Raw genomic sequence first — 44,674 nt, 5'->3', positions numbered from 1 at the left:
TCTCTCTGCGACATCGATGACACCTCCGTGAATTAGCGGCGCGGCTCCTTACCGCGCCCACGAAAGCCCTACGCAGGCTCGCCTCCCATTGCTCAGATCGCAGATTTTCCGACCAAACAGCCGCCAACGTCCGTAGAAAAGTTGGCTAAACTTAAGGCGCAAGCCCACGGCTAAACTCTATCGTCCCTACGGGACTGGGAAACGCAACGCGCGCGACGCGGCGTCGGACTTGTGTAGAACAACGAGGGGCAAGCCCCGTCGTGGCGGAACAAAATCGGTATAACAACGAAACCATCGCAAGGCCAATTTTTTAACGGGCCAGGCTCTGCCCCAGCCACCCGTCCCGAACCCTACTCCCTCAATTGCCCTGACTCGGCGGCCTGCCAACGGCGGCCGCTGGTCAGGTCGAGGGCCGTCAGCCAGCCGCCGTAGCAGCAGCCCGTGTCGACGTCGATCAGGTGACCCAGGTCGAGCACGTCCTCCTGCGGCGTGTGGCCGACGACGGCGATTTTGCCGGAGACGTGCGGGCCGGGCAGAGAGGCGTGCAGCGGGAGCCAGCGCAACGTGCGGTCGTCCTGCGCGTCGAGCGGCAGCTCGGGCCGGTAGTTGGCATGCACGAAAAAATGAGTCTCGGTTTCGAAGTATCGCCGGCAGGAGCGGAGGAAATCCCAGTGCTCGGGCGGCACGGCGTCGGGCCGCGCGTTCTGGCCGTAGGAATCGAGCGTGGCCTGCCCGCCGCATTCGAGCCAGAACCGCAGATCGTCCTTGCGTCCACGCGCGTAAAGCAGCATTTCGTCGTGGTTGCCCAGCACGGGCACCAGCCGGCAGCGGCCGGCCAGCGCGATCAGCTCGTCGAGCGTGCCCTTGCTGTCGGGGCCGCGGTCGACGTAATCGCCCAGGGTGACGAGGGTGTCGTCGGGCTGCGGGTCGATGGCGTCGAGCAGCGCGCGGAGGGCCAGCGTGCAACCGTGAATGTCGCCGAGGGCAATCAGTCGGCCGGGCATCTACCAAAGCTCCGCGCCGGCGGGTTTGCCAAAACCGTCCTCGCTGCCCCGTTACCCCATTTTCGAAGCTTTGTTCGCATAGTCGGACGCCTTATGCACTGCATGCGCCGTCGCTTTGAATCCAAAATCCAAAATCCAAAATGGTGGGCCGGCGCTCGCAAGCTCGCTGGTCCCACCCTACGCCGGCCTGTTCACCCACGCCCGCAGCGGTTTCCCTTCCAGCCCCAACAACAGATTGTCGGCGGCGATTTCGGCCATGCCGTCGCGGCTGGAGACCGTGGCGCTGGCGATGTGCGGGGCGATCACGACGTTCGGCAGCGACAGCAGCGGATCGTCGACGGCCGGCGGTTCGGGGTCGGTCACGTCGAGGCCGGCCGCGAAAATGTCGCCGTTCTTCAACGCCGCGTAGAGGTCGGTCTGCGCGTGCAGCGGTCCGCGGGCACTGTTCACGAACACGGCCGTGGGCTTCATTTTCTTGAAGGCGGCCGCGTTGAACATGCCGTCGGTCGTGGCGTTCAAATCGGCATGCACCGAGACGAAATCCGACTCGGCGAGCAGCGTGTCGAAATCGACTTGTTCGGCTTCGAAGTCGCGTTCGGCGGCCTCATTGCGGTGCATGTCGTGATAGAGCACGCGCATGTCCCAGCCGCCGTGGCACTTTTTGGCCATGGCGTGGCCGATGCGGCCCATGCCGACGATGCCGATCGTTTTGCCCCACAGGTCTTGGCCGATGTGCCCCAGCGGCTCCCACGTTTTCCACTGACCGGCGAGCACGTAGCGGTGCCCGGCCACCACGTGCCGCGCGGCGGAGATCAACAGGGCGAAGGCCAGGTCGGCGGTGGCTTCGGTGAGCACGCCGGGCGTATTGCCCACGCGGATGCCGCGGCGCGTGGCTTCGGCCAGATCGACGTTGTTGAAGCCCACCGCGTAATTGCTGATGACCTTGAGTTGCGGGCCGGCGGCGTCCATGACTTCGGCGTCGATCTTGTCGGTCAACAGCGTGAGCGCTCCCTCGCAGCCGCGAATTCGCTCCAGCAACACGTCTCCGGGCGGCGGGAGCTGTTCGGGCCAAATGTCGGCGTCGCAGGCGGCCCGAATGCGATCGAGGCCGGCGGCGGGAATGATGCGTGTGACGAAGACTTTGGGGCGAGACATGGTTGGTCCTTGTCGCGATTTTGGATTTTCGATTTTCGATTCTACCGCTCGAAGGCCCGTTGTTGTAGCCAAGGGGGCGCGAGGGGCGATAGGCTGGTTATTCCGGCATGGTTTTTCGCTTTTCCAGATCGGCGATTCTTGGGCCGATTCCTTTGATGGCTATTTTCAGCGGCAGCCTGGGCGTGTAGGATTTATTAGAGACCTCAATTCATCCGATAAGTGCGCTGTCGTCCCATGGGTGGTCTAAGTTCGTTTCTCTTCGCACGTCCGTCTTTTCTGGAGGGAGTTGGCCGACTGGTCGATTTCGGCGGGTTTCTGAACGAGTACAATTATTCGCCGAACGGAAATGAGGCGGATAACTTGGCTCTCTGGGCGGATTGGACCGCAATCGGAAACGACATGCGCGTGGCATGGCTTGAAGACCTCGCGAACGGGCACGGCCAGGCGGGACTGCCAACCGCGTAGGGTGGGTCCGTGGCTGCATCCCAAAAACAAATCGAGTTCACTGCCCACGCTGACGCGCAAATGGCTGCGAGGGCGGTGAGCCGCAATCAGGTCGCCAACACCATTCGGCAACCGACCACAAAAAAGGCGGGGAACACGCAATACACTCAGCGGCTCGAACGCGATTTTCCTCCGAACCGTCGGCTGGTTGTCATCGTTGAAGAGTTAGGGGACAAGATCAAGGTCGTTACCACCTACTGGCAGCAGATTACGAAATAGGTTCAGCCATGTCGATAGTTTACCAGACGTCGGGACTGGGGCTGAGCGTACAGGCCCGTGAAGACGGATCGCTCCAAGCCGCGTACCTTCGCATCTCCGACAAGCAGGTGGCTCGGACCGAAGAAGTCGTCGAATCGGTGCTGCTGATTGATTTCGACCACGATGGGCAGCTTGTGGGCATTGAGATCCTGGCCCCGGTGCAAATCTCGCAGGTCATGGAACTAGCCAATCGGCTCGACGCATCCCAGCGCCAGTCCTTCAAGAATTTCGTCAAATCGTCTGCGCCGCCCGCGCTGGTTCTGACATAGCACCGGCACGGCAGCCTCGGCAAACAACGAACTGCGAAAGCCGACCGTCTGAGCGGCCCTACTTGCCAGCACGAGGCTTCTGCTTTCCAATAGGGGCGTCATGAGCCTCTTCGACCAACTCGAACGACGCTTCGGCGGGTTCGCCGTCAAAAACCTGACGACGCTGCTGGTCGTTGCGCAGTGCGTCGGGCTCGCGGTGCATTGGTCCCTGCCCGAACAGTTCGCCAAAATTCCGCTGCAAATGTCGCTGGTCAAGCAGGGCGAGTTCTGGCGGCTGGGCACGTTCTTCTTCATGCCCGTCACTGACCACCCGCTGTTCTTTTTCTTCGGGGCCTATTTGTTCTATTTGATGGGCACGACGCTCGAGGCCCATTGGGGCGACTTCCGCTTCAACCTCTATATCCTGATCGCCACGTTGGGCACCTACGTTGCCGGCTGGCTTTTTCCCGATCAGGCGCTGACGAACGCTTTTATCGACAGCTCGGTGTTTTTGGCCTTCGCCTATCTCTATCCCGGCTTCGTCATCGTGTTGTTTTTCATTCTGCCGGTGCAAATCAAATGGCTGGCCTTGCTCACCTGGCTGGGCTTCGGCTCCACCGTGGCCCTTGCGCCGTGGCCGCAGAAGGCGATGGTGCTGGCCGCGGTGGCGAACTTTTTTTTGTTCTTCGGCCACGAGATATTGTTGCGGGCCTATCATCACAAGCGGCGCATGGAATGGAACGCCCGGCTGCTGGCGCGGCCCGACAAGCCGTTTCACCGCTGCGCCATTTGCGGCGCCACCGAACGCAGCCACCCCAGAATGGATTTCCGCTACTGCACGAAGTGCGAGGGAAGCTACGAATACTGCGCCGAGCATTTGCGGACGCACGAGCACGTGGGCAAGCCGGCGCCGGCATCACTGGCCGACGCGCGTGAATCGGATGCTCGATCATGACGGCCGGCGAAGTTTTGCCGCTCACGGCCACGGTTGAGCCGGCCACGCAGAGCGAGCTGGTGGAGCAGGTTCGGGCGGCGTTCGGTTCCGACACGCCGCTGTACCCCATCGGTGGCGGCACCAGCCTCGGCTACGGTGTGCCGCCCAAGCAAAAGGGGCTGGGAGTGCGACTGACCGGTCTGAACCGGATCGTCGATTACCCCGCGCGCGACATGACGATCACGGTCGAAGCCGGCATCACGATGAGCGTGCTGGCCGCCGAGTTGGCGCGGGAGGGGCAACGGTTGCCGGTCGATGCGGCCCAGTCCGACCGGGCGACGCTGGGCGGCCTGATCGCCACGAACTTCAGCGGGCCGCGCCGCTATGGCTACGGCACGCTGCGCGACTACGTGATCGGCATCAGCGCCGTCGATGGCCGCGGCACGCCGTTCAAGGCCGGCGGGCGGGTGGTGAAAAACGTCGCCGGCTACGATCTTTGCAAGCTGCTCACGGGGTCGCTGGGCACGTTGGCCGTCATCAGCCAGGTGACGCTCAAAGTCCGTCCGGGGTGCGAAGCGACGGCGTTTATCGAGTGTCGCCCGGCCGACTGGGACGCTGCCGAGCGACTGCTGGCCGGGCTGGTCACCTCGCGCACCATGCCGGTCGCCATCGAGTTGCTGCGCGGGCCGTATTGGCAAGAAAACGCGGGGGACGGTGGTGACGACTCGGCGGTCGGGCAATTGTTGGTTGGCTTCGAAGGGAGCAAGTTGGAGGTCGATTGGCAGATCGAGCAGTTGGGTCGCGAATGGCGCGAGCAAGCCGTGGAGGTCGCGGCGGACCATCGCGATGAGATGGCCGCGAATCTGTGGCGGCGGCTCACCGAGTTTTCGGCGCAGAGCGCGCCGCTGGTGCTCAAGGCCCATCTGCGGCCGAGCGCCGTGACGTCGTTTATGCAACTGCTGGTGCGGATCGAGCCGCGGGCGTCGCTTCAGGCGCACGCCGGCAACGGCACGATCATCGCGAGTCTGGCGGAATTCTCGGCCGGGGACGCGGCGAGGGTGATCGTGCAGCAACTTCAGCCCGCGGCCGTGGCGGCCGGGGGCGGGCTGGTCGTTTTGTCGTGTGCGGCCGGGGAGCTGACGCGCCAGGCCACCTGGGGCAACGCCCCCGGCGACGCGGCCCTGATGCGCGCCGTGAAGGAGCAGTTCGATCCGAAGGGGCTGTTGAATCCGGGGAGGTTCGTGTATGGCGTGTGACGAGAACGAGCCGCGGTTCGCGATTGCGGTTGGCAGGATGCCGGAACTTGTCACAATCGCCTCGGAGCTGTTTCTTGGCCAGATTACCGTTGATACCGGAGAAGATCCGGAAATTGATGACAAGCGATACGTGGTTGTCCATGTGGAAACGCAACAGCCGATCGAAGAAGTGGCCAAGCGTCGAGGGCAGTGGTACCACTTGACGCATCGCCTGCTCGGCAGAGAATGCGAACTGGTGTGTCTCGCGATCACCGTCGTTTGACGTGCGGGCCGCGAATCCTACCTTGGATTTGACGTCCGGTGGGTGCCACTTGGCGTTGCCCTGATGCCTGGGTTCAGCTAGCCTGCCGCCCTTCTCCAAAGGAAGGGAAAGGTAGGCATGGATGCCGGGCAGCCACAGATCACTTTTCAGGACGGACTTCCTGGAACGGCTTCGGGACTGGATCACGACGCATCACAAGGTTTATCCGCGACTACCGCCGCAGGGAATCTACTTTGAGTCTCTCGTCGAGCGCGCCTTTCTCCACTCGGGCTGGTCGCGTGAAGAAGTGGTATTGGAGAACCCAAACAGCCCAAGGGCAGACATAAAGGTCTGCGACACACGCCTGTCTTTGAAGACCGAGACTGGCAAAGGCACGCGCAAAGGCTTGGTGAGCATCACGAAGCTCTGCACGACCGAGACCGGCCAATGGTCGTCGAGAGCGCTTATCGACCACGCATTGGCCCATTTGAGCCGTTATGAGGGGATCCTGATGCTGCGCGCCGTCTGGAGCGGCGACGAGATCGACTATCAACTGGTTGACGTACCCGTATCGCTGCTCCAGCGCATGCGGGGCTGCAAAGCGGTACCCGTCGGGAGAAGAGAAGGCCGCAAGAGCCTGGCCTTCGACGTAAAGGACGGAGAGCAGGTCCTGTTTCACGTGCATTTCGACGGCGCCGACGGAAAATGTCAGGTCCAGCGACTAAAAATCGAGCACTGCATCATGCTGACGAATGGAAGCAGAAGCTCGCCGAATAGCCGCTCACTCGCACTTGTTCGATTTGCGAAACACGAGCCAATAGCAGTGATGCCGTCGCGCATGATGGGCCTTTTTCCAGCGGGGGTCGGTAATCGGCCCTTGCCGCACCTTGATGATGCAATCGCACGGCGTAAAGCCGATTTCGGCGGCCGCGTTCACGACTTCGATGTGGGCCCATTGATACCGGTGGCCATGCACGTAATCGGCGATCTTGCAGAACAGGACGCCATTCGGCCGCAGGACGCGGTACGCTTCCGCCAGGAACGGCCTGAACGTGTGGGTCAAGTTGTAACCCCGCTCCACCGGCGATTTGACCACCAGACCAAATCGGTCCTGGAAATCCTTCGACTTGTCCTGACCCTGATTGGGGATGTGGGGCGGGTCGTAGACCACGACGTCAAACGACTCGTCATCGCAGGGCATGTCCGTGTTGTCGGCTAAAATATCCGGCCCGTATGCCGGATTGATGTCCATGCCGACGATCTTGCGCCGGCTGGAGCGCCAGAAACGGCGTTTGTTCACCGTCGCGTCCAGAATGTCGCGGGGTGGCTTCTTCGGGTAGAAGCAAAGCATCTTTTCCAGCAACTCGGCGTCGTCGCCCTGCCAGACGGAAGGCAGCGGTTGGTAGGTCGGCGAGGCCACCGTCGCCGCTTCGATCGCCTCCGCCTGGAAAAGTGTCCGGTTCTGCTTGTTGGCTGATCGCTTCTTTGGCATCGTCCTTGTCCTAAATGGGGCCGTCGATCGCCATGATACGGCAAGCGGTGGCCCGCGGTAAATCCGTTCACCAGGAATTTGGCATTCAGGTTATTCCGTACCGCCCGCCCCCATCGGTCATGACAATCAAAACTCCCCCGTCCCCGGCTGCACCTTGCCGTGTGGTAGAGTTACAATAATGATGTTGAGAAAAACTGTCTGAACCTGAAAGTTTCGCACCTCTGTGGCCTATCCTTGTCAGCGGGCAGCGCGTGCCGGGTTGTATTACCGGAACCTGCTCCCGGCAATCTTGCTCGCTTGGGCTTTCCTGCCGCCCGGCGCGGCCGCGGCGGACGGCGCGGAAAGCGCGCCGCCGCCCCTGTGCGCGCCCCCCTGCGCGCCCGCGTCGCCGGCCCATCGCGTGCGGCCGCAAGACGAAGTCTGGTCGATCGACAGCCGCGGACTTTGCCCGTCGACGGCGGACGAAAGCGTGCGGCAGCTTCGCTATCAGCGGTTCGTGCCCGGCACCGGCTGGTCGCGCAGCGACTTTGCCGCGTTCGCCCGTCAGCCTGCCGGCATGGTGACGTGTTTTTTCATCGTCGGCAATTACTACACCCACGCCGAGACGCTGCAGACCGGCTGGTATGCCTATCAGCGTCTGGTGTCGCGGAACGCCGACGAGGTGTCGCTACGGTTCGTGATCTGGTCGTGGCCTTCGGATCCCGTGCCTGGACGACGGCTGCCCGACGCCAAGCTCAAGTTCACGCGCGTCGATCCGTCGGCCTTCCGGATGGCGGCGCTCATCGACCGGCTCGATGCGGAAACGCCGATTTCGCTGGTCGGATCGAGCTTCGGGGCCAGTATCGCGGCAGGCGCGCTGGAGTTGTTGGCGGGCGGCAAGCTGGACCGCTACCAGCTTCCGCCACGTGCCCGGCCGCCGCGCAAGATCCGGTTGGTGATGACGGGCGCGGCGATCCACAATGATTCGCTGCTGCCGGGCCGGAGGTACGGGCGCGTGTTGTCGCAGACCGAGCGGACGCTGGCGTTTGTCAACCCTTCCGACCGGGCACTGCGAGTTTATCACTACCTGTTTAACCCCCGCAGCCCGGTGCGAGCATTGGGCCGCACCGGGCCGGTTGCCGTCAACCGCTTGCCGGACGCGTCGCGGCTCGATTTGGCGTGGAGCGCCGCCTATGTCGGCAAGCAGCACGGCATGCTGCCCTATTGGCAGCACGCGACGCTGGTGACGTGGATGCGGCCCTACCTGTTGATGCAGCCGCTACGGGGTCGGTAGGCCGTGGACTACGCCAGATCGCCCGTGCGCGTGGCCAAGGCGCAGTCGGCGGCACGCAAGTGGTCGATCTGGTTGAGCGTCATCAGCTTGATCTGGCTGGTCCACTCGATCATGCTGATCGAGCCGTTGTAGAGCATAAAGGGATTGCGCTCGGCGGGCACGCCGATCAACGCCTTGAGCGCCGCGGCCAGCACGCCGCCGTGAGCCACGACCGCCACCTGAGCGTGCCCCGCCGCGTGAATCGCCTCAAAGGCGGCCTCGGCCCGCTGCATCAAGTCGCGACGCGATTCGCCGCCGGGTATGCGATAGTCCGGGTCTTGCGAGCGCCAACGGGCCGCCTCTTCGGGAAAACGGTCGCTCAGCTCGGCGGCCAGCGTGCCTTGAAAAACACCGATGTCGATTTCCTTCAGGCGGTCGTCGTATTCGATCGGCAGCCGCAGCGCATCGGCCAGCGGCTGCGCCGTTTCGCGTGCCCGTGCCAGCGGGCTGGAGTAGATGGCGTCGATTTCAAGCTGGCCCAGTGCGGCGAGCAGCGCCTGGGCGTGCTTGAGGCCCAAGGGCGAAAGCCGCGGCTCGTTGGACTGGCCTTGCAGCCGCCCCTCGACGTTGAACGTGCTTTCGCCGTGACGCACGCAATAGAGAATCATAGTTGCCTCACGGGGTCAACTCGCCGCGGCGGAGCTTTTTATAGAGGTCGAGGGCTTCCAGAATGATCCGCGTGGCGTCTTCCGGCCCCATGAAATCGTCGATCACCACCTGCTTGTTCTCCAGGATCTTGTAGTCCTGAAAGAAGCGTTTGACTTCGCGGAGCGTGTGTTCGGGAAGCTGCTTGTGGTCGTAATAGTCGCTGACGGCGGGGTCGTGGACGCTGACGGCGATGATCTTGTCGTCGATGCCCTTGTCGTCGCGCATCCGCATGACGCCGATGGCCCGCGAATCGACGATCGTCAGCGGGTGGACCGGCTCCTGGCCCAGCACCAGCGCGTCGAGCGGGTCGCCGTCGTCGCAGAACGTGCGGGGAATGAAACCATAGTTGGCCGGGTAATGCACCGAGCTGTAAAGCACGCGGTCGAGCCGCAAAAAGCCGGTGGTCTTATCCAGCTCGTATTTGTTCTTGCTCCCCGAGGGAACTTCGATGACGACGGGGAACGATTTCTCGATCACCTCGTCGTCGAGATAGATGTCGTGCCAAGAGTGCATGCAGTTTCTCAGGTCGAGCCGTGGGCAACAAGTCACGCTGCAACGCGCAACTCGTCGTAGACGTCGTTGATGGCGGTAGGAGGCGCCTTGGAACTGATCTTCCAGTCGCGTTTCGCGCCCGCCATGCTCCGTTCATTAAAGGTATCGAAATGCGAGCGTATTTCTTCACTCAAGGGGTCAAGATCGCGGGCCATGTCGAATGCGCTTCGTACTTCCGCCATCGAATCACCGCGCTCGCATTGCGCAATCGCCAGTAGATCGAAAAGGGCTGCCGTGATGGAGGGCTGACCAGACCGCCAGATGCCAAGCCGGCAGAAACTGACGGCCCTTTGCCACTGCGCGTCGTGCAGCGCATTCCGGGCAAGTTCCATATAGGGCCAAACGACCGGAGTGCCCAGGTGGACCGCTTGCTCGAAATCTTCGATCGCGTCGTTGCGCCCTAACTGTTGTTTGAGCAACCCACGGGCAGTCAACAGGACGGAGCTCTCAGGATACTCTTGGATGGCGGCATCGAAGACCACCAGGGCGTCGTCAGCTTTCGCCAGCCGCTGTAGACAAAGTGCCTTCGTGGCGAATGCCGCGGCAACCACCGCTGCCAGCGCTTCACGAACGTCGCTGGCACGCAGTTGTTCAAGTCCGCGATCGACGACTTCAATCGCACGCTGATAAAACTCGGGCGTTGCGGTCGCAGTCGCATAGAGGTGAAGAGCGTCGGCGATCCGTAACAGCAGTCGCGGCTGCGTTCCATCGTTTCTCAAATGCGCTTCGGCGCGTTGATGCAACTCCTCCCACGCCGACATCGCCTTGAGGCACTCAAGGACCAGCATCGGATAAGTAGGATTCTCCGGCTCCAGCCGCGCCGCGTTGTCGAGAAACAGCAGGCCAATTTCAGGATGTCCCATTTCCATCCATGCACGGCCGCGCATGTAGTCCACCCGTGCGCGGGGCAAGAATCGAGGTGGGCGCCGCAGGCTCGTCAACAGCCGGTCCCACTCCTTGTTGTGAAAGGCTTCCGCTTGTTCATGTGCCAACGCCTTGGGAGTCATTGGCGGCCAGTCGGCATCTACCCACGTCTCTCGATCGCGAAGCGTGTTTAGATCGGAAGAAAGTCCCCAGAGGCGATCCTGCCGGCACTCGTCCAGGTCGCGCCACAGGTCGTTAAATCGATCGTCTTCCTCCGCTTCGAGATCCGACCGCTCTTCGTCCCACGTTTTCCTGACGTGCGCGTCGACAATCTTCTGTAACCAGACGGCATAGATGACCGCCGAATTTGTGCTAGCTATCATCGTCGCCCTCCCCGCTGCACCAGAGGTCCCGCGTATCGATAATCGCCTGCCTATAACTTTCGTACGGCATCACAAACGCCGGTTGCAATGTGCCGTGATCGTCGCGGTCAGGTTTGAGAGCGATCTGTTCGGTGATCGTGCCCGATATAAAGTCGCCCTCGCCAAGGCGAAACAAATGAAGCGAGTTCGGCCCGTTGGCGCCGGGCACTTTGCCCAAGTCGCTAAGCCGTTGCGGAAGCATGCTGGGGCTAAATAGGCGCTTCGCGAGTCGGCGACGGATCCCGGCGATGGATGAAACCACCGATACGCCGCCGGCGTCCGGCCTGGCGTTTCCGTCCGCATCGGGCTTAAGGTCTCGCGCACGCACGCCCAGTTTCGTCGCGGAGTCGCCAATGACGGGACGGAGCTTGGCGCGATCGGCTTGCATGGGGCGATAGGCTCGGGGCATTTCCAATACTCTAGCTTAGCGGCCCGCAGCATGGCCAGCGCTGTTTTGCCAATTGGACGAACTAGACCTGCATCGACGCGCTGCCGTATGCGTAGGTGAGGCTTCCCAGGCCGGAACGCCTGACCAACCTCGTGTTTTCAATAACTGCGGCGATTGATCCGCCCTTGCACTCTGCCGGGCAGCCCCTGAATGCGCAAAAAGCCTTCGGCATCCGTCTGATTGTAGCTGCCGCCGCCCTCCATGCTGGCGATCCCCTCGTCGTAAAGGCTGCGCGGGCTGGTGCGGCCCGCCACGGTGATGTTGCCCTTGTAAAGATGGAGCGTCACTTCGCCCGTCACCGGCCGCTGGGCCTCGCGAATGAAAGCCAAAAGGGCGTCCATCTTGGCGTGATACCAGAAGCCGTAGTAGACCATCTCGGCCACTTCGGGAGCCAGCCGGTCGCGGAGGTGCATCAGGTCGCGGTCGAGCGTGATCTGCTCGATCACCCGATGGGCGTCGTAAAGCAGCGTCATGCCGGGCGCCTCGTAGACGCCGCGGCTCTTCATGCCCACGAAGCGGTTCTCGACCATATCGACGCGGCCCACGCCGTTGCGGCCGCCGATGGCGTTCAACTCGGCCACGATTTCATAGGCGTTCATTCGCCGGCCGTTGACGCTGACCGGCAGGCCCGACTCGAAGGCGATCGTCACCGGCTCGATCTTGTCGGGCGCCTGCCGCGGCGAGACGGTCATGCCGAAGTCGACCAGTTCCACGCCGTTGACGGTAAGGTCTTCGAGCTTGCCCGCCTCGTAGCTGATGTGCAGGCAATTCTCGTCGGAGCTGTAGGGCTTGGCGGCCGAGGCTTTGACGGGAATCGCCTTCTCCTCGCAATAAGCGATCATCTCCTTGCGGCCGGGAAAGAGTTTGCGAAAGTCCGCCCGCCGCCAGGGAGCGATCACCTCGACGGCCGGCTCCAGCGCCTCGGCGGCAAGCTGAAAGCGGCACTGATCGTTGCCCTTGCCGGTGGCCCCGTGGGCGAAGGCGTCGGCGCCCACTTCGCGGCCCACTTGCAAACACGCCTTGGCGATCAGCGGCCGGGCAATCGACGTGCCCAGCAGATAAACGCCCTCGTATTTCGCCTGCCATTGCAACACCGGAAAGGCGAAGTCGCGGCACAGCTCTTCCTTGACGTCGACGATGCGGGCCGATTTGGCCCCGCACTGCCGGGCCTTGTTCAAAATGGCCTGACGGTCTTCGCACGGCTGGCCGAGATCGACGTAGACGGCGTGGACCTGATAACCCTGGTCTTGAAGCCAACCCAAGATGACCGAGGTATCGAGTCCGCCGGAATAAGCGAGAACGCAGCTTGGCATGATGTTCCGAATTCAAAAAAGGTGGCTGTTGAATCCACAGATAAGATAAACGATCGACGGGCAAGAATGAAGCGATTTCGGCGTGAGACCGTGACGGATGCCCGCCGCCAACTTATCATTCCGATATGCCTCAACCGTTCCAGCAGCGGCCTCCTGAACACGCCGGGCCAGGCTTGCGCGCGAATCGCTTGGCCGCCCTGGCCATGCGCTTGCGTCCTCACATCGAGCTTCTCGTCTGCCTCGCTTTGGCCATCGGCACCCTGGCATGTTACCAAAACGTGGTGAAGAACGGTTTCGTCAACCTCGACGACCCCTACTACGTGACGCAAAACATCTGGGTGCAAAGGGGGCTGAGCCGCGGCTCCGTCTACTGGGCCTTCACCACCACGGCCGTCGCCAATTGGCATCCGCTGACGTGGCTGTCGCTGGAGCTCGATTATGAGCTGTTCGGCCTCAACCCGGCCGGTTTTCATGCCACCAATCTGGCCCTCCATGTCGCCAATACGCTCGCGCTCTATTGGCTGCTGCGGCGATGGACGGGGGCCATCGGCCGCAGCGCCTGCGCGGCCGCATTCTTCGCGCTGCATCCCCTGCACGTCGAGTCGGTGGCCTGGGTCACCGAACGGAAAGACGTGCTCAGTACCTTGTTCTTGCTGCTGTGCCTGCTGGCTTGGAGCGTCTATGCGCGGCGCTCGGCCGTATGGGCCTATGCCGCGGCGCTGGTGCTGTTTGTTCTCAGCCTGATGGCGAAGCCCATGGGCGTAACCTTGCCCCTGTTGCTGTTGCTCTTGGACGTTTGGCCGCTGGCGCGGCGTGCGCCGGCCGAACGAGACGGCGTCCGGACCGGGCTAAGCCGACGACTGCGCGTAGTGGAAAAGCTGCCGTTTTTCTTAGCCAGCGCGGCTTCGGCCGCCATGACCTTGTTCGCCCAAAGCGAGATGGGGGCCCGCGTTCGCGAACTGCTCGGCGACGACGCTTCGGCCGCCGTCGCGTTGCTCGCCCAGAGCGAGGGCGCCGGATGGGCTTTCAGGCAGTCGTTGTCGTGGGCCGACCGGTTGTGGTTCGTGCCGGTGAGCTATGTCACTTACCTGCGGCAAACTTTTTGGCCCGTAGAACTTACCGTGTATTATCGCCACCCCGGCGCGGGCCTGCCGATGTGCAAATCGGTCGCTGCCACCGTGCTGCTGACGTTGATCACCGTCGCCGTATGGCGGCTGCGCGCCTCTCGCCCCTATTTGACCGTCGGTTGGTTTTGGTTCTTGATCTCGCTGCTGCCGGTGATTGGCCTGCTGCAGGCCGGCGCGCAGCCGAACGCCGACCGCTACATGTATCTGCCGATGATCGGCCTGCTGATCGGCGTGTGCTGGGGCGGATGGGAACTGGCTGTTCGTTGGCATCGCCCTGGAATACTCGCGCTTTCCGCCGCCCTTTGCCTGTTGGTTTGTGCCGCGCTGACCTACCGCCAAGTGGACATGTGGCATGACGACGCGTCGCTCTTCATGCCCTTGACGAAGTGGTGAGTTCCGTCCAAGAGGGACTCGCTACGGCAAAAAAAGGCGGCTGCCACCGTTGTGGCAGCCGCCGCAAAAAGACCGGCGGAAAATGTTTGTGAACGCTCTCGCGACTAGAAGTCGCCGCTGATCGCTTCACTGCCTTGGCGAGTGTTTATGCTCGCCCAGATGAGGAACGTGATACTGTTCTGGATCTGTTGGGTATGGCCATCGGCAAAAACGGCCAGCACGATACCAGGATGGTTGCTGTCCGGACCGGGCCAGTTGGAGTTCGGGCTGTACAGGGCGTTATACAGCGGCGCGAGGCCATAGAGCGTCGAAGGCCCCACGGTGCCGGTCAGGTCAAAACCGCCGCCCCCGGCGCCGCAACCGGCTCCCAGCGCCCCGTTGTAGACCCCACCGTTGGCAATGCTATATCCGCAAGGGCCGCTGCCGGTCAGGCTTTCCGTGAAGGCGACCATCGGCGAACGGAAGATCATCGGAACATAAACGCCGGAGCCGACCGCGTTTTGAAGATTGGACCGTTGCTTGCCCGTCCCACCCTGGGCAAGGGCCGGCGGCGACCACGTCACGGCCTGGCCGGGGATGTTCCAAAGCTGGGGAACCGGCTCGCTGTTGCCGGCTCCGGACGCGGCCGTAAAGACCAAGTCCGAAGCGGGGTTCGTATTGAAAGTGGCTAAGCCTTGAGCGGTGGGCGCCGCCACGCTGCACGCCGTCACCTCGGCCACGGCAATGGTATTGGAGGTGCCGTCTTTGATGGAGCCGAAGTTGGAAGGCTCGTTAAAGGTGAACATTCCCTTGGTCCCTAAGGGGGCCGCCGACTGGCCTTCGGCCCAGTTGCCGTTCCGCGCCCTGGTCTGATAGAAGCCCACCCCTTGGCTGCCGGCGTAATTCATCCACATGCTCAACAACGGCAGATCGCCCGGCCCGGTGAACGTGCCGTCAGACGGGCAACGGTAGGGCGGAATCTGCTGAGACTGGGTGTAGCCAAAATACTGCGGCGGGATGACCGTCGAAACGCCGCCCGTGCCGTACTGCTGGCTTTGGTTCCAGATCGCCAGCCGCTTGTTGACCGCGTTATAGAGCGGAACCTGTTCGATCTGCGGCAGGATCATGAAACTCCACGGGTAATGGAAGTACAGTTCCGGGGTAGCCGCGGTCGGGGCCGGGGTCTGAAACGTGGTGAAGGGATACTGGCCCCACAAGGCATCGTAGGGAAAACTCTTGTTGATGTCGGCATAGGTCTGCAGCCCCAACCCGATCTGCTTCAGGTTGTTGTTGCACTGGCTGCGGCGTGCCGCCTCGCGGGCCGCCTGAACGGCGGGCAGCAGCAGTGCGATCAAAATTCCGATGATGGCGATGACCACCAACAACTCGACCAGTGTGAAACCACTGGACTGCCTGTGCGGCTGAGGCCGCGTTCGACTGACTGTTTCTCTCATAGCACACATCCATCCGTTAAAGAGGAAGAAAAATAATGACGCCCCAAGTCGCTAAGCATATCAGACCGGCGGGGTTCTGTCCAGAAAAAAGTGCAGCTTGGCAAACACGGAAATACCGAACAAAACAGCTAGTTTGAGGGATACGTTGGGATTGCCCGCCCGCCCGCCAGCCGATACGATGAAGACGATCTCGAAATGAGCGGGGCGTGGCGCAGTCTGGCTAGCGCGTCTGGTTTGGGACCAGAAGGTCGCAGGTTCGAATCCTGTCGCCCCGATTTTTCACAACTACGGCCAATGGCTCACGTTACGTTGCGTGCAGCCCGCCTGCCCGAAAGCGGCAGTGTGGCCTTGCCTGCGGAAGCGCGTCAAATTTTGACGCGCTTCCAAAGCGAGGAGAGCACTGTGCGCGTTCCGAAATTCAAAAAACACAAGGCCACCGGCGGCGCCTGGATTCAATTCGACAGCCAACGAATTTATCTCGGCACCTACGGCAGCGACGAGGCCCGAGAGAAGTATCACGCCGAGCTGGCCCGCTGGGCCGCCTGGAAGGGCACCGCCGCGGCCTGGACGGCTTACCTGGAAAAGCTGGCCGAATGGGCCGATCGCAAAGGCACGCCCGAGGCCCGCAAAAAATTCCAGGACGAGCTCACCCGACGCGCCGCCGCCCTCGGCCCGGCCGGCCCGCAGCCCGCCCCATTGACAGCAACCCTCACGCGCCCCGCGTCGGGCGAGCCGGCCCTCGTGAGCGACTTGATCTTGGCCTACTGGAAACAGCACGTGCTCGAACACTTTCGCAAGCGCGGCGAGCTGACCAGCGAGGCCCTCAACATCCGCACCTCGCTCAAGTATCTGCGCCGCATGTTCGGCGACCTGCCGGTCGCGCTGTTCGACCAGGTGAAACTAAAAATGTATCGCGACATGCTCATCGACGAACGGCAAAGCTGTGTCAGCACGGTCAACGAACGGGTACGGCAAGTCCGTGAAATGTTCCGCTGGGGCGGAGAGAATAAGCTGGTACCCGAATCCGTGGCCGGCGCCCTGATGCTGGTCAAGAATCTCATCGATGGGCGGACGCGGGCCAGGCCCAGCCAAAAAGTGCCCCCCGTGCCCGACGACATCGTCGACCAGACGCTCCCCTTCCTGCCGGAGCTGGCGGCCGACGTGCTGCGCTTCATCCGCCTGACCTGCTGCCGGCCCAGCGAGCCGCTGGCCTTGCGGCCGCGGGATTTGATGGTCGTGAGCGCCGACGGCCGTTGTCGTCGGCTGGTCGATGCGTCGCCGTCGCCACCGTCGCCACCGCCGCCGGCCGCCGACGGCGACGGCGAATCGCCAGACATCCTGTCGATCGCCCGTTTCAAGGCGGGGCAGACGGGGCAGGCGGCGCAGGCCCAGACGGCGCCGACCGGCGAGCCGGACGCCGGCGAAGTCTGGTATTTCAAGGTCGAAGGCCACAAGACGGAACACAAGGGGCTGGAGCGCCGCTTGTACATCGGCCGCGAGGCGCAAGGGGTTTTGCGGCCGTACCTGGACCGCGACGCCGACGATTACTGTTTCGGCCACGATCGCATGGGGCGGTCCTGTCGGGCCGGCAAACCGTACGATCACGGCGCCCTGGCCCGTGCGCTCAAACGGGCGTTGTGCAAGCTGGCCGAGTCACGCGGACACAAGCTGCCGCCCAAACCGAAGCGGAAACGCAAGGGGGGCGAAGAAAGCAACGACGGTTTACTGTTGGACGCCCAAGCGGGCCTGGTTCGAATCGGTGGGCTCGCCGTACTGGCACTTGCATCAGCTCAGGCACAGCGCGGCCGACGAAGTGGAAAGCCAGTTCGGCATCGACGCGGCCCGCGCCGCGCTGGGCCACACCGACGCCCGCACGACGGAGCGGTATCTCGACAAGAAGGCCAAGGCCCAACGTGACTTCGACAAGGCCGCCGAAATCGCGCGGCAGATCGGATAGGAGGGAACCGTGCGGACCAAAGAGACCGGCGCGCGAATTTGCTACGGCGTTTACCAGGGCGACGGGAAAACACTTCTTGTGCTTCCCAGTCGAGCACTCGCGCAACGAGAGCTGCTTGCCGGCGCCTCCGGCGGCGGCCATGAGGCGACGTTAAAAGTGCTGCGAACGACGGCGGAAAGGGACGCCGCACGAAGGATGCTTCGCCGTTTCAGAAACGTCCCATACTTCCGTGCCTGGTTCTTGGCCGGCGCCGACCTACCACCAGACGTCAACCTGGCCAGCGATTCGGACATCAAGGCGGCAACGAAAGCGTGGGATTTTGGGGCCGTGATGCGCGAAATTCTCCAGCCGGGGCAGCGGTCGCACTATGACTCGTGGTTCTCGGACGGATCCTTCCCGCCTGAGCAAACGGCAGAGTTCGTTGGTTGGCACTACGGCGCCCCCGGGCCTGAAACTTGGCTGATCGTCCCAGAATGGGTCGTGAAAATGCGCGACGAGTTGACGCCGAACGCCATTTGCGACGCCGCACGCATTTCGCGTTCGACGTTCAAACGGTGGCAACGGGATGCTACTTGCCGCCAAGCCCTCGTCGATGCAATCGCCGAGGCCGAGGCTGGGAGAAACGTCCCGAAGAATTCGGCCGCGTGGGACCGCCTGTTCGGCGACGATGCCGGCTGGCAAGAGCGTTACGCAAGCCGCGTTCGCCAATCGGACGTGGCAAGGTCCATGCTTGCTGAAGGCAAACGGATAGTCGACGTCGCTACGGAGTTGGGCATATCGAAGTCATCGGCGCAGCGCATCGGCGCTGGGGAATTCGGCCAAGGGCGAGACCGCTTTGGCGCCGAGAAGGTGAAGTCCAACATGCTTCGTTTTGCGGAGCATGCAACGCGGAACAAGGCCCTTGAACGTGTGCGGAACATCGAAGGGAATCCGTTTGATGCGCCGGTGACCCTTAGCCCGTTGCGATGTAGGGCGCGGGAGCTTGGGCTGCTCGACGCGTTTGACGGCTGGCTCTTGGAAGCAATTCGCGAGATCGGGGACGCGCCGAGCACAGCGAAACAGGGAAAACTGAGAGGCTGCTGGGGACGCCGCGGCGTGGTGATGAAGGGTGCAAGGATGTGGGTGCCTAAGTCGCCGCTCGCGTGGAAATTCCGCGACAAGGCACGGGCAAGGCCGGCTACGTCCGAACTAATGGACGCGACGCCGTGTGCCGTACTGTGGTTTCTCGATTGCGTTTTGCCGGCCCCACCGCGCGGAAAGGCGTCCGCATACCGTAAGGCCGTTGGCCTTGTTGCACGGAGCCGCCGGTCGGTAGTTCGCACCAGCGGAACAATGGCCGCGGCGCCGGCGATCGCCGCCGAGTCAAAGGGCGAAGCGCATGCAAACAGCAGCGCTGCCGGGTTGCTCCCCCCGGCGGCCGAGGCAATGCTCGAACACAATCGACGTCGCAAACGCGGACGGCCGGTCGACGCCGCGAAGCAAGAGCGCAACCGCCGAATCGTTGAGGCCTGGCAGACCGGCGAATACAAGAACTTCGCGGACCTGGGCAATGCATTCGGGCAAATGCCGAGGGGGACCGTCAAAAACATCGTCGACAAGGCCACTCGCAAGAAACGACGCGCCCACTAATTCGCGGATTTTGTGGGCGCAGACCCGTGTCAAGGGCCCGGCCAGCAAGCCGGGCCATTTTTTTGCGCTCAGAAATCACGTATTTCCAGCGGTTTTTGGGGTCAATCGGGCACCGCCTAGTTCAGCGAATTAGTGGGCGCTTCGAGCGCGTGGAAACTCAAACTCCGGGCAACAGACCTTGGAGTTTCGAGTTTGATCGACGTGCGACCTGGCCGGGTACCGGCCATCGAGCCGGACGGGCTCTACAGCATCGCTCAGCTCGCCAACGCGCTGCGTGTTTCGCCGCGCACGGTGGAGCGGCACCTACGCCACGGCGTGGCGGTCGGCGGCGAGCTGCTGCGCCTGCCGGCGACACGCATCGGCAAGGTCTGGCGGGTCCGCGGTCGCGACGTGCTCGATTGGCTGGCGGCCCAGCAGCCGCAGGCCGTCGCGCCGCCGCCGGCCGCCGTCGCGCCGGCCCACCGCCGACGCCTGGTCGACCAGGAGCTCGACGACATGGGGCTGTAGGTTTGTGGGGCAGCGGGGCGCCGTGAGAAGCGGGCATTGGAAGCCAGCATAAAAGCCGCGGGCCGGCTCCCTGACGGGGCGCCGGCCCGCGGCGAAAACCGAGCAAATGTATCATAGCCGAAAACACGAATGGCGGCGAGTAAGCGCCAGCGGCCCTTACGCTCAGCCGGGCCACTTGCGGCCGGCGCCGTCCGCACTGCGCGTGATCGATCTACCGGGCGAGCAAGTTTGCCGCCGCGTGCCTGGCTTTCTGCCGGCGAGCAACGTCGCCTTCGAAATCCGTCGCGCCGCCGCCGGCCGTCGTCTCGGCGGCCCACCGCCGACGCCTGGTCGACCAGAAGCTCGACGACACGGAGCCGTAGGTTTGTCGGGGGCAGCGGGGCCTTGTGAGAAGCGGGCGTTCCCAAGCATGGAGGGTTTTTGACGATGGACTTTCTAAGTCCGGGCCTGCCGAACGGCGGCCTCGTTGTTTCGCGTCGCCAAAGCGAAGAAGTCGTGATCGAGGTTGAGGGGCGCGTCGTGGCCGTGGTGCAGGTCGTCGAGATACTGCCGGACCGGACCCGGTTGAGAATCCGCGCACCGGCCGATGTGGTGATCGCGCGGGCGGAAGTCCATGGCCGGCCGCCGCGGCCGTCCGAGGCCATAACAGCATAGGAGTCCGCCGGCATGGACGTCGCCTTGTTCAACCCGGACGGCCTTCCCGTCGTCGATCCGCTCGAGCACGACGCGCAGCAGATCCTGCGCGACGCCAGGCTGTGGCCCGACGCGGCCGGCCGCGAGACTCTCGCCGGCCGCCTGTTCATTCACTTTTGGCGAGCATGCCATGGTGAACCGGGCATCGTCAGCACATCGCTATCTTGCCTCGGGACGGAGTTCAGCGGTCCGGGCAATTCGGCCAGCAACATCCGCAAGGCGCTACGCCGGCTGGAGAAGGCCGGGCTCGCCGCACTGCCGGCCGGCCGGCTGAGCGGCGAGTTCAAAGTCGGCATGCGGCGCGGCGCCCCGTCCGATGCACAGCAAACGCTGTTTGAGCTGAAGCGCGACCACGAAAGGCGTTGTTTCGACGTGGTATCGGACGCGCACCAGGAGTGCGCACCGGCGGTGCGCACCGATGGTGCGCACCGCGAGTGCGCGCCGCCGGTGCGCACCGCGAGTGCGCAGCCGCGCGGGCCGTGCGAAGAAAAAGTTCCGCCGGCCGAAGACGCGGAAGCAAAAGCACTTGCGGCGCGAATCGAGGCCAGGCGACGCGCCACCAGTCAGCCAACGGCACGGAAGTTGTTGGAACGTTCCTACGTTCCTAACGTTCCTGGTAGTAAGATCTCTTCTAACGTTCCTAACGTTCCAGAACGTTCCGGGAACGTCGAAGGAAATTCAGGACAGGGGAACGTTGACGCGACGGCCGATGGCGTTGAGTTCCTTCGCCAACGCGATCGCATCGAAGGAAAGTACGGCCGGAAGGATGACTGCCCTTGGCTACCGGACAGCTTCGCCTTGCTAGCGGTCCGCGGGCCGTTATCTCGCGCCCAGTTTGAAAGCGTGCTCGAAAGCACCGCACGATGGGCGACGCTTTGCGGCGCAATTAAAAAGCAGCTCGCCACCTGCGGGGAGGCCAGGCTGCGCGAGCATGGCCTTTGGAGCGAACAAAAGAGCGCCGTGCAGTTCTACCGAATCCCGCGAATCAAGGAGCTCGAACGGTCGCTCGGCGTCGTGCCGGACGAGGGGCGGTTTCCAAAGCCGGACCGGCCAAAAAGGTGAAGCGAAATATGCGCGCCAATCTCAAACTCAGGCAACCGGCGGGTGGCCCGGCGTGGTCGCGCCGCCCGCGACGCGAGACGACGATCGTGGCCGATCGCTGGATCTGGCGCGACCGCGGCGGCCGTTACCGGGTGGTCAGAAGTCGCAGCCGGTTCGGCATCCGCCCCGACACCTGGTACGCGCTGCACCTGGCCGATTTGGGCGGCCGACGGTGCTGGTCGATTCTTTCGCGACACCGCCGCCGCGGGGCGGCCTTCGCCGCCTGCGATCGACACGCCGCACGGTTACGCAACGGGAGGCCCTGACCGATGAGCCCAATTCTTGACGAGCTGGGCCGGCGCGGCGTTTCAGTTTGGCGGGACGGAGACGAGCTGCTGTTCGAGGCGCATTCGCCCGGCGATAGCGGTGCTCTGTGGGACTGGCTGCGAGCGCACCACGCGGAGATTCTCGCCGGGCTGCCCTCCGGCGACGAAGGCCCCAGGCCAAGCGAATCCGCGGCCGTGCGTTTCTGTTCGCCCCACAACAACCCGGCCAACTATCTCGACGGGCCGGCGCCGGGCGGCATGGTCCGATCGACCTGCAAAATCTGCGGTCGCTTCATCGGCTATCGGCCGCGGCCGGCACGCTCCCGAAAGAGCGCGTCGCGTGCAGGCCCCGGCGGCGCCGCGACGGCCGCACCTGGCCGGATGGCAAACGCCGACAGGACGTGATTCACGGCGGCAGTTCAACCGGCTTTTTCCCGTAGGGGCGTTTTGGATTGGAGTTTGTTTTGTGTACCAGCAACGCAACGGAAAAACGATGACCGAACGCGAGGCAACAACGATGGCCAAACGGCAAGGAAAAACGACGACCGGACCTGAAGACCTGCAGGGACACGACGCGCTCTTATCCGAGATCCGGGCCCGAGCGATGGAGAGGGGCGACGCGGAGATGGTGGCGGCCATCGATCGGGACTTGCAAGCCAGGCCCGACGAAGCACGCTGAGCATCTCAATCGCCGTCCCGGTCCAGCGTGATTTGGGCCGGCAAGCAGCCGGCCGCCGTAATATCCCTCACGGCGCTGCCGATCGCGTCCGCGAGAGACACGGCTTGGCGGTCGAATTCGAGCGACACGACGCCGTCACAACAGCCGAGCGAGGCATCGCTGCAGCCGGCCTCAAACAGCCGGTTCGTCAAATCTTCGCCGATATCGTCCAGTCCCTCAAGAATGACCGTAAAGGCAAACGTGGCGGCGGCCGGGCCGTTGTCTGCGATAGCCATGGATTCACCGCCGTGGTCTGGGCATCAACCCATTCTAGTCCGCAGGCCACACCCGACCAAGCAACGGTAGGCGCAGATTGTCCGAAGCGAACGGCGTGGCCTTGGCATGCGCGGGGCTCATCGTGAGCCCCGACGGCGACGGCGACGACGCAACCCCGTGCCGCACTTTGCCCGTCGCAGCGCCGGCAGCCTGGTTCGCCAGGTCGCGAGCGGTCCCGTGGCCGCCGGCAATCCCGGTTAGGCCCAGAGGCGCGGCGGGAACGCAACGTCGTGCTCGCGAACGGGCCCGCCGCGACGCGGGCGAATGCGGCGGCTCGCCGCGGCGAAGCCGAACAGCCAGATCCTTCTCCCGCTGTTCGACCGGGGGGGGGGCGATTTTTGAGGGTCGCGCGCGGCGTAGACCGCGTGCCAAGCGCGCACGTTTTTTCGCAGGTTTTGAAACAGGGGGGTATCCCCCGACGCGGAAAGCAAGCTCAGCCGCGGCTCTCGTACTCTTCCCCCTCCCTTGGGCCGCCACGCGCGCGTTATGCAGCGCGGCGAAGCCGAAGCGCGAGTTGGCCGAACAACCGCGCGGCCATCATCGGCCCTTGCATAACGCGCGCGTGGCGGCCCAAGGCTCGCTCGCCTAATCCAGCGGAATCTCCCGGCCGTGCAGCAGCAGCCGCTGAAAGCCGGTGCGGTCGTTGCGCAGGTAGGAGCCGAGCATCGCATCCGCCTGTTCGTCCCTCATCGGCATTTCGGTCGGGACAAGCAGCCGATCGGCCTGCCGCCAGAACAGCAGCCAGCAGAACTTGCCGCGATCGAGGTGCTTGATCGCGACCTTGACGGCGGCCAGCTCGTCCGTGTCGCCCCGCGGCGCCACGACGACGATCTGCCGCTCGCCGAAGCGGTTGGTCACGTAGAACGGCGCGCCTGGTTGGGGCTCCGTTCGCGGCCGAAGGGCCAGCCAGGTCGAGCCAATCAGCGCACAAAACAGCAAGCCAGCGGTAATCAGACATCCTCGGCGCATCGTTCGTACCGTCTCGCCCCACACACCATCAGCACCAGGCCGCGGCCAGGGATTCGCCGACCGCGGCGCGGCGGGCTCGGGCGGCGCGACGGGCGCCGCCTGGCCGGCGAACGGCACGACTCGCGTCAGGGCGTCGCAGTGCGGGCAGCGACAGACCGCTTCGCTGCCGTCCAAGTAGCAGCTAAAGGGCTGCCAACACGATTGACAGAGTGCGGTGGTAAGGGGCATCGCCCGCTCCCCAAAACAACGCGGCCCCGCGCGAGCGTAGGCCGGGAAGCCGGTTGCCGCGCGGGGCCGCATGTGTTTCGTTTAGCTTCCCGGCCGCGCCCATCTTCGCCTCGTCGGCGCCGGCGGTCAATCGTTGCCGGGCCGCTATCGCGGCAAGAAATTTTTGTCGGCGTTCCAAAGCAAACCATGACAGTCGGCGACACCGAATTGGCTCGTTTCGAGGTCCAGCAGCCGCGTCATTTCGGCGCGTGGCCAACGCGCAATCTTCTCGGGCGAGCCGTTGACCCGACGACACCCAACCGCGTGCTGCGTCACCATCGACGCCGCCACGTCAGTCGCCCACGAGCAACGCGCCACGCGCGGACGTCTGCCAGGCCGATGGGCCGCCCATGAGCAACGCGGGCACTGTGGACCCTCGTCGCGCAAAAACCTGCGGAAAAACGTGCGCGCTTGGCGCGCTCAAATACTTGACCGGCGGCGCCACGGAGGCGAGAATTGGCATCGGCCGGGAAGCCAACACCAAAACATGCGACCGTGCGCGGCAAACAGGCTTCCCGGCCTACGCTCGCGCGGGGCCGCTTTCTTTGGAGCTGGCCATGTCGCGAGTTCTTTTCTGCCTGGGAGGCTTTGCCGCGGGCATGATCGGCGCCCTGCTGCTGGCGGCAGCGACGAATCGGCCCGGCGCGAAGGACGCAAAAATCAAAGAGCTTGAGCAGGCCAACGCTGCGCTCACCGCGTCAGTCGAAAAGGCCAACGCCTCGATCACGGCGGCGCAAAACGCTGCCGAGAAGAGCGCGGCGGAGGTCGAACGGCTGCTCGACGCACGAGAAGGCCTCGACGTCCGCCTAGTTGAAACGGAGAAGCAGCTAAGGCGCGCTCAGAGCGCCAAGGAAACGCACACGGCTGCGCCGCCGAAGGCGGAAGCCAAGCCAGCGCCGAGTGCGGCAGAACGCGCCTATGTCGCCGCCGTGCGGACATATTTGGACGAGTGCAGGGCTGTGGCCAAACTGCTCACGCTCGTTCCTTCGCCGCTTAAGTTCAAGCAGAGGTGCGACGTGGCGCTCGATCTCTACACACGCATTCCCGACGCGCCAGCGGGGACAGACCCGAACGGACAGATTGCCTTCATGCTGAAGCAGATCGACTTGAGCTTTGGCATCGCGCAACTCGACGTCAATAACCGGTCGGACTTTGTCCGCTTAGGTTCCGATGTTGACGCCGACAAGGCGGATGCCGCGTGCAAGAAGATAGCAGCCCAGCAGCGGGAGTCGATCATCAGCGTTGAGAAGGCTTTAGGAGCTCAAAGTGAGGCCCGCGACTGAGTGCCTCCGCCGCGGCGCATTAGAGAGCACGCGGGCAAGGCGCCGCTACCGCGACGAACTGGTCTACGCCGGCGAAAGCGGCCAAAAATCGCCCCCCCCGGCCAGCCGGCCAATATGCTGAGTCACCATTGACGACGCCGCCACCACGTCAGTCACCCACGAGCAACTCGCCACGCGCTGACGGCTGCCAGGCCGGCCACGTGCTGACGTTGGGCACAAGCAACGCGGGTCGATGGGCAGTGCGGGCCACGGTGGTTCGATGCGACGATACCCAGCGCGTGCTGAGTTACCATCGCCGCCACGTCAGTCACCACGAACAACGCGCCACGTGCTGACGTCTGCCAGACGGGCCGCGTGCTGACGTTGCGCAACGCGGGTCGATGGGCACTGCGGGCCACGGTGGTTCGATACGCAACCGCGTGCTGAGTCACCATCGCGGATCGATCGCTCTATAATCCGTGCAAATCCGTGTGCATCCGTGGCCAGCCCGGCGCGCAACGTTCCCGAGCGCCGCTCAGGCGGCCGCGACGAGGGCGGCGATTGCGGCGCACAGTACGGCTACCGTCAGGAGTCGAAAAAAGTAGTGGAGTATCGTGTTGCCTTCGCCGGCGGCGCGCCGAAGGCCGCGGTCGATCGAGCCTGGAAGCTTGGGCGCCGCACGCGCCAAGCGAATCCCGCCTTCGACCCCGGCGGCCGTCAGAGAGGTCACAGCATTCGCAGTTGCCTTCGACGCCGAAAGCGATCCGCGTGCGGCCAGGCGCCCCGCTTGGCGAAGCTGCTGGCGGCGCCGCTCGCGTCGCGCCTCGGCCACGGCTTCGGCATCCGGATCGAACCATACGCTACCGCAGGCCTGGCACACCCACGGGGCGCGCGCGTTGCGGTTGCTCTGCCCAAGCGCCATCAGAATCCAGATTGGCAGCCAGAGGCCGCACAGGAAGAGCGAGATCAACAGGTGAAGGATGTGACTCAGTTCTTCCGTCTGCTGCTCGTGCAGCGTGTCGCGTTGGCAGTGTTGGCAGAATGCCGAGCTCTTCGGTGGCATGATCGGCGCGAAAAAACACGGCCCCGCGCGAGCGTAGACCGGGAAGCCTGATGCCGCGCGGGGCCGCATGTTCGATATCGGTTTGGGCTTCCCGGCCGAAGGAGATTGTCGCCTGCCGGGCGGTGCGCGGTCAAGTACCGGTGGCCTCTTCTCTGGACCGCAGTCTGCTGCCTGAACCCTGAACCGTGAACTCTTGAAAAAAATCCGATGAACTGGAACTGGTACATTTCCGTGGCGGCCGTCCAAGACGTGATGCGGACCGCCGGCTGGCGCGGCCAGGTCCAGGCCTTTGAGCGCGCTGACGCCCGTGCCCGCGCCGTGCGTCAGGCCGCGGGTGTCCATGCCGACCAGGATGTTGAGGCTTGCAGCGACGGACATGCTTGTTGACTTGCGCCGCGCGGCGGGTTAGACCGGTGGCATGCGACGAGGATGTTTGATTTTTTGCGGGCTGCTTTTCTGCGCGTTCATCGGTTCGCTTTGGGTGGGCATCCCCAAGCAGCCGGCGCCCCAGGGAAGCCCGCCGTTCTATTTGGTCAACCGCTTCGGGCAGCGGCAGATCGTGGTGGTCGCGCCGCGCGGCGACACCGATGAACTGGCGGCCGTGATGGCCGCCGTCAAGCACCTCGACCGCGGTCCGTTCTGCTGGCTGCTGTTCTGGCTGCAGGCGAACCGGGCGGCCGTGCCCACCGAAATGCCGATGACGAGCGAGGCCGAGGCGGCCATGCTCGGCTCGTACCAGCACAACGAGCGCACGGGGCACCGCCGGCTGTTGCTGCGCGGCCGGGAGATCAAGCTGCGGGTTGTGCCCCGCCGGCTTTGAGCCGCGCGTTGTGCAGTGCGGCGAAGCGGCTGAAGACCTCCAGCATTTCCTCGCCCGACTGCGGCCGCTCTTCCTCGGCCCCGACCGGTATTACGTCGGCCAGACCGCCGTCGGCGAGCGCGTGGTCAGGCAGGACTACACGGGCTACGACGACTATCGCACGTACTGGTTTGTCCCGGCCGACGTGGCCCGCCGCTGGGCACTGGCCTACGCCAATTCTGCCGGCATCACGCTCGACCAGGCCCGCGAGTGGCTTTCGAAATACGCCGGCTGCCACGGGGCGGATCTGTATCAGGCCGTGGTCGAGGCCGAGGCCGGTAGCCCGCTTGCTCCGCAAGCGGAACCGCCCCGGCCCCAGGCCGACGCCGGCCAGGAGCTGCAGGCATGAAGCTTCACGAATACGAAGCCATCATCGACGGCATCGAGAGCGGAGAAACGCGCGCCAGCGCCGAGTGGTTCGAATGGGCATTGCTGGCCGTCGCCGGCGACTGCCGCCGGGCGTTGTGGCAACCGCCTTATCGCGCGCGTGCCAGAACGGTGGCCGATCGTGCCGAGGCCCTGCTGCCGCCGATCATCGACGCCGCCTGTGAAGTGCATTGCACGCGGCGGCAGTTCGACGCAGCCACGTACTGCGATCACGTGGCCCGAATCGAAAGGCGGGTACTCTCTTGATTCACAACGCCATCGCCGTCGGCAACGCGCGCGGCCATCTGTGGCACGCGCTGGAGGATGCCCGCCGTGCCCCGCACGTCACTTCTTCGCGTTTTCGCGGCCACCTTTTTTCCCCGAGGCGCCCTTCAACCCTTCAATGATCTCGTCACCGGGCTCAGCCAGGAAAGAAGCCTGCTGGGCTGCGGGCAGGTAAGGAAGGACTTCCGCCTCTGAGAAGACTTTGAGCACCTGCACCGTTTTGCTGCCGCCGACGACGGTCGTATAGGTTCTTGACGCTTCAACGACGAAGCTACCCGTCATCTCGACCGTTTCCCCGTCGCCGACGTTGGCGGTCTTCTTACCGCAAATCCAAAATGTCTTGCCGGCGTGCTCAAATAGCAAGTTCTCTCCGTCAAGGATCTGGAGAATTTTCCCGCTCCACCGATGCGGAGACTCGATCGGCGATCGCTGAAATTCCGCACGCCCAAGCTGGCCGACGACGAGATTGTCTCGATCGAGGCGTGGCGCACAGAAGACGTGGCCGGTGTCCAGCGCCTTGATCTTCTCTTTCAGCAGCTTGATCTGCGTTGACCGGTTCTTTTTCGCCGCCGCTGGATTGAGCTCGACCACGTTCGTCGAGTGCATTTTCTTCGCTTGATTCATGAGTTCTTTGATCGTCTCCGCCATGGCCGCCTTACGGGAGTCGAGCTCGCGATCCGCGGCGTCCAGGTACGCTTTCACCTCCGCGCTCGCGGAATCGCGGTCGAGCTGCGCGGACAGCAATAAGGTGCAAAGCAGAGCGCAGTTCATTTTCTGGGTCTCCCTCAAAAACAGCGGCCCCGCGCGAGCATAGGCCGGGAAGCCTGTCGCCGCGCGGGGCCGCGTGATCGATTTGGTTGTCGGGCTTCCCGGCCGAAGGAGATTGTCGCCTGCCGGGCGGTGCCCGGTCAAGTACCGGTGGCCTCTTCTCTGGACCGCAGTCTGCTGCCTGAACCCTGAACCCTGAACTCTTGAAAAAAAATCCGATGAACTGGAACTGGTACATTTCCGTGGCGGCCGTCCAAGACGTGATGCGGACCGCCGGCTGGCGCGTGAAGGCTGGTCGCTCCGTCATCGCCTGATGATGGGCGACGATTCGGCCGAATTGCCTGCCGAGCTGGCGGAGCTGGTCGCGGAGCGGGAAGCGGCCGCCGCGGCGAAAGCGGCCCAGCAGGCCCAGGCCGCCGCCGATCTGCGCCGGACCCGCAAGGCGGAGCTGCTGGCCGGCCTGCTGCAATCGAGCGTCGGGCCAACCGATCGCAGCGAATGCACGTTCGCCCCGGAGGCGGAGCTGGTCGACGGCGCCGACCGGTTCCACGTCGGTCAGACGGCCGCCGGCCAACGCGCGTGGTCAGGCAGGATTTTCTTGGGCACGACGACTACCGCACCCATTACCACGCCCCGGCTGACCTGGCCCGACGGTGGGCACTGACTTACGCCACGTCCGCCGGCATCACGGCCGACAAGGCCCGCGAGTGGCTGAGCAAGTACTCAGGTTGCCACGGTGCGGATCTATATCGCGCCGTCGTCGAAGCCGCTGATGCCGGCGCCGCGGGAAAGGCGGTGGAAGCATGAAGCTTCAAGAGTACGAAGCGATCATCGACGGCATCGAGAGCGGACAAACGCGGGCCAGCGTCGAGTGGTTCGAATGGGCCCTGCTGGCCGTCGCCGGCGATTGCCGCCGCGCGTTGTATGGCGCCGACACGCTGGTGTTCGGCGTGCGGGAAGAATCCGGCCGCATCGCACGTTTGTCGCGCGCCGTCGAGACGGAGCTTCGGGCCGCGGCGCGTTGGGTCGGCAATGTGCTGGTCGTGCCGGCCGTGCTCCGCCTCGGTCCCGAGGCGGCCGCCGGCGACAACCTCTACGAGCTCTGGCTCAACGGCCAAGCCGCCGTGGTCGATGGAAGCATTCGACCGCGCGCGGCAAGTCATGGAAGCTGAATATCCCTCCGTGCGGGCCTTGTGGGAGGCGATGCAGAAGTGATCGACCGCGTTTGCTTGTGGGAGTTTCCCGAACATGACTTTGCGGAGTGGTCGCGCCTGGTCGTCCCGCCCGCCGTCGACACTTACCTCGGCTATCTCGCCCTGCTGACGGCCGTGCAGGCCGACGCGGAGCGACAAGGTTTTCAGGTAGTTCGCGTGCGGCTTTCCGTCACCCCGGCGACCTGCTGCAAACGCCCGACGCGCAGGCCATCGCCTATTACTGGGGCGTAGACCGCAAGCTGGTGTCCCGCTGGCGCAGGCGACTGGGCGTCGGCCGGATGACGGAGGGCACGGCGAAAATTTGGCGGGAAGCGGCCGACAAGCTGCACCCTGAGTCAGACCCGTAGGCAAACTTGTCGCCTTGCAGCGTGCTTGCGGCATTCAGAGGCGCTCGCGGCGTCCGATTCCGACGATCGGCGTCGGCTTGTCGGCGAGTCCGACATGGGCGGCCATCCGCAGTATCCTGCACCGCGGGCCAGCACTTCGACCGATCAAAGAAAACGGTTACGCCATGACATGGCGGACCGACGAAACGAACGCCAACCCACGGACGGAACCCAAGCATGGTCGCCATCTTCGGACGCAACCCGGAGGAAACCAAAAACGCAAATGGGGACCGAAGTTCGACATTGCCGCCGGCCCGTCCGCGCCTGTCGCCCGGCAAAACCGTCGAAGAGTCAAAGACAACCAAGTCGGCGCGCGCCGCATCGCCGGGAATCGCCCCGCATGACGCAACTTTTTTGCAGGACGGAAAGTCTGCCCAGCGCGTTCCCGCGCCACACAACGCGCCGACAGCCAAGGCCGCCCAGGCGGTGCCCGCGCCAAAATCGGCCGGCGCCGCAGACCCGCCGGCCCCAGGCAAGTCGGCATCCGCGCCGACACCGGAATCGGAGCTCGAACGGCTCACCCGCTTGGAGAAAAAGTTGGCGGTCTACTATCACACGGCCTGGTTGAAGGCGGCCGAGGCCTTGAGTGAGATCCACCGCGACCGACTGTACAGGCACGTCGCCCAATCATTTTCGCAATACCTGGCGGACCGCTGGACCGACATGAAGGAGCGGCATGCGCTGAAGCTCATCACGGGCTGGGGCGTGATGAAGAACGTCCGTAAGGTTTCCGACTCGCTCAGCTTGAATGCTGCCTTGCAGCTGTCTCGGCTGCCCCAAGACGAGCAGGCGGTCTGTCTGCAAAAAGCGATGGCCGCCGCCGGTCCCCGCGGCCCGAGCGGCCCGGAGGTTGCGAAGGCGGTCGCCGAACAGCGGCCCCCAAGAAAAACAAAGGCCAAGGCACGCAAGCAGCTCAAGAAGATCATCAAGCTGAAGTCGGGAACCATTCGGCTCAAACGCGGCGCCGCCGATCTCAAATCGCTGATTGCGGAGCTGCAGGCCCTGATGGACGAGGCCGCCGCTCAGCTTGCCGCGCAGACTGCGCGCGACGCCGCCTAGCGTCGATCCAGAATCTGCTTCACGGTGGCCGCCTGCCACGGCCGGCCGTCCTTCGTCGCAAAACCTTCCTCGCCCAGCTTGGCGCCGATTTCCCGCAAGCTCAGACCGCAGGCCCGCAGCTCCCGCATCCGCCGCAGTCCGGCCTGCTGCCGCGGGTCCTCGACCATTTCGCCCTCGGGCGTGAGACTGTAGCCGTAGCGGACCCGCCCTACTCTCTCGCCTTTGCTGGTTTTGTGCTGCAGCGCGTCGCGAGTTCGTTCGCCGATCGCTTCGCGCTCCCATTGCGCGACCGACATCAAGATGTTCAAAACGAGCCGGCCGGCTGCGGTGCGCGTATCGATCGCGTCGGACACCGAAAAGAGTTGCTTGCCGGCGCGCTCGCCGAAGTAGCCTTTGATGAGCGTGTCCCAATCGCCGACCGACCGCGAGAGGCGGTCGAGCTTGGCCACCAGCAGCCCTTCGGCCTCGCCCGCTTTGAGTTTTTGGAGAGCTCGCTTCAGCCCGGGCCGGTCGAGCGATTTTGCCGAGACACCGGCATCCTCGATAATCTCGACCAACTCGATCTCGTAGAGCGACGCATACGCAATCAGCTTGGCCCGCTGTGCGGCGAGGCTGACACCTTCGCTGGCCTGCTCTTCCGTCGAGACCCGAACGTAGCCGATGGCTTTCACCCGTAAATATACACCCGTCCCGGCATCGGGGCGGCCGCGGCGCAAATTTAACGACCGGTTGTTTACAGGTTTTGCGGCCGGAAACCGCGGTCTCGCGCTGTGGCCAAAGAATCCAGCGCGTCGGGTGGAACGGACTGCGGAACTTGATAGGCTTGCGCGAAGCGTTTGGACGTTTGCCGGCACGGCGGTGAGGGGTGACTCGCCGCTCGTGTCGGCACTTTCTGTCGCCGCTGGGCCCCGACCGGCGGTTTCCGCTGGCGACCGGCAGTTTGTGCGCCGGCGGAGCTATGCGAGGCTGCGTTTTTCCCGTGCGCCAGCGGCCTTTTCTGGCTTCGATGCAGTTTCTTGCCTGTTTGCTCGCCAGCCCCAGGGTTCCGGCGCCGCGAGGCGCGGTCTCTGCCGGACCAGCCGGCGCCGACACTTTTTTGCGCGGCGTAGGCTTCTCTCATCCCTCATCGCGACCCATGACCTTGCGCGACGTAATTCTGAACCGCATCGACCTGATGATCCGTCGCGAGCTGGCGGGGGAGTCTGACGTCGGCGATCTCGAGCTGAAGAGCGATGCCGAGCTGCTGGTCTGGTACGATCGCTTCCGCGAGCTGAGCTCGCGACACCCCGCGGCACGCCTGCTGCCGGGCCCGCGTCGATGCGGCGAGTGAACAGTTTCGCTGGCGCGCTTGTCGATTTGCCTGTATAAGGGATTTTGACAGGGAACTTTTCGGGAGCAAACCAAATGGCCACGCAAGCGATCGACAACGGGAAACTTATCACGGCCCGGCTGCCGGGAGAGTGCAGCCAGTGTGGCGGCTCGATCGAGCCAGGCGACAAAATCTACTTCTCGCGTCAGATCGGACCGCGACATCAGCGGTGCGTGGCCGACAACCGCCATGAAGAGCCGACGCCGGAATCGTCCGACCGCGAGGCGGCGCCGTCGCGAAATCCTCGCACCGACATCGAACGACAAGAGGCCGATCGCTCGCCGGCGCGGAACGTGTATCGCGACTTGGCCTACCGCGAGGCCGCCCGCGCCGAGATGGCGAAGGTTCTCGACAAAGTGATCGACGCCCTGAGCGCGATTCGCGACGTGCTTTCGTGATCGCTTTCTGATTTGCAATTCGCAACCCCGCGATGGGATTGAGGTATTCGGCAGAAAACCGTCGACCATGCCGGCCGATAATCTCTTTATGGTTCCCGCCCCGAGAGCAAAGCCACAGCGGCGGCCCGCCCGCGCCTCGAAGCCCAGCGGAGCGACCCAGGCGGAGCCGTGTCCGTTTGGCCTGGCGCTCCTGGTCTACGTGCTGCTCTGCGCCGTGATCGTCGCCACCGCGATTCACCTGGCCAGCGCGACGAGGCCCCACAGGGTTCGGCCAACAGGGCCGATCTCGGAGAGCGGGCCGTAACGTTTCCGCGCCGCGCGGCGCCGTCGCCGTCGCGCGCGCGTCGCCGCGCGGCGTGGCAGCCATCGCGACGCCGCCGGCGGCGCGACGTGCATGATCGCGAGCGCCGCCGCGCGCCGTCGCGTCGGCCCCCCCGCGGCCGGGCGACGTTGCATCGACGATGCAGACGCCGCCCGGCCGATCCGCAATGCGCTTTCAAAGCGGCGGCCCGGCTCGCTCTTCGCGGAACTTGGGCTCACGTCGAGCCCCGTTCTTTTTGCGGCGCCGCGCGGCTGGAAGATCGAGCATCATAACCGGCCGCGGCAGCCGACGAAAACAGCGACCTGGCGTGGCCGCCGAATCGAGCGGCCCAGCAGCCGCCGGATTCGTCGGCTCCGGCCGAAAGGCAGCGGATGGACGATCCGCTGTCGGACCCAAGGCCCGCGAAAACTCGGCAACGGTGGCTTGTTCGCGAGCGGTGCTCTTGTCCGCTGTCGAGCCGACAGGCGCCGAAACGGTTCGCCACGATTGCGCCTGCCGCGGGATCGCGCCCTTGCTCGACTCCCAAGTCACGTGCTCTCGCCGTGCGTCTACTGCCCGCGTAGGCGTTCGCTGGGCTGTTGACATTGCCGCGATCGCTGGTAAGGTCGAGATCGTGACCAGCGGGCAACCGCGTAGAGGGAATTCATGCGAAGCACAACGGCCGTTTGCACAGGCTCGCCTTTGCCGGGATCGGTAACGCCCCGGCTCGCCACCTCTATGGCGATCACGAAAGACGGGCCTGTGCAAACGGCCGTTTTCGTTTCGCCACGGTTGGCCTTCTGCCATCAGCCCCCCCAGAAGCTTTGACGCGGTTTGACGCGCTTCCCTGTCCCGATAACGGCTTTTCTGGCGACAGTTACCCCCAACATGGATGGATGTATTAAAACCGAAAAGGCAAGCCCCACAACGCTTTCCGGCAAAACGTGATGACGGGCGAGACGGCTTTTGGCCCTCGTTTGGGACCAGAAGGTCGCAGGTTCGAATCCTGTCGCCCCGATTCTCCTTTTGTAGCTTCACGCGGCCAACGGGGCAAGGGCCAACGATGAGAGCAGCAAGCGTTCAGACGATCTCGCTCGCCACGTTAGGCATTGCGGCGATGGCGACCGTGGCCTTTGCCGTGGCCTTCCTGGGTCGGTGGTTTCCGCTCGGTGTGCCCGGCGAGCTCGAGTATCCGCGGCTGGGGCCTTGGGATGTGCCGATGGCCGCCTGGCTTTCGCTTTTGCCCGCGGCGGCCGTCGCCCTGGCCATGATCGGTCTGGTGGTCCATTCGCAGAGGTGGATTGACAGCGCTCCGCGGCGTGTGTTTCTGCTTACGGTGGCCGCAGTTTTGGTGGCGGGCGGCAGCTTCCAAATGCTCCTGGAAATCGCCGCGCCCGGCGGGCTGCAGAAATGGGCGACGCTGTTTCACACGTTCCGCCACGCGGCGCGCGACGAGTTCGCCGACGTGCCGTCGGTGCTCACCAACCACAGCCAGGTGGCCGCCTCGTTCGAGCCGAATCACATCTCCGCGAACCCCGCCGGCTGGATTCTCGTTTACCGCGCTTTGCTGAGTTTCTTCGATCGTTGTCCCGAAGCCGCCCAACTCGTCTGGAGAATCGAACCGGCGGAACTGGCCGGCGCGCTGCGCAACTGGTCCGGCACGCAGGCCGTCCCGCTGGCCGACCAGGCGGCGGTGACCACCGTCGCCTATTTGAGTCGCCTGGCCGCGTTGCTGGTCGGACTGCCGATCGCGTGGCTGGTGCGGCAGCGGAATCGCCGTCGGGCAGCCCTGGTGGCGATGGCGATGGCGATGCTCGTGCCCGCCGCCACGCTGTTCGCTCCGTCGGTCGATTCCGTCTACCCCGCCTTCGCCACGCTCATCGTGGCGCTCAGCTATTACGCCAGCGAACAACGATCTTGGCGCGCGGCGGCGGGCGCGGGGGCCTTGATCGGCATCGGCATGTTGTTTTCGCTTTCGTACCTGGTGGTGGCGGCGGTCTGCGCCTTGCTCGTGGCGGTCCGAACGGTGCAGGGCCGTCGCCCTACCATCGCGGCCGTCATTGCCGCGCCCGGAGCATGGCTGCTGGTGGTGCTGCTGCTGGCCGCGGTCTTCGGCCATCGCGCTTGGGAAAGCTGGCTGGTGAATCTGAACAAGAACCGCGAATTCAATGAATACTGCGGTTGCACTTATCCGAAGTGGATTTTCGTCAACCTGGCGGAGCTGGCCGTGGCCCTGGGAATCTCCGCCGCCGTTTTTTTGGCTGCGCGAATCGTCGCTGGCCTGGCGCGGCCCAGAACGTGGAGATCGGCCGACGCCGTTTGTGTGGCGTGGACCTTGAGCGTCACGCTGTTGGCGCTGGCCGGAACCAACCGCGGCGAAGTTGCGCGACTGTGGCTGTTCTTGATGCCGCTGGCCGCGGCACTCTCCGTGGAACGCTTGGCCGACGCGGAACTCGACCTGCGAGCAGTCGTCATCGCCGGCGCGCTCGCCCTGCAGCTCGCCAACGGTTTGCTGCTCAGCAGAGAACTGCTGCTTTTCTGGCAATGGCTGCCTCACGATGCGGCGCAGGCGTTCGTTGCGGGCAGCGATGCTCAATGGTCGCACCCGCGCCGCTTGACCGACGCGGAATACCAGCGACGCACCGGCAAGCGGCCCGTTTTCGACGCCCCCGGCGCCGGCGGCGGCGATATCCGTCCAGGGCAGACGGTTTATCTCTGGTCGGCACGTGAGAAGCTGGTCGGGGTCGCGTCGGATGCCCAAACGTACCGGCATTTTGCGCGGGCGGCCGCGGCGCACGACGCCGCGGCGCTCGACCGTCTGGCCGCATCGCAACAGGTGGCGCTCATACCGCAAGATACGATGGCGATTGTGGTCCAACGGGGCGAGCGCCTCAACGCAGTGCGTATCGTGGGCGACCGCGAGGGCCGGGTCGTCTACGTCGGCGTCGACGACGCGCATGCGCAAAAGAAACCGTTGGCCCTCGCCAAATGACTTCGGTCAGCCCTCCGAGGGACGACTTGCGCGGCGCTAAAGGCTCTTCAAAAAGCTGACGGCCTGGCCGAGTTCTTCAAGAGGATTCTCCGCCTTTTCGCGGACCACCGTCCAATCGCCGCGGTAGTTGTGCTCTTCCAGCGCGCCGAGCAACGCCGGAAAATCGGACGCGCCGCGGCCAAGCTGCACTTCAATGCCGCGGCCCTGGGCCAGGTCGCGCACGCCGTCCTGGGCATGCACGTAGACGATTTGGCTGCCCAGTGCGGTCACCGCCTCCAGCGGCGAAAAGCCGTTGATGATCAGCGCTCCGGGATTCAACGTCACGCCCACGGTGCCGGCGGGCAAAGCGGCCAGCAAGCGGGCCAGGTCGCCGGCCGACTCGCTGCCGGTCTCGGCCGCCAAAAGCGCTCCGGCGCGCTGAGCGTACGTTCCCAGGTCGGTGAGCACCTCGACCAACGTCTGCCAGCGCGGCCCGTCCGCTTTTTCGGGCACGCGGCCGACCTGGTTCACCACCCACGAGGCGCCCAGGTCGTAAGCCAGCTTCATCGCCGCCTTGGTGGCCTCGACGCGACGGTCCAAGTCGTCGGTCACATCATAACCGCGGCGCGTGCGAAAGCCGACCGCCGCCACGCGCAGCTCGAAGTCGTCGAACAGCTTTCGCAGTTGGCGGCGGCCGGTCTGCGACAGCTCCTGGGGATGGGCGTCGCCCCGCGCATCGAGCTCGATGGCGACGGCGCCCCACTGTTTGGCCAGCGGCAGAAGCCGCTTGAGGGCGGTCCGCGCACTGCGGGCTTGAACGGCGACTCGAATGGCCGGCATAAACGGTCCTGACGTTTTTAACTGCGACTCGACACGAATCCTCGGCAAAATCGGGCGCGCCGCTCCCTCACCGCGCCGCTCGACCGATATTCTCTTTGATGAACATGCTTGCCTCTCTGCTGATTGTAGCGGCCGCCGGTCATATGGCTACCGTCGCGCGCCATCCCGACGCGGTCATGCTCTATCAATGCGGCTTCGAGCAGAACGCCGACGAAGATTACGACCATTGGCCCGACGGCTGGACGCGGCGCCGCGGAGACGGCTTTCCGCACTATCTGCCGATCGAAATCAGTCCCGAGTCGCCCGACGAGGGAGGCCACTCGTTGCGGTTCGATCTGGACGGAGGGGCGGCGACCGCTTACAGCCCGGCCATCGCCATCGACCCGCGGTACGATTATGTGCTGCACGCCAGCCTGAAAACGCGACAGCTTAGGTACGACCGGGCATGGCTGAGCATCGTCTTTCTCGATCAAAACCGGCAACCGCTGGAAACGATCGAGTCGGAAAAGCTCGGCGCCACCGAGGGCTGGCTTCCGCTGCGCATCGGCCCCGTCGCCTGTTCGCGTCCCGCGGCGCGCTGGGCAAAAATCGCTTTGCACCTGGAGCCGGTCGGACAACAAGACCTGCACGGCGCGGCGCTGTTCGACGACCTCTGGTTCGCACAGATGCCGCGGCTGACCTTGCAGATCGCCCAGCCGCACCTGCTCTATCCGGTGGGCGAAGCGGTCCGCGTCCGTTGTCGGGTGTCTGGCTACCATGCGGCTGTGCCTGACGCGCAAATCGAACTGAGCGACGCGATGGGAGCCATGCTGGCGAACGAGCGGTTGCAATTGCAGCCGGTGGCCAGCGCGCCGGAAGCCAGCGACCCATTCAGCGATCTGCCGAAAGACTTTCTGGTGGCCGAGGCCGGCTGGACGCTGCCCGTCAGCGAACCGGGCTATTATCGTCTGAGGGCGACGGTCTCGCACGACCAGGTGGATGTCTATCACCACGAGCTGCGTTTGGCCGTGGCCGCGACGGTCCCCCGACCCGAACAAGGCGAATTCGGCTGGAGTTTGCCCACCGGCGAAGGAACGCTGACGCTGACGATGCTGGCGCAGTGGGCCAACCAGTCGGGCATCCACTGGGTCAAGTTTCCGCTCTGGTACGACGCCAAAGACCAGGCCCGCGTCGAAGCGATCAACTGGTTTGCCGACCGGCTCAACGCCCAAGGAATCAGCCTCGTGGGGCTGTTGTGCGATCCGCCGGCCGAGACGCGGCGGGTGCTCGCCATTGGGCCCGCCGCCCCCGTCGCGGATCTGTTTGCTCACCCGCCGGGGCTGTGGTATCCGTCGCTGGAACCGGTGATGGCGAGGCTGTCGCTCAAGGTGCGCTGGTGGCAGTTGGGCCGCGACGACGACAGCAGCCTTTCGGGCGTGCGGAGCCCGCAGGTCACCGTGGCGCGCGTCAAGAAGCAGCTCGACGAGATCGGGCAAAATTCGCATGTGGGCGTCGTTTGGAACTGGCTCGATGAATTGCCCGGCGGAAAGCATGTTCCCTGGTCGTTTGTCTCGCGCACCTCGGAACCCGCTCTGGCCGCCGGCGAAATCATGGATTACCTGGCAGCGACCAAGACCGAGGAAACGAAGCCTTGGCTTTCGCTCAGTCCGCTCGACGCCGAGAAATACGACACGATGACGCGCTCCGTCGACCTGGTGACGCGCCTGGTGGCGGCCAAGGAAGCGGGCGTCGAAAAGATTTTTTTCAACGACCCTCTCCATGCTCAATCGGGCCTGGTGCGCGACGACGGCAGTGCCAACGAGCTGTTGCTTCCCTGGCGGACGACGGTTTTCGCCTTGGCGGGCACGCGGTTCTTGGGCCGCTTGCAGCTCGCGGGCGGCAGCGAAAACCGCGTTTTTGCGCGCGGCGACCAGTTGCTGGCCGTGCTCTGGAACAGCCATTCGACCCTCGAACCGGTCGATTTCGGAGCGCGAATCCAGGTGACCGATGTCTGGGGCCGTGTCCGGCAGGTGGAAAGCGGACCGGGCGGCGCGCCGACCGTCGAGGTCGGTCCCTTGCCCGTCTTTGTTTCCGGCCTGAACGAAGCCGTCACCCGCTGGCGGATGTCGCTGGTAGTGGGTCCCGAACGGTTGCCGAGCGTGTCGGGGACGCCGCACCAGGTGCGCGTCCAGTGGCGGAACTACTTCGACCAGTCGGCCGGCGGGAAGTTGAAGATCGTCGCTCCCGACGGTTGGCGCGTGACGCCGGACCTGATCGAAATGAAAACCGCGGCCGGTGAAAGCGTCCGCCAAAACTTGGAAGTGGTCGTTCCCTCGACGGCGAGCTGCGGCCGCGAACGGCTGCGGTTCGAGTTCGACGTGCAAGCCGGAGGACGCCACCGGTTCAGCGTGCAGCGGCCGATTGAACTGGGCCTGGGCGACGTCTACCTGGAGCTGGCCACGCATCTGAACGCCGAGGGCGAGCTGCAGGTCGATCAGCGCACGATCAATCGCACCGGCGAAAAACTCAGTTTTCGTTGCTATCTCAGCGCTCCCGACCGGCGGCGGATGCGGGCCCAGGTGTGGAAGCTGCCGCCGGGCGAAGACGTGCTCACCTACCGCTTGCCCGCCGGTGCCGAATTGCTGGGCCAGAAGCTGCGCGTGCAGGCGGAAGAGATCGGCGGCAAACGACGGACCTTGAACTACAACTTCGTGGCCGAGCCTTAGGTCGCGGAGGCGGCACGGCTATCTGGCGAGTTTCGCGGCACACCTTAATTGCATCGCGAGCTTGGAAACGCAAAGCTGGTTTAAGGAGACCCCTTCGGCCTCGGCCTCCGCCAGCAGGGCCGCGTGCAGCGATCGCGGCATTCGCACAATTGTCTGCCCCGACGCCGTCGACAGCCTGTCGGCCAGTTCGCCGGGCGGGTCGCCATCCTCATCGCGCTCCTGGTCGAGCAGTTCGCAGAGCTCCTTGTAGGCCCGGCTGCCGGCCAGCGCCGCGCGTTCGCGAACGTCGGGAAACAGTTGCGTCAGCTTGCCGCCGATACCAAACAATGCGTTTTCAATCGTTAGCCAATCGAGGCCCTTGCCCGCCAAGTCCTTGGCGAATCGCAGCCCCTCGGCGGCCCGGACCTCCACGCTTCTTTTCGACGCGGCGGGCGGCGGCCGGTCATTTGCCCGTGCTTTCGCCGACCTTGTGCCCGCCGTTTTTTTCGCCGCCCGGCGCTTGTCGGCCGGACCGCCACCCGTGGCGCCGCCGACCCGCGTAGCTGCTTTCATCGCCCTACCTCCTATTCTTCTTCGTCCGTTCGTAAAAACTGTACGCCGTCGTAGTATTGGACTTCCATGTACATCGCTTTTTGGCCCAGAGACCTCCCAATTTCCTTGATCAGTTCGGTGATTTCGGCCAGACGCCTGCGATCGGTTTCAATGACCACTTTATCACAGACGTCGCTGTAGCGTTTGCCGTCCTTCGGATCGGTCCACTCGCCGTGAGTGCGTCCCTCGCGCGTAATACCCTCGAACCTGCTCCACAGCCGTCTGCGAATCGACTTCATCTCTTTCACCGAGACCTTGCTTCCATTTCCATCGTTGTGGTGCAACGGAATCAGCGTGGTAACCTTCAAAGAAAGCTCTCCGCCATCGGCTTTAATGCCAAATCGTCATCAACTACATGATAACATACCTGTTATCAACCTCAAACGGTCCTCCGTGCCGAAGCACATGGACGTCAACCGCCCGTCGTGTGTTTCTTGTAGTACTCCGCCGAGCCGGTGAAGCCGGCGATCACGTCTTCGTTGGTCTGTCCGGCGGCGAACTGCGCCAGCCAGAAGTCGAGTCCGCCGGGGTCGGCCGCACGGCCCAGATAGTGGAAGTAGTCGGCGTTGATGAGGTTCGTGTTGTTCTCCTGACTGTTGGCGATGCCGAGCGCTGCCTGGCTGCGCGAGACGCCGGCGGCGAGTTGCGCGTCCCAGAACGTCTGGCCGCCCTGGTCGGGCGGTCGGCCCAGCAAAAGTTGAAACACCGCGTCGACCCAATCGGTGTTGGTGCCGCCGGCCTTGGTGAAAAACTCGTCGGAGGCGACGAAGCCGGCCTCCAATTCCTGATCGGTCAGGCCGCCTTGCATCTGCGCCACCCAGAACTGGATGCCCGCACTGTCGGCCGCGCGGCCCAACAGTTTCAGATAGTCCGGCTCGATCACGAACTTTTGGTAGTACTCGGCGCTGTGGGCGATGGCCTGGGCGACGCTGCTGACCGCCGTGCCCCCGTCGAGCTGCTGCGTCCAGAACTGCAAGCCACCGGCATCGGGCGTGCGGCCGAGCACGTCGAGAAAGACCGCGGTTACATACAGGCTGTTGAGATCGGAGGGGAGGGAAGTGGTGGCCTGGGCCGCGGTGGGCGTGGTTTGCACGTTTCCCACACTGTCGGTCACCACGCTGTAAAAACCATAGCTGTGGCCCGCCTGACCGGTAAACGTGGCCGAAGTGGCGGTGGTGGCGGTCTGGAAAGCCGTGAACGGGCCACCGTTGTCGCTGACAAACACGCTGAACGTCGGCGCGCCAGGCCCGCCCAGCCCGCTGGCCGACCACGCGACAGTGAACGACAATGGGCTGACCGACGGCAGGACATTGACGGTGCTGGTCGGCAGCGTGGTGGCGACGGTGGTGATGGCTTGCCCGTGGATGGGGTTCGCCTCGACGTTGCCGGCGTTGTCGGTCGCCACGCTGAAGAAGACGTAGGTGTGCCCGACCTGGCCGGTGAATACGGTCGAGGTGTCGGTGGTCTTCGTCAAAAGCGGCGTGTAGGGCGCATTGTTATCGCTCACATAGACGTTGTAGCTGGCGATGCCCGAACCGCCCGCGTCGTCGGTGCCCGACCAGCTCACGGTGAATTTGGGCGGGCTGTCGGTCGGCAGCGCGGCCACGCTGCTGGTCGGCGCCGCCGCGTCGATCGTATTGCTGATGGGCGCCGTGCTGAGCGGCGCGTTGGTGTCGAAGACGACCGTCGCCTGGGCATTGACGGCGGTGCCCGTCTTGGCCGTGCTCTTCGCCTGGACTGTGTAGCTGACAAACCCTTCGCCGTCGCCGTTGGCGTCGTCGGGCGGCAGCAGGCCCTCGGCCGGGCTGAGCGGGCTGTCCATGGATGCCGGATCGAGGCTGGTGAGCGTCCAGGTGACGAGCCCGGTCTGCACGTTGAGCGATGCCGAGACATCGACCAGCAAACCGTTGGATCCCGCGCCCGGCGCCGTGGATGGCAGCGTGACGCGCGTGTGGTACGATTGCAAACCGGCGGGAACCTGCACGACGGTGTTGCCGAAGCCGATGTTGCCGAGTTGGAACGTAGTCAAGTCGAGGTTCGGGTCGAGCTGCTGCGTGACGGTCACCGTATCGGCGGCGGCCGTGGCGGTCGGCTGGTTCTCGAAGTCGATGCGGTAGGGGAGCGAAGCGGTGCCGGAAACGAAGGCCTGACTGCCGAAACCGGCCGGGCCGGTGATGTCATTCGGGTCCTGGGGGGTGGCGGAGATACTGTTCGCGCCCGACTGCGGCTTGAAGCCGTCAACTAGCCGCTTCTTGGCCGCGTCGGAAAGCACGTCCTGGTTTGACTGACCCAGATTTGGCAGGTAATAGTGAATGGCGGTTTGCACGCCCTCCGGCACGCCGGGAATGTGGTTGATCGCCGTGCCGACCAAGACTCCGCCAACGGCCGCGACGCCCACGGTGCCGACAACAGCAGCCGCGCTGGATGTGAGAACGGTTGCGCCGACTCCAGTGGCTTCCGCCGTCGCTCCGGCAAGAGCCGTTCCGCCGGCTTCCCCCGTGACGCCCACAATAGATGTGCTCGTCGTGGTAGTAAGCGTGGTGTTTACCGTTTGTGCGGTCCAGGCCAACGTCTCTCCATAGGCGTTCGTTTGCGCAACCGTAGTCGCGACCGTGACCGTCGTCGAGGTAAAAGCGGCGCCCGTGACCCCGCTTGCCACTGTCGCGCCGGAGGCCGCCGTCAGGTAGGCTGCTCCGCCTGCGAGGATGGTTGTGCCGCCCACACCAGATCCGATCCCCACAATCGCTGACGTTTCTTGGGGAGTCAAATTCACGACATCGCCATTGTTCGCTTGCAAGCCGCTCGGATCGCGGTCATTCACCGGGCTGTTGCCCACATAGCGATAAAGATTCGTGTCGCCGCCGCCAATGCCGGTCGGGTCCGGCTGATCGAAGCGGCCGAGGCCGGAATCGTACCAGCGGTAGCCCATGTGGAACAAGCCGCTGGCGCCCGCGCCGGCCATCACGCCGAGCTGGCCGCCATAGGTGAAGGGATTGGCGGCCGTGCCGGTGGCGCTGATCTGTTCGCCGAAAGGAAGATAGCTGTAGGCATTCAGCACGCCGCCGGTCGGACCGGTCAACTGGGTCGTACTTCCGGCGGCGTCGAAGCCGTAAAAATTGCTCGAGCCGCCGGCCGTCGTCTGGCTGACGAGGCCGAGACCATAGGCGTATTGCGCCAGCGGGCTGCCCCCGGCGGAGAACTGCCCCACGACCGTGCCGTAGGCGGTCGGATCGTTCAACAGATTCGTTACGGTGCCGTTGACGTCTTCCGAGACGAGCTGGCCGAGGCCGTTGTATTGATAGGTCGTCGTGCCGCTGGGCGAAACGACGCTCACCAGTTGCCCCAGCACGTTATAGTCGTAGCCGGTCGTGCCGCTACTGTTGGTGCTGGCAACGAGGTTGCCATTGGCATCGTATTGGTACGTGGTATCGCCGGCCTGCGTGTACTCGTTGAGATCGTTCGACGCGTAAGCGGTGCTTTGGCCGTTCGTGACGACGGCCACGCGGTTGCCGGCCGCATCGTATTGGTAGCTGATGCTCTCGCCCGATGGCGTTTGCACGGAAACAAGTTGGCCGTCGGCATCATAGCCGTAGGTGAACTTGCCCGCCGCGGTGGTCATGGTGACCGGCAGGTTCTGGTCGTTGTAGGTGTAGACATAGCTCGATTGCGTCGAGCCATCGGGAGCGAGATTGACAATGCTCAAGACGTTGTCGTTGGCATCATACGTGAACTGAGTGCTCGTACCGTTGCCAAAATTCTCGCTGGCGATACGCCCGGCCAGGTCGTATTCGTAGGAGACGATCAGTTTCCCGCCGCCATCCGTGAGTTTCGCAAGCTGGCCCAACGAGCTATACGCATAGTTCACTGTGAACCCGGTCTGGTCCTGCATCTGGGTTCGTTGGCCCGCCGAGTTATAGGTGTAAGCCAGGAACGTGCCGTCCGGATAGCTGACTTTGGTAAGCCGGTCCGCGGAATCATAAGAAAACGTCGTGGTTCCCGTGGAATCCGTCATGGAAACCAAGTTTCGATGGGTATCGTAGGCGAACGTGTTCTGCGTACCGTCGGAGAGCGTTTCGCTCTCGAGCATGCCATCCGGGAAATAGGTGTATCCCACCACCTGGCCGCCGCGGGTGATGAACTGCGTCACCTGGCCCAGCGCGTTATAGGCGTATTGCTGGTTGCTGCCGTCGGGATACGCGATCGACCGCAGGTTGCCATTCGTTGGATCGTAAGAATAATTGAGCGAGTTG

The 44,674-nt window shown here is 64.2% G+C and carries 47 protein-coding genes and 1 tRNA gene (1 of these 48 running past the window's edge); 29 read left to right on the top strand and 19 right to left on the bottom strand.

Annotated features, from left to right (window positions below; translation table 11 throughout):
• Window positions 1–350: 350 nt before the first annotated feature.
• On the bottom strand, window positions 351–1,004 hold the full coding sequence (locus VNH11_27710; protein ID HVA50183.1) for a metallophosphoesterase family protein: 654 nt from the start codon (window positions 1,002–1,004) through the stop codon (window positions 351–353).
• A 177-nt stretch (window positions 1,005–1,181) separates the two neighbouring features.
• On the bottom strand, window positions 1,182–2,159 hold the full coding sequence (locus tag VNH11_27705) for a D-glycerate dehydrogenase (GenBank protein HVA50182.1): 978 nt from the start codon (window positions 2,157–2,159) through the stop codon (window positions 1,182–1,184).
• 474 nt (window positions 2,160–2,633) lie between these two features.
• Here VNH11_27705 and VNH11_27700 point away from each other — a divergent pair, with 474 nt between their 5' ends.
• The 5 genes from VNH11_27700 (at window position 2,634) to VNH11_27680 (ending at window position 5,621) form a co-directional block, all read left to right on the top strand.
• Entirely contained in the window at window positions 2,634–2,882 is a 249-nt protein-coding gene (locus VNH11_27700) for a DUF4258 domain-containing protein (protein HVA50181.1), read from the top strand.
• Between the two features lie 8 nt (window positions 2,883–2,890).
• Window positions 2,891–3,190 (top strand): DUF2283 domain-containing protein, encoded by a 300-nt coding sequence (locus VNH11_27695; GenBank protein HVA50180.1) that lies wholly within the window; start codon window positions 2,891–2,893, stop codon window positions 3,188–3,190.
• A 100-nt stretch (window positions 3,191–3,290) separates the two neighbouring features.
• Window positions 3,291–4,124: a hypothetical protein gene (locus tag VNH11_27690; GenBank protein HVA50179.1), complete on the top strand. Its 834-nt coding sequence runs from the start codon at window positions 3,291–3,293 to the stop codon at window positions 4,122–4,124.
• A complete protein-coding gene (locus VNH11_27685; protein HVA50178.1) occupies window positions 4,121–5,359 on the top strand; it encodes an FAD-binding oxidoreductase in 1,239 nt (412 codons plus the stop codon). Before VNH11_27690 ends, VNH11_27685 begins: the two co-directional genes overlap by 4 nt.
• Entirely contained in the window at window positions 5,349–5,621 is a 273-nt protein-coding gene (locus VNH11_27680) for a hypothetical protein (protein HVA50177.1), read from the top strand. Before VNH11_27685 ends, VNH11_27680 begins: the two co-directional genes overlap by 11 nt.
• 211 nt (window positions 5,622–5,832) lie before the next feature.
• On the opposite strand, the gene VNH11_27675 is transcribed toward VNH11_27680, so the two are convergent.
• Window positions 5,833–6,279 (bottom strand): hypothetical protein, encoded by a 447-nt coding sequence (locus VNH11_27675; protein ID HVA50176.1) that lies wholly within the window; start codon window positions 6,277–6,279, stop codon window positions 5,833–5,835.
• Window positions 6,280–6,381: 102 nt separating this feature from the next.
• Window positions 6,382–7,092, bottom strand: a complete 711-nt coding sequence (locus VNH11_27670) for a hypothetical protein (protein ID HVA50175.1) — start codon at window positions 7,090–7,092, stop codon at window positions 6,382–6,384.
• 223 nt (window positions 7,093–7,315) lie between these two features.
• Here VNH11_27670 and VNH11_27665 point away from each other — a divergent pair, with 223 nt between their 5' ends.
• Window positions 7,316–8,365 carry a hypothetical protein gene (locus tag VNH11_27665; protein HVA50174.1) on the top strand — a complete coding sequence of 350 codons (1,050 nt, stop codon included), beginning with the start codon at window positions 7,316–7,318 and terminating at the stop codon, window positions 8,363–8,365.
• An 8-nt stretch (window positions 8,366–8,373) separates the two neighbouring features.
• Here VNH11_27665 and VNH11_27660 read toward each other — a convergent pair whose 3' ends face one another.
• The 5 genes from VNH11_27660 to VNH11_27640 all read right to left on the bottom strand — a co-directional run bounded on the left by VNH11_27660 (window position 8,374) and on the right by VNH11_27640 (window position 12,651).
• A complete protein-coding gene (locus tag VNH11_27660) occupies window positions 8,374–9,012 on the bottom strand; it encodes a histidine phosphatase family protein (protein HVA50173.1) in 639 nt (212 codons plus the stop codon).
• 7 nt (window positions 9,013–9,019) lie between these two features.
• Window positions 9,020–9,565 (bottom strand): inorganic diphosphatase, encoded by a 546-nt coding sequence (locus VNH11_27655; protein HVA50172.1) that lies wholly within the window; start codon window positions 9,563–9,565, stop codon window positions 9,020–9,022.
• Window positions 9,566–9,597: 32 nt separating this feature from the next.
• On the bottom strand, window positions 9,598–10,611 hold the full coding sequence (locus tag VNH11_27650; protein HVA50171.1) for a hypothetical protein: 1,014 nt from the start codon (window positions 10,609–10,611) through the stop codon (window positions 9,598–9,600).
• Window positions 10,612–10,840: 229 nt separating this feature from the next.
• Window positions 10,841–11,278: a hypothetical protein gene (locus tag VNH11_27645; GenBank protein ID HVA50170.1), complete on the bottom strand. Its 438-nt coding sequence runs from the start codon at window positions 11,276–11,278 to the stop codon at window positions 10,841–10,843.
• A 158-nt stretch (window positions 11,279–11,436) separates the two neighbouring features.
• Window positions 11,437–12,651 carry an argininosuccinate synthase gene (locus tag VNH11_27640; GenBank protein ID HVA50169.1) on the bottom strand — a complete coding sequence of 405 codons (1,215 nt, stop codon included), beginning with the start codon at window positions 12,649–12,651 and terminating at the stop codon, window positions 11,437–11,439.
• A gap of 125 nt (window positions 12,652–12,776) precedes the next feature.
• On the opposite strand from VNH11_27640, the gene VNH11_27635 reads away from it, so the two are divergent.
• Entirely contained in the window at window positions 12,777–14,171 is a 1,395-nt protein-coding gene (locus VNH11_27635) for a hypothetical protein (protein HVA50168.1), read from the top strand.
• Window positions 14,172–14,275: 104 nt separating this feature from the next.
• Here the strand turns inward: VNH11_27635 and VNH11_27630 are convergent, their stop codons facing one another.
• A complete protein-coding gene (locus VNH11_27630; GenBank protein ID HVA50167.1) occupies window positions 14,276–15,604 on the bottom strand; it encodes a DUF1559 domain-containing protein in 1,329 nt (442 codons plus the stop codon).
• Between the two features lie 200 nt (window positions 15,605–15,804).
• Here VNH11_27630 and VNH11_27625 point away from each other — a divergent pair.
• The 9 genes from VNH11_27625 to VNH11_27585 all read left to right on the top strand — a co-directional run bounded on the left by VNH11_27625 (window position 15,805) and on the right by VNH11_27585 (window position 22,436).
• Window positions 15,805–15,879 (top strand) — tRNA-Pro (locus VNH11_27625).
• Window positions 15,880–16,006: 127 nt separating this feature from the next.
• Window positions 16,007–17,521, top strand: a complete 1,515-nt coding sequence (locus VNH11_27620; protein HVA50166.1) for a hypothetical protein — start codon at window positions 16,007–16,009, stop codon at window positions 17,519–17,521.
• Between the two features lie 280 nt (window positions 17,522–17,801).
• Complete coding sequence (locus tag VNH11_27615; GenBank protein ID HVA50165.1) at window positions 17,802–19,190, top strand: hypothetical protein; 1,389 nt, start codon at window positions 17,802–17,804, stop codon at window positions 19,188–19,190.
• A gap of 201 nt (window positions 19,191–19,391) precedes the next feature.
• Window positions 19,392–19,697 (top strand): helix-turn-helix domain-containing protein, encoded by a 306-nt coding sequence (locus VNH11_27610; GenBank protein HVA50164.1) that lies wholly within the window; start codon window positions 19,392–19,394, stop codon window positions 19,695–19,697.
• 426 nt (window positions 19,698–20,123) lie between these two features.
• Window positions 20,124–20,351: a carbon storage regulator gene (locus VNH11_27605; GenBank protein HVA50163.1), complete on the top strand. Its 228-nt coding sequence runs from the start codon at window positions 20,124–20,126 to the stop codon at window positions 20,349–20,351.
• Window positions 20,352–20,363: 12 nt separating this feature from the next.
• Window positions 20,364–21,452, top strand: coding sequence for a hypothetical protein (locus tag VNH11_27600; protein HVA50162.1), 1,089 nt, complete (start codon window positions 20,364–20,366; stop codon window positions 21,450–21,452).
• 8 nt (window positions 21,453–21,460) lie between these two features.
• Window positions 21,461–21,757 (top strand): hypothetical protein, encoded by a 297-nt coding sequence (locus VNH11_27595; protein HVA50161.1) that lies wholly within the window; start codon window positions 21,461–21,463, stop codon window positions 21,755–21,757.
• Between the two features lie 3 nt (window positions 21,758–21,760).
• Window positions 21,761–22,162, top strand: a complete 402-nt coding sequence (locus tag VNH11_27590; protein ID HVA50160.1) for a hypothetical protein — start codon at window positions 21,761–21,763, stop codon at window positions 22,160–22,162.
• Between the two features lie 112 nt (window positions 22,163–22,274).
• Complete coding sequence (locus VNH11_27585; GenBank protein ID HVA50159.1) at window positions 22,275–22,436, top strand: hypothetical protein; 162 nt, start codon at window positions 22,275–22,277, stop codon at window positions 22,434–22,436.
• A 5-nt stretch (window positions 22,437–22,441) separates the two neighbouring features.
• Here the strand turns inward: VNH11_27585 and VNH11_27580 are convergent, their stop codons facing one another.
• Window positions 22,442–22,711 carry a hypothetical protein gene (locus tag VNH11_27580; protein ID HVA50158.1) on the bottom strand — a complete coding sequence of 90 codons (270 nt, stop codon included), beginning with the start codon at window positions 22,709–22,711 and terminating at the stop codon, window positions 22,442–22,444.
• A gap of 625 nt (window positions 22,712–23,336) precedes the next feature.
• Complete coding sequence (locus tag VNH11_27575; GenBank protein HVA50157.1) at window positions 23,337–23,948, bottom strand: hypothetical protein; 612 nt, start codon at window positions 23,946–23,948, stop codon at window positions 23,337–23,339.
• A 467-nt stretch (window positions 23,949–24,415) separates the two neighbouring features.
• Between VNH11_27575 and VNH11_27570 the strand changes: the two genes are divergently transcribed.
• Window positions 24,416–25,270, top strand: coding sequence for a hypothetical protein (locus VNH11_27570; protein ID HVA50156.1), 855 nt, complete (start codon window positions 24,416–24,418; stop codon window positions 25,268–25,270).
• A gap of 514 nt (window positions 25,271–25,784) precedes the next feature.
• On the opposite strand, the gene VNH11_27565 is transcribed toward VNH11_27570, so the two are convergent.
• Window positions 25,785–26,381 carry a hypothetical protein gene (locus VNH11_27565; protein ID HVA50155.1) on the bottom strand — a complete coding sequence of 199 codons (597 nt, stop codon included), beginning with the start codon at window positions 26,379–26,381 and terminating at the stop codon, window positions 25,785–25,787.
• A 138-nt stretch (window positions 26,382–26,519) separates the two neighbouring features.
• On the opposite strand from VNH11_27565, the gene VNH11_27560 reads away from it, so the two are divergent.
• The 4 genes from VNH11_27560 to VNH11_27545 are packed head-to-tail and all read left to right on the top strand — an operon-like array spanning window position 26,520 to window position 27,804.
• A complete protein-coding gene (locus VNH11_27560; GenBank protein HVA50154.1) occupies window positions 26,520–26,699 on the top strand; it encodes a hypothetical protein in 180 nt (59 codons plus the stop codon).
• A 31-nt stretch (window positions 26,700–26,730) separates the two neighbouring features.
• Window positions 26,731–27,132 (top strand): hypothetical protein, encoded by a 402-nt coding sequence (locus VNH11_27555; GenBank protein ID HVA50153.1) that lies wholly within the window; start codon window positions 26,731–26,733, stop codon window positions 27,130–27,132.
• A 10-nt stretch (window positions 27,133–27,142) separates the two neighbouring features.
• On the top strand, window positions 27,143–27,520 hold the full coding sequence (locus VNH11_27550) for a hypothetical protein (protein HVA50152.1): 378 nt from the start codon (window positions 27,143–27,145) through the stop codon (window positions 27,518–27,520).
• Window positions 27,517–27,804: a hypothetical protein gene (locus tag VNH11_27545; GenBank protein HVA50151.1), complete on the top strand. Its 288-nt coding sequence runs from the start codon at window positions 27,517–27,519 to the stop codon at window positions 27,802–27,804. Before VNH11_27550 ends, VNH11_27545 begins: the two co-directional genes overlap by 4 nt.
• Before the next feature lie 78 nt (window positions 27,805–27,882).
• Here the strand turns inward: VNH11_27545 and VNH11_27540 are convergent, their stop codons facing one another.
• A complete protein-coding gene (locus tag VNH11_27540) occupies window positions 27,883–28,734 on the bottom strand; it encodes a hypothetical protein (protein ID HVA50150.1) in 852 nt (283 codons plus the stop codon).
• 169 nt (window positions 28,735–28,903) lie between these two features.
• Here VNH11_27540 and VNH11_27535 point away from each other — a divergent pair, with 169 nt between their 5' ends.
• The 4 genes from VNH11_27535 to VNH11_27520 all read left to right on the top strand — a co-directional run bounded on the left by VNH11_27535 (window position 28,904) and on the right by VNH11_27520 (window position 31,249).
• Window positions 28,904–29,254, top strand: coding sequence for a hypothetical protein (locus VNH11_27535; protein HVA50149.1), 351 nt, complete (start codon window positions 28,904–28,906; stop codon window positions 29,252–29,254).
• A 139-nt stretch (window positions 29,255–29,393) separates the two neighbouring features.
• A complete protein-coding gene (locus VNH11_27530; protein HVA50148.1) occupies window positions 29,394–29,762 on the top strand; it encodes a hypothetical protein in 369 nt (122 codons plus the stop codon).
• 39 nt (window positions 29,763–29,801) lie between these two features.
• On the top strand, window positions 29,802–30,035 hold the full coding sequence (locus tag VNH11_27525; protein HVA50147.1) for a hypothetical protein: 234 nt from the start codon (window positions 29,802–29,804) through the stop codon (window positions 30,033–30,035).
• 332 nt (window positions 30,036–30,367) lie between these two features.
• Window positions 30,368–31,249 (top strand): hypothetical protein, encoded by an 882-nt coding sequence (locus VNH11_27520; protein ID HVA50146.1) that lies wholly within the window; start codon window positions 30,368–30,370, stop codon window positions 31,247–31,249.
• Here the strand turns inward: VNH11_27520 and VNH11_27515 are convergent.
• Window positions 31,246–31,920, bottom strand: coding sequence for a recombinase family protein (locus VNH11_27515; protein HVA50145.1), 675 nt, complete (start codon window positions 31,918–31,920; stop codon window positions 31,246–31,248). The genes VNH11_27520 and VNH11_27515 overlap by 4 nt on opposite strands.
• Window positions 31,921–32,384: 464 nt before the next feature.
• Between VNH11_27515 and VNH11_27510 the strand changes: the two genes are divergently transcribed.
• The 3 genes from VNH11_27510 to VNH11_27500 all read left to right on the top strand — a co-directional run bounded on the left by VNH11_27510 (window position 32,385) and on the right by VNH11_27500 (window position 36,309).
• Entirely contained in the window at window positions 32,385–32,579 is a 195-nt protein-coding gene (locus tag VNH11_27510; GenBank protein HVA50144.1) for a hypothetical protein, read from the top strand.
• A 74-nt stretch (window positions 32,580–32,653) separates the two neighbouring features.
• Window positions 32,654–33,016: a hypothetical protein gene (locus VNH11_27505; protein ID HVA50143.1), complete on the top strand. Its 363-nt coding sequence runs from the start codon at window positions 32,654–32,656 to the stop codon at window positions 33,014–33,016.
• A 1,364-nt stretch (window positions 33,017–34,380) separates the two neighbouring features.
• Window positions 34,381–36,309 (top strand): hypothetical protein, encoded by a 1,929-nt coding sequence (locus VNH11_27500; GenBank protein ID HVA50142.1) that lies wholly within the window; start codon window positions 34,381–34,383, stop codon window positions 36,307–36,309.
• Window positions 36,310–36,345: 36 nt separating this feature from the next.
• Here the strand turns inward: VNH11_27500 and VNH11_27495 are convergent, their stop codons facing one another.
• On the bottom strand, window positions 36,346–37,128 hold the full coding sequence (locus VNH11_27495; GenBank protein ID HVA50141.1) for a sugar phosphate isomerase/epimerase: 783 nt from the start codon (window positions 37,126–37,128) through the stop codon (window positions 36,346–36,348).
• Between the two features lie 104 nt (window positions 37,129–37,232).
• On the opposite strand from VNH11_27495, the gene VNH11_27490 reads away from it, so the two are divergent.
• Window positions 37,233–39,833 (top strand): NEW3 domain-containing protein, encoded by a 2,601-nt coding sequence (locus VNH11_27490; GenBank protein ID HVA50140.1) that lies wholly within the window; start codon window positions 37,233–37,235, stop codon window positions 39,831–39,833.
• Between the two features lie 18 nt (window positions 39,834–39,851).
• Here the strand turns inward: VNH11_27490 and VNH11_27485 are convergent, their stop codons facing one another.
• The 3 genes from VNH11_27485 to VNH11_27475 all read right to left on the bottom strand — a co-directional run.
• A complete protein-coding gene (locus tag VNH11_27485; GenBank protein ID HVA50139.1) occupies window positions 39,852–40,385 on the bottom strand; it encodes a toxin-antitoxin system HicB family antitoxin in 534 nt (177 codons plus the stop codon).
• Between the two features lie 11 nt (window positions 40,386–40,396).
• Complete coding sequence (locus VNH11_27480) at window positions 40,397–40,732, bottom strand: hypothetical protein (protein HVA50138.1); 336 nt, start codon at window positions 40,730–40,732, stop codon at window positions 40,397–40,399.
• A gap of 104 nt (window positions 40,733–40,836) precedes the next feature.
• Window positions 40,837–44,674, bottom strand: partial view of a DUF4214 domain-containing protein gene (locus VNH11_27475; GenBank protein HVA50137.1) — the 3' portion only. The gene runs 6,641 nt beyond the window's last position; 3,838 of the gene's 10,479 nt are visible here — the last part of the coding sequence; the start codon falls outside the window, past its right edge — the gene reads right to left on this strand; it ends in the stop codon at window positions 40,837–40,839.

It is taken from the genome of Pirellulales bacterium (genome assembly GCA_035533075.1).
Taxonomy (GTDB): Bacteria; Planctomycetota; Planctomycetia; order Pirellulales; family JAICIG01; genus DASSFG01.
The sequence above is the reverse complement of the archived record's forward strand: the minus strand, read 5'-3'. Positions and strand labels throughout refer to the sequence as shown.

Excerpts from the sequence above, each read along its gene's own strand:
- VNH11_27630 (HVA50167.1), bottom strand. The coding sequence starts at position 15,604 with ATGAGAGAAACAGTCAGTCGAACGCGGCCTCAGCCGCACAGGCAGTCC.
- VNH11_27500 (HVA50142.1), top strand. The coding sequence starts at position 34,381 with ATGAGAGCAGCAAGCGTTCAGACGATCTCGCTCGCCACGTTAGGCATT.
- VNH11_27530 (HVA50148.1), top strand. The coding sequence starts at position 29,394 with ATGAAGCTTCAAGAGTACGAAGCGATCATCGACGGCATCGAGAGCGGA.
- VNH11_27505 (HVA50143.1), top strand. The coding sequence starts at position 32,654 with ATGGCCACGCAAGCGATCGACAACGGGAAACTTATCACGGCCCGGCTG.
- VNH11_27680 (HVA50177.1), top strand. The coding sequence starts at position 5,349 with ATGGCGTGTGACGAGAACGAGCCGCGGTTCGCGATTGCGGTTGGCAGG.
- VNH11_27555 (HVA50153.1), top strand. The coding sequence starts at position 26,731 with ATGCGACGAGGATGTTTGATTTTTTGCGGGCTGCTTTTCTGCGCGTTC.
- VNH11_27585 (HVA50159.1), top strand. The coding sequence starts at position 22,275 with ATGGCCAAACGGCAAGGAAAAACGACGACCGGACCTGAAGACCTGCAG.
- VNH11_27510 (HVA50144.1), top strand. The coding sequence starts at position 32,385 with ATGACCTTGCGCGACGTAATTCTGAACCGCATCGACCTGATGATCCGT.
- VNH11_27695 (HVA50180.1), top strand. The coding sequence starts at position 2,891 with ATGTCGATAGTTTACCAGACGTCGGGACTGGGGCTGAGCGTACAGGCC.
- VNH11_27545 (HVA50151.1), top strand. The coding sequence starts at position 27,517 with ATGAAGCTTCACGAATACGAAGCCATCATCGACGGCATCGAGAGCGGA.
- VNH11_27485 (HVA50139.1), bottom strand. The coding sequence starts at position 40,385 with ATGAAAGCAGCTACGCGGGTCGGCGGCGCCACGGGTGGCGGTCCGGCC.
- VNH11_27710 (HVA50183.1), bottom strand. The coding sequence starts at position 1,004 with ATGCCCGGCCGACTGATTGCCCTCGGCGACATTCACGGTTGCACGCTG.
- VNH11_27650 (HVA50171.1), bottom strand. The coding sequence starts at position 10,611 with ATGACTCCCAAGGCGTTGGCACATGAACAAGCGGAAGCCTTTCACAAC.
- VNH11_27560 (HVA50154.1), top strand. The coding sequence starts at position 26,520 with ATGAACTGGAACTGGTACATTTCCGTGGCGGCCGTCCAAGACGTGATG.
- VNH11_27635 (HVA50168.1), top strand. The coding sequence starts at position 12,777 with ATGCCTCAACCGTTCCAGCAGCGGCCTCCTGAACACGCCGGGCCAGGC.
- VNH11_27600 (HVA50162.1), top strand. The coding sequence starts at position 20,364 with ATGGACGTCGCCTTGTTCAACCCGGACGGCCTTCCCGTCGTCGATCCG.
- VNH11_27640 (HVA50169.1), bottom strand. The coding sequence starts at position 12,651 with ATGCCAAGCTGCGTTCTCGCTTATTCCGGCGGACTCGATACCTCGGTC.
- VNH11_27705 (HVA50182.1), bottom strand. The coding sequence starts at position 2,159 with ATGTCTCGCCCCAAAGTCTTCGTCACACGCATCATTCCCGCCGCCGGC.
- VNH11_27605 (HVA50163.1), top strand. The coding sequence starts at position 20,124 with ATGGACTTTCTAAGTCCGGGCCTGCCGAACGGCGGCCTCGTTGTTTCG.
- VNH11_27565 (HVA50155.1), bottom strand. The coding sequence starts at position 26,381 with ATGCGGCCCCGCGCGGCATCAGGCTTCCCGGTCTACGCTCGCGCGGGG.
- VNH11_27590 (HVA50160.1), top strand. The coding sequence starts at position 21,761 with ATGAGCCCAATTCTTGACGAGCTGGGCCGGCGCGGCGTTTCAGTTTGG.
- VNH11_27520 (HVA50146.1), top strand. The coding sequence starts at position 30,368 with ATGGTCGCCATCTTCGGACGCAACCCGGAGGAAACCAAAAACGCAAAT.
- VNH11_27660 (HVA50173.1), bottom strand. The coding sequence starts at position 9,012 with ATGATTCTCTATTGCGTGCGTCACGGCGAAAGCACGTTCAACGTCGAG.
- VNH11_27655 (HVA50172.1), bottom strand. The coding sequence starts at position 9,565 with ATGCACTCTTGGCACGACATCTATCTCGACGACGAGGTGATCGAGAAA.
- VNH11_27645 (HVA50170.1), bottom strand. The coding sequence starts at position 11,278 with ATGCAAGCCGATCGCGCCAAGCTCCGTCCCGTCATTGGCGACTCCGCG.
- VNH11_27535 (HVA50149.1), top strand. The coding sequence starts at position 28,904 with ATGATGGGCGACGATTCGGCCGAATTGCCTGCCGAGCTGGCGGAGCTG.
- VNH11_27690 (HVA50179.1), top strand. The coding sequence starts at position 3,291 with ATGAGCCTCTTCGACCAACTCGAACGACGCTTCGGCGGGTTCGCCGTC.
- VNH11_27580 (HVA50158.1), bottom strand. The coding sequence starts at position 22,711 with ATGGCTATCGCAGACAACGGCCCGGCCGCCGCCACGTTTGCCTTTACG.
- VNH11_27670 (HVA50175.1), bottom strand. The coding sequence starts at position 7,092 with ATGCCAAAGAAGCGATCAGCCAACAAGCAGAACCGGACACTTTTCCAG.
- VNH11_27575 (HVA50157.1), bottom strand. The coding sequence starts at position 23,948 with ATGCCCCTTACCACCGCACTCTGTCAATCGTGTTGGCAGCCCTTTAGC.
- VNH11_27595 (HVA50161.1), top strand. The coding sequence starts at position 21,461 with ATGCGCGCCAATCTCAAACTCAGGCAACCGGCGGGTGGCCCGGCGTGG.
- VNH11_27495 (HVA50141.1), bottom strand. The coding sequence starts at position 37,128 with ATGCCGGCCATTCGAGTCGCCGTTCAAGCCCGCAGTGCGCGGACCGCC.
- VNH11_27685 (HVA50178.1), top strand. The coding sequence starts at position 4,121 with ATGACGGCCGGCGAAGTTTTGCCGCTCACGGCCACGGTTGAGCCGGCC.
- VNH11_27490 (HVA50140.1), top strand. The coding sequence starts at position 37,233 with ATGCTTGCCTCTCTGCTGATTGTAGCGGCCGCCGGTCATATGGCTACC.